The 56,058-nt window shown below is 70.6% G+C and carries 51 protein-coding genes and 1 riboswitch (2 of these 52 cut by a window edge); of the genes, 24 read left to right on the forward strand and 27 right to left on the reverse strand.

The features are described from left to right. The 4 genes in view from ACFV7Q_RS03670 to ACFV7Q_RS03685 are tightly spaced (at most 14 nt apart) and all read right to left on the reverse strand, a layout consistent with a single transcriptional unit that may run on beyond the window. Window positions 1-656 carry the 5' portion of an ABC transporter permease gene (locus ACFV7Q_RS03670; protein ID WP_385423172.1) on the reverse strand. The gene continues 64 nt to the left of window position 1, outside the view, so the window shows 656 of its 720 coding nt (coding positions 1-656); its start codon is at window positions 654-656; the stop codon falls past the left edge of the window. A 14-nt stretch (window positions 657-670) separates the two neighbouring features. Next, window positions 671-1,582 carry an ABC transporter ATP-binding protein gene (locus ACFV7Q_RS03675; protein WP_385423174.1) on the reverse strand — a complete coding sequence of 304 codons (912 nt, stop codon included), beginning with the start codon at window positions 1,580-1,582 and terminating at the stop codon, window positions 671-673. After that, window positions 1,579-2,466 carry an ABC transporter permease subunit gene (locus tag ACFV7Q_RS03680; RefSeq protein WP_385423176.1) on the reverse strand — a complete coding sequence of 296 codons (888 nt, stop codon included), beginning with the start codon at window positions 2,464-2,466 and terminating at the stop codon, window positions 1,579-1,581. Before ACFV7Q_RS03680 ends, ACFV7Q_RS03675 begins: the two co-directional genes overlap by 4 nt. Beyond that, on the reverse strand, window positions 2,456-3,427 hold the full coding sequence (locus tag ACFV7Q_RS03685; protein ID WP_385423178.1) for an ABC transporter ATP-binding protein: 972 nt from the start codon (window positions 3,425-3,427) through the stop codon (window positions 2,456-2,458). The genes ACFV7Q_RS03680 and ACFV7Q_RS03685 overlap by 11 nt, the downstream gene beginning before the upstream one ends. A 213-nt stretch (window positions 3,428-3,640) precedes the next feature. On the opposite strand from ACFV7Q_RS03685, the gene ACFV7Q_RS03690 reads away from it, so the two are divergent. The 3 genes from ACFV7Q_RS03690 to ACFV7Q_RS03700 all read left to right on the forward strand — a co-directional run bounded on the left by ACFV7Q_RS03690 (window position 3,641) and on the right by ACFV7Q_RS03700 (window position 7,389). Then, on the forward strand, window positions 3,641-4,510 hold the full coding sequence (locus ACFV7Q_RS03690; RefSeq protein WP_385423180.1) for a M24 family metallopeptidase: 870 nt from the start codon (window positions 3,641-3,643) through the stop codon (window positions 4,508-4,510). Window positions 4,511-4,560: 50 nt separating this feature from the next. Beyond that, entirely contained in the window at window positions 4,561-6,342 is a 1,782-nt protein-coding gene (locus ACFV7Q_RS03695) for an SDR family oxidoreductase (RefSeq protein WP_385423264.1), read from the forward strand. Window positions 6,343-6,450: 108 nt separating this feature from the next. Beyond that, entirely contained in the window at window positions 6,451-7,389 is a 939-nt protein-coding gene (locus ACFV7Q_RS03700; protein ID WP_385423182.1) for a MerR family transcriptional regulator, read from the forward strand. A gap of 89 nt (window positions 7,390-7,478) precedes the next feature. Here ACFV7Q_RS03700 and ACFV7Q_RS03705 read toward each other — a convergent pair whose 3' ends face one another. Beyond that, window positions 7,479-8,279, reverse strand: a complete 801-nt coding sequence (locus tag ACFV7Q_RS03705) for an aquaporin (protein WP_385423184.1) — start codon at window positions 8,277-8,279, stop codon at window positions 7,479-7,481. Between the two features lie 134 nt (window positions 8,280-8,413). On the opposite strand from ACFV7Q_RS03705, the gene ACFV7Q_RS03710 reads away from it, so the two are divergent. The 3 genes from ACFV7Q_RS03710 (at window position 8,414) to ACFV7Q_RS03720 (ending at window position 14,017) form a co-directional block, all read left to right on the forward strand. Further along, entirely contained in the window at window positions 8,414-8,953 is a 540-nt protein-coding gene (locus ACFV7Q_RS03710; RefSeq protein ID WP_385423186.1) for an RNA 2'-phosphotransferase, read from the forward strand. A 121-nt stretch (window positions 8,954-9,074) separates the two neighbouring features. Beyond that, window positions 9,075-11,003: an HSP90 family protein gene (locus tag ACFV7Q_RS03715; RefSeq protein WP_385423188.1), complete on the forward strand. Its 1,929-nt coding sequence runs from the start codon at window positions 9,075-9,077 to the stop codon at window positions 11,001-11,003. Beyond that, the gene (locus ACFV7Q_RS03720; RefSeq protein WP_385423190.1) at window positions 11,000-14,017 is read left to right on the forward strand and encodes a tetratricopeptide repeat protein; all 3,018 of its coding nucleotides are present in this window, start codon (window positions 11,000-11,002) and stop codon (window positions 14,015-14,017) included. Before ACFV7Q_RS03715 ends, ACFV7Q_RS03720 begins: the two co-directional genes overlap by 4 nt. Window positions 14,018-14,172: 155 nt before the next feature. Here ACFV7Q_RS03720 and ACFV7Q_RS03725 read toward each other — a convergent pair whose 3' ends face one another. After that, window positions 14,173-15,078 carry an LLM class flavin-dependent oxidoreductase gene (locus tag ACFV7Q_RS03725; RefSeq protein WP_385423192.1) on the reverse strand — a complete coding sequence of 302 codons (906 nt, stop codon included), beginning with the start codon at window positions 15,076-15,078 and terminating at the stop codon, window positions 14,173-14,175. A 120-nt stretch (window positions 15,079-15,198) separates the two neighbouring features. Between ACFV7Q_RS03725 and ACFV7Q_RS03730 the strand changes: the two genes are divergently transcribed. After that, the gene (locus ACFV7Q_RS03730) at window positions 15,199-16,089 is read left to right on the forward strand and encodes a Cof-type HAD-IIB family hydrolase (protein ID WP_385423194.1); all 891 of its coding nucleotides are present in this window, start codon (window positions 15,199-15,201) and stop codon (window positions 16,087-16,089) included. Window positions 16,090-16,119: 30 nt separating this feature from the next. Here the strand turns inward: ACFV7Q_RS03730 and ACFV7Q_RS03735 are convergent, their stop codons facing one another. The 4 genes from ACFV7Q_RS03735 to ACFV7Q_RS03750 are packed head-to-tail and all read right to left on the reverse strand — an operon-like array spanning window position 16,120 to window position 24,044. Next, on the reverse strand, window positions 16,120-17,856 hold the full coding sequence (locus ACFV7Q_RS03735) for a GAF domain-containing sensor histidine kinase (RefSeq protein WP_385423196.1): 1,737 nt from the start codon (window positions 17,854-17,856) through the stop codon (window positions 16,120-16,122). Between the two features lie 24 nt (window positions 17,857-17,880). Next, complete coding sequence (cydD, locus tag ACFV7Q_RS03740; protein ID WP_385423198.1) at window positions 17,881-21,486, reverse strand: thiol reductant ABC exporter subunit CydD; 3,606 nt, start codon at window positions 21,484-21,486, stop codon at window positions 17,881-17,883. A 35-nt stretch (window positions 21,487-21,521) separates the two neighbouring features. Further along, window positions 21,522-22,523 (reverse strand): cytochrome d ubiquinol oxidase subunit II, encoded by a 1,002-nt coding sequence (gene cydB / locus ACFV7Q_RS03745; protein WP_385423199.1) that lies wholly within the window; start codon window positions 22,521-22,523, stop codon window positions 21,522-21,524. Window positions 22,524-22,541: 18 nt separating this feature from the next. After that, window positions 22,542-24,044: a cytochrome ubiquinol oxidase subunit I gene (locus ACFV7Q_RS03750; RefSeq protein WP_385423201.1), complete on the reverse strand. Its 1,503-nt coding sequence runs from the start codon at window positions 24,042-24,044 to the stop codon at window positions 22,542-22,544. A 188-nt stretch (window positions 24,045-24,232) separates the two neighbouring features. On the opposite strand from ACFV7Q_RS03750, the gene ACFV7Q_RS03755 reads away from it, so the two are divergent. Continuing rightward, window positions 24,233-24,601, forward strand: coding sequence for a cyclophilin-like fold protein (locus ACFV7Q_RS03755; RefSeq protein ID WP_385423202.1), 369 nt, complete (start codon window positions 24,233-24,235; stop codon window positions 24,599-24,601). A gap of 30 nt (window positions 24,602-24,631) precedes the next feature. Here ACFV7Q_RS03755 and hisC read toward each other — a convergent pair whose 3' ends face one another. Beyond that, window positions 24,632-25,714, reverse strand: a complete 1,083-nt coding sequence (hisC, locus tag ACFV7Q_RS03760) for a histidinol-phosphate transaminase (RefSeq protein ID WP_385423204.1) — start codon at window positions 25,712-25,714, stop codon at window positions 24,632-24,634. Between the two features lie 361 nt (window positions 25,715-26,075). On the opposite strand from hisC, the gene ACFV7Q_RS03765 reads away from it, so the two are divergent. From ACFV7Q_RS03765 to ACFV7Q_RS03775, 3 genes are all read left to right on the forward strand, one after another. After that, window positions 26,076-27,191, forward strand: a complete 1,116-nt coding sequence (locus ACFV7Q_RS03765; RefSeq protein ID WP_385423206.1) for a LacI family DNA-binding transcriptional regulator — start codon at window positions 26,076-26,078, stop codon at window positions 27,189-27,191. A 230-nt stretch (window positions 27,192-27,421) separates the two neighbouring features. After that, window positions 27,422-28,657: a metallophosphoesterase gene (locus tag ACFV7Q_RS03770; RefSeq protein WP_385423266.1), complete on the forward strand. Its 1,236-nt coding sequence runs from the start codon at window positions 27,422-27,424 to the stop codon at window positions 28,655-28,657. Between the two features lie 149 nt (window positions 28,658-28,806). Then, a complete protein-coding gene (locus ACFV7Q_RS03775) occupies window positions 28,807-29,625 on the forward strand; it encodes a hypothetical protein (protein ID WP_385423208.1) in 819 nt (272 codons plus the stop codon). A 25-nt stretch (window positions 29,626-29,650) separates the two neighbouring features. Here the strand turns inward: ACFV7Q_RS03775 and ACFV7Q_RS03780 are convergent, their stop codons facing one another. Continuing rightward, window positions 29,651-30,499, reverse strand: coding sequence for a hypothetical protein (locus ACFV7Q_RS03780; protein ID WP_385423210.1), 849 nt, complete (start codon window positions 30,497-30,499; stop codon window positions 29,651-29,653). A 257-nt stretch (window positions 30,500-30,756) separates the two neighbouring features. Here ACFV7Q_RS03780 and ACFV7Q_RS03785 point away from each other — a divergent pair, with 257 nt between their 5' ends. Next, on the forward strand, window positions 30,757-31,863 hold the full coding sequence (locus ACFV7Q_RS03785; protein WP_385423212.1) for a glycosyltransferase: 1,107 nt from the start codon (window positions 30,757-30,759) through the stop codon (window positions 31,861-31,863). A gap of 121 nt (window positions 31,864-31,984) precedes the next feature. On the opposite strand, the gene ACFV7Q_RS03790 is transcribed toward ACFV7Q_RS03785, so the two are convergent. Together ACFV7Q_RS03790 and thiC are read right to left on the reverse strand one after the other, a co-directional pair. Further along, complete coding sequence (locus tag ACFV7Q_RS03790) at window positions 31,985-33,034, reverse strand: aldo/keto reductase (RefSeq protein ID WP_385423268.1); 1,050 nt, start codon at window positions 33,032-33,034, stop codon at window positions 31,985-31,987. Between the two features lie 139 nt (window positions 33,035-33,173). After that, window positions 33,174-34,961, reverse strand: coding sequence for a phosphomethylpyrimidine synthase ThiC (gene thiC, locus ACFV7Q_RS03795; protein WP_385423214.1), 1,788 nt, complete (start codon window positions 34,959-34,961; stop codon window positions 33,174-33,176). Further along, window positions 34,956-35,098, reverse strand: a riboswitch (TPP riboswitch). Its footprint overlaps the gene before it by 6 nt. Before the next feature lie 72 nt (window positions 35,099-35,170). Here thiC and ACFV7Q_RS03800 point away from each other — a divergent pair. Next, complete coding sequence (locus tag ACFV7Q_RS03800) at window positions 35,171-36,559, forward strand: YibE/F family protein (protein ID WP_385423216.1); 1,389 nt, start codon at window positions 35,171-35,173, stop codon at window positions 36,557-36,559. 8 nt (window positions 36,560-36,567) lie between these two features. Here ACFV7Q_RS03800 and ACFV7Q_RS03805 read toward each other — a convergent pair whose 3' ends face one another. From ACFV7Q_RS03805 to ACFV7Q_RS03820, 4 genes are all read right to left on the reverse strand, one after another. Next, on the reverse strand, window positions 36,568-37,017 hold the full coding sequence (locus tag ACFV7Q_RS03805) for an SsgA family sporulation/cell division regulator (RefSeq protein ID WP_385423218.1): 450 nt from the start codon (window positions 37,015-37,017) through the stop codon (window positions 36,568-36,570). Window positions 37,018-37,114: 97 nt separating this feature from the next. Next, window positions 37,115-37,861 carry an IclR family transcriptional regulator gene (locus ACFV7Q_RS03810; RefSeq protein ID WP_385423220.1) on the reverse strand — a complete coding sequence of 249 codons (747 nt, stop codon included), beginning with the start codon at window positions 37,859-37,861 and terminating at the stop codon, window positions 37,115-37,117. 175 nt (window positions 37,862-38,036) lie between these two features. Continuing rightward, window positions 38,037-38,264, reverse strand: a complete 228-nt coding sequence (locus tag ACFV7Q_RS03815; protein ID WP_385423222.1) for a DUF5326 family protein — start codon at window positions 38,262-38,264, stop codon at window positions 38,037-38,039. A gap of 156 nt (window positions 38,265-38,420) precedes the next feature. Next, entirely contained in the window at window positions 38,421-38,738 is a 318-nt protein-coding gene (locus tag ACFV7Q_RS03820; RefSeq protein WP_385423224.1) for a cupin domain-containing protein, read from the reverse strand. Window positions 38,739-38,823: 85 nt separating this feature from the next. Here ACFV7Q_RS03820 and ACFV7Q_RS03825 point away from each other — a divergent pair, with 85 nt between their 5' ends. The 5 genes from ACFV7Q_RS03825 to ACFV7Q_RS03845 all read left to right on the forward strand — a co-directional run bounded on the left by ACFV7Q_RS03825 (window position 38,824) and on the right by ACFV7Q_RS03845 (window position 42,539). Then, window positions 38,824-39,204 (forward strand): phage holin family protein, encoded by a 381-nt coding sequence (locus ACFV7Q_RS03825; protein ID WP_385423226.1) that lies wholly within the window; start codon window positions 38,824-38,826, stop codon window positions 39,202-39,204. Between the two features lie 62 nt (window positions 39,205-39,266). Then, window positions 39,267-39,713 (forward strand): low molecular weight protein-tyrosine-phosphatase, encoded by a 447-nt coding sequence (locus tag ACFV7Q_RS03830; protein ID WP_385423228.1) that lies wholly within the window; start codon window positions 39,267-39,269, stop codon window positions 39,711-39,713. Further along, complete coding sequence (locus tag ACFV7Q_RS03835; protein ID WP_385423230.1) at window positions 39,710-40,906, forward strand: cystathionine gamma-lyase; 1,197 nt, start codon at window positions 39,710-39,712, stop codon at window positions 40,904-40,906. Before ACFV7Q_RS03830 ends, ACFV7Q_RS03835 begins: the two co-directional genes overlap by 4 nt. 184 nt (window positions 40,907-41,090) lie before the next feature. Beyond that, a complete protein-coding gene (locus tag ACFV7Q_RS03840; protein ID WP_385423232.1) occupies window positions 41,091-41,999 on the forward strand; it encodes a LysR family transcriptional regulator in 909 nt (302 codons plus the stop codon). A 60-nt stretch (window positions 42,000-42,059) separates the two neighbouring features. Next, window positions 42,060-42,539, forward strand: a complete 480-nt coding sequence (locus ACFV7Q_RS03845) for an NUDIX domain-containing protein (protein WP_385423234.1) — start codon at window positions 42,060-42,062, stop codon at window positions 42,537-42,539. Between the two features lie 34 nt (window positions 42,540-42,573). On the opposite strand, the gene ACFV7Q_RS03850 is transcribed toward ACFV7Q_RS03845, so the two are convergent. Continuing rightward, on the reverse strand, window positions 42,574-43,905 hold the full coding sequence (locus tag ACFV7Q_RS03850; protein WP_385423270.1) for a globin domain-containing protein: 1,332 nt from the start codon (window positions 43,903-43,905) through the stop codon (window positions 42,574-42,576). Beyond that, window positions 43,899-44,549 (reverse strand): HAD family hydrolase, encoded by a 651-nt coding sequence (locus tag ACFV7Q_RS03855; protein ID WP_385423236.1) that lies wholly within the window; start codon window positions 44,547-44,549, stop codon window positions 43,899-43,901. Before ACFV7Q_RS03855 ends, ACFV7Q_RS03850 begins: the two co-directional genes overlap by 7 nt. A 173-nt stretch (window positions 44,550-44,722) precedes the next feature. Here ACFV7Q_RS03855 and ACFV7Q_RS03860 point away from each other — a divergent pair, with 173 nt between their 5' ends. After that, on the forward strand, window positions 44,723-45,610 hold the full coding sequence (locus ACFV7Q_RS03860) for a GNAT family N-acetyltransferase (protein ID WP_385423238.1): 888 nt from the start codon (window positions 44,723-44,725) through the stop codon (window positions 45,608-45,610). A 15-nt stretch (window positions 45,611-45,625) separates the two neighbouring features. Then, window positions 45,626-46,087 carry a GNAT family N-acetyltransferase gene (locus tag ACFV7Q_RS03865; protein ID WP_385423240.1) on the forward strand — a complete coding sequence of 154 codons (462 nt, stop codon included), beginning with the start codon at window positions 45,626-45,628 and terminating at the stop codon, window positions 46,085-46,087. 148 nt (window positions 46,088-46,235) lie between these two features. Here ACFV7Q_RS03865 and ACFV7Q_RS03870 read toward each other — a convergent pair whose 3' ends face one another. Together ACFV7Q_RS03870 and dnaB are read right to left on the reverse strand one after the other, a co-directional pair. Then, window positions 46,236-47,621 (reverse strand): serine hydrolase domain-containing protein, encoded by a 1,386-nt coding sequence (locus ACFV7Q_RS03870; RefSeq protein ID WP_385423242.1) that lies wholly within the window; start codon window positions 47,619-47,621, stop codon window positions 46,236-46,238. 9 nt (window positions 47,622-47,630) lie between these two features. Further along, a complete protein-coding gene (gene dnaB / locus ACFV7Q_RS03875) occupies window positions 47,631-49,106 on the reverse strand; it encodes a replicative DNA helicase (RefSeq protein WP_385423244.1) in 1,476 nt (491 codons plus the stop codon). Window positions 49,107-49,540: 434 nt separating this feature from the next. Here dnaB and ACFV7Q_RS03880 point away from each other — a divergent pair, with 434 nt between their 5' ends. Further along, complete coding sequence (locus tag ACFV7Q_RS03880) at window positions 49,541-50,878, forward strand: MATE family efflux transporter (protein ID WP_385423246.1); 1,338 nt, start codon at window positions 49,541-49,543, stop codon at window positions 50,876-50,878. Window positions 50,879-51,035: 157 nt separating this feature from the next. Here ACFV7Q_RS03880 and rplI read toward each other — a convergent pair whose 3' ends face one another. The 4 genes from rplI to rpsF form a co-directional block, all read right to left on the reverse strand. Continuing rightward, window positions 51,036-51,482 (reverse strand): 50S ribosomal protein L9, encoded by a 447-nt coding sequence (rplI, locus tag ACFV7Q_RS03885; protein ID WP_385423248.1) that lies wholly within the window; start codon window positions 51,480-51,482, stop codon window positions 51,036-51,038. Between the two features lie 18 nt (window positions 51,483-51,500). Next, the gene (gene rpsR / locus ACFV7Q_RS03890; RefSeq protein WP_005315025.1) at window positions 51,501-51,737 is read right to left on the reverse strand and encodes a 30S ribosomal protein S18; all 237 of its coding nucleotides are present in this window, start codon (window positions 51,735-51,737) and stop codon (window positions 51,501-51,503) included. A 43-nt stretch (window positions 51,738-51,780) separates the two neighbouring features. Further along, window positions 51,781-52,353, reverse strand: a complete 573-nt coding sequence (locus tag ACFV7Q_RS03895; RefSeq protein ID WP_385423250.1) for a single-stranded DNA-binding protein — start codon at window positions 52,351-52,353, stop codon at window positions 51,781-51,783. Window positions 52,354-52,425: 72 nt separating this feature from the next. Beyond that, entirely contained in the window at window positions 52,426-52,716 is a 291-nt protein-coding gene (rpsF, locus tag ACFV7Q_RS03900) for a 30S ribosomal protein S6 (RefSeq protein WP_100827172.1), read from the reverse strand. A gap of 250 nt (window positions 52,717-52,966) precedes the next feature. Here rpsF and ACFV7Q_RS03905 point away from each other — a divergent pair, with 250 nt between their 5' ends. The 3 genes from ACFV7Q_RS03905 (at window position 52,967) to ACFV7Q_RS03915 (ending at window position 55,629) form a co-directional block, all read left to right on the forward strand. Beyond that, complete coding sequence (locus ACFV7Q_RS03905; protein ID WP_385423252.1) at window positions 52,967-53,281, forward strand: hypothetical protein; 315 nt, start codon at window positions 52,967-52,969, stop codon at window positions 53,279-53,281. A 131-nt stretch (window positions 53,282-53,412) separates the two neighbouring features. Next, window positions 53,413-54,531 (forward strand): lipid II:glycine glycyltransferase FemX, encoded by a 1,119-nt coding sequence (locus ACFV7Q_RS03910; RefSeq protein ID WP_385423254.1) that lies wholly within the window; start codon window positions 53,413-53,415, stop codon window positions 54,529-54,531. 66 nt (window positions 54,532-54,597) lie between these two features. Beyond that, window positions 54,598-55,629 (forward strand): alanine racemase, encoded by a 1,032-nt coding sequence (locus tag ACFV7Q_RS03915; protein WP_385423256.1) that lies wholly within the window; start codon window positions 54,598-54,600, stop codon window positions 55,627-55,629. 43 nt (window positions 55,630-55,672) lie between these two features. On the opposite strand, the gene ACFV7Q_RS03920 is transcribed toward ACFV7Q_RS03915, so the two are convergent. Further along, window positions 55,673-56,058: the 3' portion of a glycosyltransferase family 87 protein gene (locus ACFV7Q_RS03920; RefSeq protein ID WP_385423258.1), read on the reverse strand. It continues 1,075 nt past the right edge of the window; the window shows 386 of its 1,461 coding nt (coding positions 1,076-1,461); its start codon lies off the right edge, out of view; its stop codon occupies window positions 55,673-55,675.

The raw sequence follows: 56,058 nt of genomic DNA on the forward strand, positions 1-56,058 counted from the left end.
GTGACCACCGTCAGGAGGATGACCGCGGTGGGCAGGGCGACGGTGGCGTCGACGTAGCCCTCGCCGGCAACCTTTTCGGCCAGGGCCAGGGCCCACTGCTGGACGCTGAGGGTCTTGGCGCCAGAAACCAGGCTGCCGAAGAGCGACTCCCAGATCAGGGCGTAGACCAGCCCGAAGACCACCGCGTGCCGACTGACCGTGCCCAGCAGCAGGAACAGGGCGCTGTAGGCGATGGAGGCGACGAGCGCGGCGATGGTGTAGGCGACCGCGATCTGCTGGCCGTTGTTGTTGAGGATGAAGCCGGCGATCAACGTGGGGATGGCGGAGAAGGCCATCGTGACGGCGATCGCGACGATCAGCTTGGTCATGATGATCGTCGGCCGCTTCACCGGCTTGGACAGCAGGTAGACGATCGAGCCGTCGTCGATCTCCGGCCCGATGGCGCCGGTGCCGGCAATGACGCCGATCAGCGGGACCATCGTCGCGAGCGCGAAGCCGCCCAGCAGATCAGCAGCGATCTTGTCGTCCAGGCCCGTGAAGACGCGGACGGCCGCGGAGATGACGATCAGCATGGCGGGCAGCGCGAAGAGGATCAGCGCGCGGCGGCGGCCGAGCAGGGCGCGGTAAGTGAGCCGGGCCACGGTGGGGTTGTACATGGGTGCCAGCTCCTTCAGGCCGCGACGAGGTAGGAGAAGACCGACTCGAGGGACTCGTCGGAGGGCGAGACCGTGAGCAGCCGGATGCCGTGGGCACGGGCGAGCTGCGGCAGCAGCTCGGTGAAGCGCCCGAAGTCGACGGCCTGGATGCGTAGGGCGCCTTCCTTGACGTCGACCTCGATACCGGCCGTGGACGGGTCGGCGATCAGGGCGGCGGCGAGGGCCCGGTCGTCGGTGGAGCGGACCAGGTAGCGGTGCGGGCGGTCCGTCATCAGGCGCCGGATCTTGCGGAAGTCTCCGGAGGCTGCGTGCCGGCCGGCGACGACCACCTCGATGTGGGAGGCGAGCTGCTCGACCTCCTCCAGGATGTGGGAGGAGAACAGGACGGTGCGCCCGGCCTCGCCCATGCGCCGCAGCAGGTCCATGAGCTGCATGCGCTGGCGCGGGTCCATGCCGTTGAACGGCTCGTCGAGCAGGAGCACCGACGGGTCGTGGACGAGCGCGGAGGCCATCTTCACGCGCTGACGCATGCCCTTGGAGTAGGTGGCGATCTTGCGGTCCTGGGCGTACTCCATCTCGACGGTGGCCAGCGCGCGCTGTGCGGCGGCGGCGTCGAGGCCGTGGAGCTCGGCGTTGGCGAGCACGAATTCCCGGCCGGTGAGGAAGTCGTACATCGACTCGCGCTCGGGCACGACGCCGATCTGCCGGTACGCCTGCTCGTTGCCCCAGATGGCGGCGCCGTCGAGGGTGACGGTGCCCGTGGAGGGGGCCAGGAAGCCGCCCATCATGTTGATGAGGGTTGACTTGCCGGCGCCGTTGGGGCCGAGCAGTCCGGTGACGCCGGGCCCGATGCGCATGGTCACGTCGTTGACGGCGACGACGTTCCCGAACCAGCGGGAGGTGTGGTCGATGTCGATGATGGTCACAGCCCGGCCTTCCGGTAGCGCGCCATCAGGGCGGCGTACGAGCCGACGATGAGGGCGAGGATGACGAGCAGGTAGACGAAGCCGACGCCGGCCGAGGGGCCCTCACCGCCGGGGAAGGCCGAGGTGGCGCCGAGGAACGCCGTCTGCATGCCGTCGATCAGGGTGATCGGGGAGAACAGGCCCATCCACTCGATCGGGGCGGTCTCCCCGGCGCTGTAGGCGACGCCCTGCACCGCGGTGACCGCGCCGTAGGGGATCAGCAGCAGGGCGATGATGCCGGCGACGCCGAACCCGCGGCGCGGGGTGAGCGCGGCCACGACCAGACCGAGGCCGGCGAAGAGAACCGAGAGCAGCAGCACGGAGACCAGTCCCTGAGCGAACCCCTTGGTCTGGTCCGCGAAATCGAACTTGGCCAGCAGCGAGCCGATCCACATGATCAGCAGCGGTGTGGCGGTGAGGATGAACAGGGCCGAGGCCATCGCCGCGTACTTGGCGAGGACGTAGTCGACCCGCTCGATGGGCCGCGAGAAGTACAGCGGCACGGTCTTGAACCGAAGGTCCCGGGAGACCGACTGGGGGGCCTGCGAGGCGAGGTAAAGGCCGATGACCATCTGGGTGGTCAGCGCATACGTCGTGTACTTGATCGGCAGGTCGGTTGACCCGGGCACCGCGATGGCGATGGCCACGATGATCAGCGCCGGGATGCACATCACCGCGAAGAGGATCATCGGGAGGATCTTGGACTTGGCCGAGCGGCCGAGTCCGTACGCCCCGCGCAGGGACTGCGAGTACAGCGAGGTACGGGCGTAGGAGCGGCCGAGCCGGGCGCCTTCGTAGGACCGGTAGCCGATGTTGTGGATCCGGGTGGAGGTCTCAGGCGCCATCGGTACCGGTTCCCTTCCGCTGGTCGTTGTCGCGGAAGACCTCCGCGATGTGGTGGCGCCGCTGCTCCATGCGGACCAGGCCGAGGCCGAGCCGGGCAACGGTGTCGACGATGGTGTCGTAGGTGCTCTCGCCGGTGGCCTCGACGAGCAGGATGTGGCCCGCGCCGGGCAGGCCCTGCTCCTCGCCCGGGTGCAGGACCACGCCCGCCTCGGTCAGCGCCGCACGGAGGGCGGCGGTGCCGTCCTGGTGCGCGTCCGAGTCGGTGACCTCGACGGCGACGGTCGCGGTGGTCTGCATGAAGTCGCTGGTGGAGCTGGACCGCAGCAACTTGCCGCCGTCGACGACCACGACGTGGTCGCAGGTCCGCTCCAACTCGCCGAGCAGGTGCGAGGTGACCAGCACCGAGATGCCGAAGTCGGTGTACACGCGGCGGATCAGGCCGAGCATCTCGTCGCGGCCGACCGGGTCGAGGCCGTTGGTGGGCTCGTCGAGGAGGACCAGCTGCGGGTCGTGGACGAGCGCCTGGGCGAGCTTCACGCGCTGCTTCATACCGGTGGAATAGCCGCCGATGGGGCGGTAGCGCTCCTCGTACAGCCCCACGTGACGCAGGGTGTCGGCGGTCCGCTCACGGGCCGCCGCCGGCGGGAGCCCGGACATGCGCGCCATGTGCACGACGAACTCGGTGGCCGAGACGTCGGGCGGCAGGCAGTCGTGCTCGGGCATGTAGCCGACCCGCTCCCGGATGGCGCTGCCGTGCGTCGCGACGTCGAGGCCGAGCACGGCGGCGCGCCCCTCGGTGGCGGAGGACAGTCCCAGCAGGATCTTGATCAGCGTGGACTTGCCGGCCCCGTTGGCACCCACCAGGCCGGTCACTCCCGGGCCGATGTCCAGGGAGAGCCGGTCGATGGCGGTCACTCGGGGGTACCGCTTGGTCAGGCCTTCGGCCGCGATGACAGTCACGGCTCCGACGGTAGTGGCGCGTCAACCGGAGGTCGTCAGACTTGGAGCGCGATCCGGTATCAGCCTTCAGGACTACGGACCCTGACTGCAGGCTGATGTGGACCGGACAACTTTGTCCACAGGTCCGCGCACGGCCCCTTGACGTGCCCTCCGACCATTGTCACATTCATCAGTGGCACGTTACGGGCGGTACGGCTCTACGAACGGACGGCTATGGATGGGGACACGAGGCAGCGCACCGCACGGCTCACCAGTCGGCTCGCCACCGACCTCAGGGGTTTCAGAGAAGTGCAGCGCCTCGCGTACGAGTGCGCCGAGGCCGTGGCGGCGCAGCTGCGACCGGGGGTGACCGAGCGCGAGGCGGCGCGGATGCAGCGGGAGTGGCTGCGCGAGCGCGGGGTACGGGACTGGTTCCACCTGCCGTTCGCCTGGTTCGGGGACCGCACCGCCTTCGTGGACTTCAAGATCCCTCTGCAGTTCTTCCCGACCGACCGGAGGCTGGAGCCGGGGATGCCGTTCATCCTCGACATGGCTCCCGTCCACCGGGGGTACGCGGCCGACATCGGGTATTCGGGCAGCCTCGGGCTGAACCCGGTGCAGGACCGGCTGATGTCCGACCTGCGCGACCACCGGGAGCTGATCCTCGAACAGGTCCGCGAGCGCCGCTCGCTGCGCGAGATATACGAGAACGTCGACCGGCTGGTGGTCCGCCAGGGCTACGCCAACCGGCACCGCGCCTATCCCTTCGGCGTGATCGCGCACAAGATCGACCGGGTGCGCGAGCGGCGCTGGTCCCCGACCGCGTTCGGGTTCGGGGTGCAGTCCCTCAAGGGGCTGGCCTCCGACGCGCTGCACGGGCACCGGGAGGGCTGGTCCCCGCTGTGGAGCCCGTACCGCTTCTCCGACCACGCCCCGCAACCCGGGCTGTGGGCGGTGGAGCCGCACCTGGGGTTCCGGGGCACGGGCGCGAAGTTCGAGGAGATCCTGGTCGTGACGGATTCCCGGGATCCCGAGGAGAGCGCGTTCTGGCTGGATGACGATCTGCCGCACGTGCGGCGCTGGGCCGAGGAGAAGGCGACGTGAGCGGGATGGACGGGGTGGACGGGGTGGACGGGGTACACACGGTGAACGGGATGGACGGCGTACGGCGGAGGGGCCTGGCGGGAGCGCGTGAGCGCCGGGTGAGCACCGGCGGGGTCGATCTGTGCGTGGTCGAGCTCGGGGAGACGGCCCGCCCGACCGTGGTGCTGGTGCACGGGTACCCCGACAGCAAGGAGGTCTGGGCGGAGGTCGCCGAGCGGCTCGCGACCCGCTTCCACGTGGTGCTCTACGACGTACGCGGCCACGGGCGCTCCACCGCGCCCGTACCGCTGCGCGGCGGATTCACACTGGAGAAGCTGACCGACGACTTCCTGGCGGTGGCGGACGCGGTCAGCCCGGACCGCCCGGTGCACCTGGTCGGCCACGACTGGGGCTCCGTACAGGGCTGGGAGTTCGCGACCGTCGCCCGCACCGAGGGCCGGATCGCCTCCTTCACCTCCGTGTCGGGGCCCTCCCTCGACCACTTCGGTCACTGGATCAAGAAGCGGACGAGCCGGCCCACCCCCCGCCGGGCCGCCCAACTGCTGGGTCAGGGCCTCAAGTCCTGGTACGTCTATGTGCTCCACACCCCCGTCCTGCCGGAGCTCGCCTGGCGCGGGCCGCTCGGCAAACGGTGGCCCGACATCCTGCAGCGCGTCGAGAAGGTCCCGGCCGGCTCCTACCCGACGCCCTCCCTCCCCTCGGACGCCGCGCACGGAGCCTGGCTCTACCGCGACAACGTGCGGTCCCGGTTGAGCCGTCCGCGCGCCGACGCGTACGCCCACGCACCGGTGCAGCTGATCACGCCGACCGGTGACGCCTTCCTCTCCGAGAAGCTCTACGACGACCTGGAACGCTGGGCCCCCGACCTGGTACGGCGCACCCTGCCGGCCAAGCACTGGGTGCCGCGGACCCGCCCCGACCAGTTGGCGGCGTGGATCACCGAGTTCGTCACCGCCCGGGAGGAGCCCGCTGCCCGGGCCCCGGAGGACAAGGCCCCGGGCAAGTACGCCGACCGGTTCGGCGGCCTCCTGGTCCTCGTCACCGGCGCTGCGAGCGGCATCGGCCGGGCCACCGCCTTCGCTTTCGCCGAGGCCGGGGCCCGGGTGGTGTGCGTGGACCGGGACGCGGAGGGCGCGGCGCGCACGGCCGACATGGCGCGGCTCATCGGGGCCCCCGAGGCCTGGGGCGAACCCGTCGACGTCAGCGACGAGCAGGCCATGGAAAAGCTCGCGGTGAAGACCGCCGCCGAGTACGGCGTGGTGGACGTCCTGGTCAACAACGCAGGGATCGGCCTGTCGGGCCCGTTCCTCCAGACCACGCCGGAGGACTGGAAGAAGGTCCTCGACGTCAACCTGTGGGGCGTCATCCACGGCTGCCGGATCTTCGGCAAGCAGATGGCCGAGCGCGGCCAAGGTGGACACATCGTCAACATCGCGTCCGCCGCCGCCTACCTACCGTCCCGGACCCTGCCCGCGTACAGCACCTCGAAGGCGGCGGTGCTGATGCTGTCGGAGTGCCTGCGCGCCGAGCTCGCCCCGCAGTCGATCGGCGTCTCGGCGATCTGCCCGGGCATCGTGAACACCGGCATCACCGCCACGTCCCGGTTCGCCGGGGTGGACGCGGCCGAGGAGAAGCGCCGCCAGGAGCGCGCCTCGCGGCTGTACGGGATGCGCAACTTCCCGCCGGAGAAGGTCGCCGACGCGATCCTGCGGGCGGTCGTGCGCAACGAGGCCGTGGTCCCGGTGACGCCGGAGTCCAAGGGCGCCCTGTGGATGTCCCGCTTCGCACCGCGCGCCCTGCGGCGGCTGGCCCGGATGGAACCCCGGCTGTGAACGGGGGCGGCGCGACCGTTCACCCCTCATTCCGGCGGTCGTACCATCCCTCGCAGGAGGGCTCGCTGCGCAGGCGGGGCCGGGCCGCCACGTCGTAGGGAGCCGGGATTGTCCGATCAGGCAGCAGCCGAGTACCGGATCGAGGATCTGGCGCACCACAGCGGAGCCACGGTGCGCACGATCCGGGCGTACCAGGACCGCGGCCTGCTGCCGAAGCCGGAGCGGCGCGGCCGCTCGAACGTCTACCGGGACACGCATCTGGCACGGCTGCGCCAGATCGCCGACCTCCTGGACCGCGGCTACACCCTGGCCTCCATCAAGGAGCTGCTGGAGGCCTGGGACGCGGGGCGGGGTCTCGGCGGCGTCCTGGGGCTCGTCGCCGAGGTGCACGGGCCGTGGACCGACGAGGAGGCGACCCGGGTCAGCCGGGCCGAGCTGGACGAGCGCTTCGGCGGCACGTCCGACGACACCGCCATCGACGAGGCGTGCGAAATGGGGGTGTTGGAACGGATTCCGGGCCGGCCGGAGGAATTCCTCGTCCCTTCTCCGCAGGAGCTGACGGTGGCCGCCGAGCTGCACGCGGCCGGGGTACCACTGCCTGCGATCACCGGGCACTTGCGGGAGCTGCGCGGACAGGTGGAGCACATAGCCTCCCGGTTCCTCGAATTCACCACGGAGCACGTCTTCGCGCGCTACCTGGGGCAGGTGCCGCCGACGGATGCGGACGCCGCCGAGGCTGCGGCGCTGGTCCGCCGGCTGCGGCCACTCGCGCAGCAGACGGTGGATGCCGAGCTGGCCCGGGCCATGCGGCTGTACGCGACCCGGCACCTGCAGCGGCACCTCGGTGCAGCCGGCACACTGCAGACGTCGGGGCCGGCAGCGGTGTCCCTACCGGCCGAAACGGTACGGGCGGTGCAGGAGCTGGTCGGCGCCGAGCACGTGGGGGAGTTCGTCCGGGCGGCAACCGAGCGGGAGCTACAGGCCCGCACGATGAACGACCTGGCACAACGGGGCGGCAGCCGGGGCCGGACCGACTGCAGCCGGTAGTCCACAGGGCGGATCACCCGTTTACGTCAAATTGCGCCCAATCGGCTGTGGACAAGTCAGGTATTCCTGTGGGCAACCCTGTGGATGACTCAGCTGACAGCCTCGTACGCGGGTCTGGCAGCAGGAGTTTCCCGCGTTCCGCCCTCGGCCTGCCGTCCCGCGCCCCGTTCCCCACGCCCCGCCGCCGCGCCGCGCCGCGCGACCCGCCCCGTACCGCCGTAGAGGAAACCGGCGAGGGCCAGGCCCGCAGCCCCGCCGACCAGCTGCGCCACGACGAAACCGGGCAACGACTGCGGGGCGATGCCCGCGAAGGAGTCGCTGAAGGCACGCCCGACGGTGCCGGCCGGATTCGCGAAGGAGCCCGAGGAAGTGAACCAGATCGCGCACACGAGGTACGAAGCCACCGCCACCGGGACGAGCCTGCGGCGCCCGATGCGCTCCAGACCTTGGATGACGAGGACGAGCCCGGCAGTGGCGACGACCTCTCCGACGAGGAGGTGGCCGCCGCCGCGGACCTGGGTGGAGAGGGCGCCGGGCGCGCGCCCGAACATGACCTCGGCGAGGACGGCTCCTGCGACGGCCCCGACGGTCTGGGCCGCGGCGTAGACGAGCGCCTCCCGCCCTGCCAGCCCCTCACTGCCGCGGCGGCGGGCCCACCAGGCCGCGAGGGTGACGACGGGGTTGAGGTGGGCCCCGGACAGCGGCCCGCACAAGGTGATGATCAGCCCGAGTCCGATGGCGGAGGCGAGCGAGTTCGCGAGGAGGGCGACACCCGTGTCGCGACTCAGGCCTGCGGCCTGGATGCCGGAACCGATCACCACCACGAGCAGGGCGGCCGTGCCGACGAGCTCGGCGACCGCACGGCGCGGCAAGGAAGCACGGATCGTCATGGGTTCTCCCCCCAGAAAGAACGAACAACGGAAAATGTATTCCGTATCTTGGAAGAAGAGTAGGGGGGTCCACGGTCGGGCGGCCCGGCGAAAAATCGCTGCGTCAGCCCCGTCCGGACCGGCAAGCTGGCCTCATGGACGACAGACGCACCGTGAAGGTGTCCAAATACGTCTCGAAACACCTGCGCCACCAGCCGGAGCGCATCGGACTCGTGCTCGACCCGCACGGTTGGGTGGAGATCGACGCCCTCCTGCGTGCGGCCACGGCCCACGGCTTCCCCATCACCCGCACCGAGCTCGACCACGTCGTCGCCACCAACGACAAGCAGCGGTTCGCCGTGGAGGGCACCCGCATCCGCGCCAACCAGGGCCACACCGTCCCCGTTGATCTGGACCTCCCGCAGGCGGAGCCGCCCACGTACCTCTACCACGGCACGGTCGCCGCCGCCCTTGACGCCATCCGCGCCGAGGGCCTGCGGCCCATGGCCCGTCACCACGTCCACTTGTCCCCCGACCGGGAGACCGCGACCCGCGTCGGTGCGCGGCGCGGCCGGCCGGTCGTCCTCAGCGTGGACGCGGTCGCGATGCACGCCGCCGGGCACGTCTTCCGGGTCAGCGCCAACGGGGTGTGGCTGGTGGACGCAGTCCCTCCGCAGTTCCTTCGCCTGCCGTAACAGCCCGAATTTCCCAAGAGATTGTCAGATCGTCCCCCTACTCTGTTCCTCATTCCGGGATCTGTGAGGGGGGGCACCTCGCGATCGCCGACCCTTCCCTACGCCCGCGAGGTGATGCTCCATGACGTCCGCGTCCACACCCGACTCCACACCCGACTCCGCTTCCGCTTCCGCGATCGGGGCTTCCGCTTCGGCCGGCGCTTCGGCCGGCGCCCGGACAGACGAGCCCACGGCCGCCAGTTTCCAGGTGGACCTGCGCGGCCTGGTCGACCTGCTCTCCCACCACCTCTACTCCAGCCCGCGGGTCTACGTCCGCGAGCTCCTGCAGAACGCGGTGGACGCGGTAACCGCCCGCCAGGCACTCGACCCGGACGCGGAGGTCCGCATCCGCCTGGCCGCGTCCGCGGACCGGGTCACCATCGAGGACAGCGGCATCGGCCTGACCGCCGCCGAGGCCCACTCGCTCCTCGCCACCATCGGCCGCAGCTCCAAGCGCGGCGGCGAGCACGGCCTGGAGACCACCCGCCGGGAATTCCTCGGCCAGTTCGGCATCGGCCTGCTCGCCTGCTTCGTCGTCGCCCGCCAGATCCGCGTCATCACCCGCTCCGCACGCCCGCAAGCCGCCCCCGTCGAATGGCTGGCCACCGACGACGGCTCGTACACCGTCCGCGAACTGCCCGACGACGCCCGTCGCGAGCCCGGTACCACCGTCGTCCTCCAGGCCCGCCCGGGAGCCGAGGAGTGGATGGTCCCCGCCAAGGTCGAGCAGTTGGCCCGCGACTACGGCAGCCTCCTCCCGTACGACGTCACCTTCGACGACGGCGAGGGCGGCGCGCCGCGCCCCGTCACCGACCGGCCTGCCGTCTGGGACCGCGCCTTCCCCACGCCCGCCGCCCGTCGTGTGGCGCTCGCCGGGCACTGCGCGCAGCTCTTCGGCTTCACCCCGCTCGACACCATCGACCTCGACCTGCCCGTCGCCGGGGTCCGCGGCGTCGCCTACGTCCTGCCCGAGCCGACCAGCCCCGCCCACCGGGCCGGACACCGGGTCCACCTCAAGGGCATGCTGCTCACCGACCGGGCCGACAACCTGCTGCCGGACTGGGCGTTCTTCGTCCGCGCCGTCCTGGACACCGACACCCTGCGGCCCACCGCCTCCCGCGAGAACCTCTACGACGACGAGACCCTGTCCGCCGTCCGGGAGGCTCTCGGGGCCCGCATCCGCGCCTGGCTGGCCGAGCTCGCCGCCAGCGAACCGGAGCGGCTGGCCGCCTTCCTGAACGTCCACCACCTCGGGGTGAAGTCCCTGGCCCGGCACGACGCCGAACTACTCGGCCTGATGCTGCCCTGGCTGCCCTTCGAGACCAGCGACGGCTCGATGAACCTGCAGGAGTTCGCAGCCGCCCACACCGAGATCCACTTCACCCGCACCGTCGAGGAGTTCCGCCAGATCGCCCCGATCGCGGCGGCCCACGGCCTCGGCGTCATCAACGCCGGCTACACCTACGACGCCGACCTGCTCTCACTGCTCCCGACCGTACGGCCGGACCTGAAGGTCACCGAGTTGGACGCCGGAGCCGTCACCGAACGCCTCGACCCGGTTCCGACCTCCGCCGAACTGGCCCTCGCGTCCTTCCTGTCCACCGCCCGCACCCGGCTGGAGCCGCAGGGCTGCGACGTGGTGCTGCGCGCCTTCCAGCCCGTCTCCGTCCCGGCGCTCTACCTCGATGACCGGCAGGCCCGCCAGGAGCGCGACCGGACCGCCGCACTGGACAGCGCCGACTCCCTGTGGACGGGCATCCTCGGCGCCCTGCGCGGCTCCGCGCCTCGCGCCCGCCTGGTCCTCAACCACCACAACCCGCTGATCCGTCGGATCGCAGCCCTGTCAGACGAAGCACTGGCCGGCACCGCCGTCGAGTCGCTGTACGGACAGGCGCTGCTGATGTCCCAGCGGCCACTGCGCCCGGCCGACTCCACCCTGCTCAACCGGGCCTTCCTCGGGCTCCTGGAATGGGCGACCCACTCCGCCGACACCCGGGAGGGCCAGCAGTGACGATGGCGACGTACGAGGAGGTCCAGCGCGGGCTGGCGGAGAACCGCAACGCCCCGAACGGGACCGCCCGCAACGCCCACGCCGAGGCGCTGGTCGGTGCGGCCGAGGCCCTCGGTGACGCGGCCCTCTTCCGCGACGCGCTGGACAACCTGGTCCGCGCCTACCTCTGGAGCTCCGAGTCCTCCAAGATGCTGGTGCCCTTCGCCCGGCTGCTCCAGGAGTACGACAAGGACCCCGGTTCCTTCGACCAGCGGGACACCCACTCCCTGTTCTGGAAGTTCAAGTGGGCGGCCTCGGCCATCTCCGACTCTCCGGAGATCCCGCTGGAGTCCGCCCAGGGCTGGTTGGACGAGATGGAGCGCCGCTACCGGATCGCCGGCTACAGCGAGCGCCCGGTGCGCAAGGCCGAGATGTGGCTCGCCCGCAACACCGGGGACGACGAGCGGGCCGACCGGGCCCACGCGGCCTGGCTGACGGCGGACCGCGACACCATGAGCGACTGCCACGCCTGCGAACTCAACAGCCAGGGCAACTACACCGCCCTACGGGGCGACGACGCCCAAGCCCTGGAGCACTGGCGGCCCGTGCTGGAGGGCGAGCGGACCTGCGCCGAGGAGCCCCACCGAGTGCTGGCCGGCTCGCTGCTCCCGCTGCTGCGCCTCGGCCGCCTCGACGAAGCCCGCACCCACCACCTGCGCGGCTACCGCCTGGCGCGGGGCAACGAGAGCCTGCTGCCGTCGATCGCCAAGCACATCGAGTTCTGCGCGCTGAGCGGCAACGAGTCGCGCGGCTTGGAAATCCTCGCCGAGCACACCGCCCACCTGGGCCCGCTCGCCAACGTCAACGACCAACTGTCCTTCCACGGCGGCATCCTCGTCCTGCTGCGCCGGCTGAAGGAGCTCGGGCACGGCGACGGCCCGGCCGCCTCTTACGAGGGCGTCCCGCGCACGGTCTCCGAGCTGTACGAGCTGATGTACGCGAGCTCGCTCGCCATCGCCCGCCGCTTCGACGCCCGTAACGGCACGTCCCGGACCTCGGACCGCTTCCTCGCCCGGATCGGAGCGCAGCCGCTGGTCGGCGTACTGCCTCTGGGCGTACGCAGCGCGCCGCTGCCGCAGGCGGCCGCGGGCGCCCCGGCCGTGGCAGCGCCCCTGACCCCGGTGCCGGGGGCGGCGACCGGGCCGGCCGGGGGGCCGGCTGCGGCCGAGGCCGCCTTCGCCGAGCTGGTGGAACGCGCCCGGCAGGCGCGCGAGCAGGGGCATCCGACCGAGGACGGGCTCTGGGCGGAGGTGGCCGTACGGATGGACGCCCTCCCGGAGGAGGACGTGGATCCGCTCATCGCCGCCGATGTGGTGGACAGCCGGGCGCTGGCCGCGGCACGCGCCGGCGCCGCTGAAGCAGCAGAGCTGCTGGAGGCGGTCCGCGACCGCTACCGGGAGCTGGGGCAGGCGGCGCGGGCCGCGCTCGCAGAGCTGCGGCTGGCGAGCGTGGCCGGACAGTACGGGGCCCCGCCCCAACGGATCCGGGAGCTGCTGGCCTCGGCAGTGCGCGCCGCCGAGGCGCTGGACCCGGGCGAGCCGCTGCGCGTACGCCGGATCGCCGCTGCGGAACTGGCCTCGATCCGGGTCGAGTCGTACCTGCATGCGCTGGAAAGCGGCCACGACCACGCGCACGGACACGAGCACGACCATGGGCAGCGGGCACTGACCGCCTTCGCCGAGGCCCACGCGCAGACAGTGCCCGATCTGGCCGCCGACGCCGAGGAACTGCTGGGCCGGATCGCCCTGTCCCAGGGCGACCCCGAGCGGGCCGTGGTGCTGCTGGGCTCCGCCGCGCGGCGCGCGGCCGAGGCCGGCCGACCGTGGCAGGCCGTGGACCCGCTGGTGCTGCGGGCAGGGCTGCTGATGCCGCTCGGCCGGCCCGAGGAGGCCGAGGAAGCGGCGCGTGCTGCCGTGGAGTTCGTGGTGGAGGTCACCGACGCCGAGACGCAGGCGGCCGCCCGGTTCACCCTGGCGGACGTACTGGTGCGGCGGGCCGACGCGGCGGCGGAGGCGGCCGAGCACGCGCTGACGGCGGCGCACTGGTTCGACCGGGCCGGGCTGACCGCCGACGGCGGGGCGCAGGCACGGCTCGTCCTGGCCCGGGCGTATGCACGGGACGGCCGCACCGCCGATGCGGCGGAAGTACTGCAGTCGGCGCTGCCCGACCTGCTGGAGCACGGCGAGGGCCAAGCCGTCTCCGCCCGGGAGTTCCTCGGCGAGCTGCTGGGGCAGCTGAACGAGCCGCGGGGCGCGGCGGAGCAGTTCCTGCTGGCTGCGGAAGTGGCCAAGGGTTGGGACGGTCCCCGGCCGCAGGCGGACCTGGCCCACTCGGCCGCAGACCAGTTGTCCTCGGCGCAGCTGCCCGAGGAGGCGGTCGCCGCCTACGAACGGGCCCTGGAGCTGTACCGGCTGGACGGCGGCGCACCGGTCGCGGAGGTACGCATCCTGCGTTCCCTGGCCTGGCTGGCCCTGCGCGAGGGGGCCTTCGGCGCAAGCGTGGCACGGGCGCGGTTCCTGATGGACGAGGCGGCCGGGGTACTGACCGCCGCCTCGGCATCCGACCCGGAGGATCCTCAGCTGCGGGCCGAACTCGCACAGACCTGGCACCAGCTGGCGCAGGTGATCGACCGGCAGGTGACCGCCGCCGAGCAGCTCGACGACGCGTACGGGGAGGACGAGGACGCGCAGGCCGCCGCGAGGCTGGACGCGGGGCAGACGTGGGCTCTGCGGCTGGAGGAGGTCGAATTGTGCGAGCGGGCGGCAGCCGTCTACGCGGCACTGGGACCTGACCATCTGGCGGACCGGCTGCAGTGCGAGCAGTACGCCGCCTGGACCGAACAGGAGCTGGGGCGCGACGGGGCGGCGGTGGACCGGATGTCGGCCCTGGTGGACGAGCTGCGGGCGCTGCCCGAGGACATGGCGGAGGACCTTCTCGAACGTGCCGAGTACACGCTCGAACGGCTCACCTCCTGAGTCGATGAGTCGGCTGAGCCCGGCCGAGCCCAGCTGAGCCGAGGTACCCGGCGGCCGGTGCTCCCGCCACAGCGGGGCGGGGCACCGGCGTCGTGGCGGGGCCACCGGCCCGGGTCCGCGGTACCGGGGGCGGTAGGCCGCGGCCGTCCGGCCGGTCAGGCGGCCAGCTGGGCCAGGCCCCCGGTGGCGATCTCCTCGAAGACGCGCTGGTCCGCGGCGAAGTCGGAGTCTGGGATCGGCGCGTGGATCACGAGCTCCGTGAAGCCGAGCTCCCGGTGGCGTCCCGCGAAGTCGACGAAGGCGTCCACGGACGCCAGCAGTGTGTTGCGTTCCGGAGTGAACCCGGTCAGCAGGACCTTCTCCATCGACGCGATGTCTCGGCCGGTCTCCGCGAAGGCCTTCTCCAGCCGGGTCAGCTGGCCACGCAGGGCCTCCAGCGACTGCTCGGGGGTGCCGTTCTCGTACAGCTTCGGGTCGCCCGTGGTCACCCATGCCTGACCGTGGACTGCCGCGAGCTTCATTCCGCGGGGTCCGGTCGCGGCGACTGCGAACGGCAGGCGGGGCCGCTGCACACAGCCGGGGATGTTGCGGGCCTCGTCCGCGGAGTAGAACGTGCCGCGCTCGCTCACCGCGGGCTCGGTCAGCAACCGGTCCAGCAGCGGCACGAACTCGGCCAAGCGGTCGGCGCGCTCGCGCGGGGTCCAGGGGTCCTGTCCGAGGGCGGTCGCATCGAATCCGTTGCCGCCCGCCCCGATGCCGAGGGTGATACGCCCCCCGGAGATGTCGTCCAGCGTCATGAGCTCCTTGGCCAGGGTCACCGGGTGCCGGAAATTCGGCGAGGTGACGAGAGTGCCCAGCCGCATGCGCTCGGTGGCGGCTGCCGCCGCCGTCAGAGTCGGAATCGCGCCAAACCACGGAAGGTCCCGGAAGGACCGCCACGACAGGTGGTCGTAGCTGTAGGCGGTGTCGAAGCCGAGCTCCTCGGCCCGCATCCACTGGTCGCGACCGCCCTCACGCCACGGTCGTACCGGGAGAATCACAGTGCTCAGACGCAAACTCATGCGTTCGAGACTACGGCCCTGCCCGTGTTTCACGTGAAACACGGGCAGGCGATGTTTCACGTGAAACATCGCCACCGGGTGCCCCACCTCACCAGGGTCCGGGTCCGCCACAGCAGGACCATGGGCGAAGATGGAGCGGTGACCTCGGCTCCCCAGCGCCCGGACGGGCCAATCCCCACTCCCCGGCTCATCGCCACCGATCTCGACGGCACCCTGCTCCGCGACGACAAATCCGTCTCGCCGCGCACGGTGGCCGCTCTCGCCGCCGCCGAAGAGGCCGGGATCGAGGTCTTCTTCGTCACAGGGCGGCCGGCCCGCTGGATGGACGTGGTCAGCGATCACGTCCACGGCCACGGCCTGGCGATCTGTGCGAACGGCGCCGCCGTCGTCGACCTCCACGCCGGACGGGAATTCGTCCGGGTCCGGGCGCTGCCCCGGGCCACGGCGCTGAGGGTGGTGGACACCCTGCGCCTCGCCGCCTCCGGCACGTCCTTCGCGGTGGAAACCACCTCGGGCATCAATTACGAGCCGCTGTATCCGCCCTTCTTCCAGGATCCGGGCGCCCATGTCGCCACCGCGGAGAAGCTGCTGAGCGTGGAAGCGGACGATGCCTCCGCCCCGGTCCTCAAACTGCTCGCGCACCACGCCGAGCTGGCCCCCGACGAGTTCCTGACGCTCGCGCGCTCCGCAGCGGGCGAACACGCCTCGATCACCCGCTCCAGCCCGACCGCACTGCTGGAAATCAGCGGCCTGGGCGTGTCCAAGGCAAGCACCCTGGCACTGTGCTGCGAGGAACGCGGGATCTCCCCGTCCGAGGTGGTCGCCTTCGGCGACATGCCCAATGACGTCGAGATGCTCACCTGGGCGGGCACCTCGTACGCCATGGGAAACGCGCATCCGGACGTGATCGCTGCCGCCTCCGGCAGTACGGTCGCCAACAACGAGGACGGGGTCGCCGTGATCATCGAGGAGATCCTGGCCAACCTCGACAAGCAGCCGCAGCACATCTAGGCGTCCGCGCTGGGCCTACGGACGCTCAGCTCAGAGCGGGGCCTCCCACACGAGGGTGGTCCCGCCGCCGTGCTCGCCGATCCCTGGGCCGTACGAGCTCGACCCACCCAGCGACTCGGCCCTTCGACGCAAGTTGCGCAGCCCGCTGCGGCGCCCGTTCTCGCTGATGCCGATGCCGTCGTCCGCGACCTCCAGCCGCACGCCGGGCCGCCGGTCGGGCAGCGTGACGGTGGCGTCCACCACCACCTCGATCCGGGACGCCGCAGCATGTCGGAACGCATTGGACAGGGCCTCGCGCAGTGCGGCGATCAGGTTTTTGCCCACCTGCTCCCCGACGACCGCATCGAGCGGGCCGATGAAGCGGTGTGCGGGCTTGAAGCCCAGCGGCACGGCCGCCATGTTGATCTCCCGCAGCACGCGGGTCCGCAATCCCGAGGGCGCCTCCGCCGGCCCCTGCTGGAGCGCGAAGATCGCGGTGCGGATCTCCTGGATCGTCACGTCCAGCTCGTCCACGGCCTTGCCGACCCCTTCGCGCACCTCAGGGACGTCGGATCGCCGCTGCGCGCTCTCCAGCATCATCCCGGTGGCGAACAGCCGCTGGATCACCAGATCGTGCAGGTCACGGGCGATGCGGTCACGGTCCTCGAACACCGCGAGCCGCTCCCGGTCGCGCTGCGCCTCGGCCATCATCAGTGCGAGTGCCGCCTGGGAAGCGAACTGTGTGGCGAGGGTCCGCTCGGCCTCGCTGAACGGCCGCTTGCCGCGATCCCGTGGGGTGACCAGGGCGCCCAGCACCCTGCCGCCGCTGTGTAGGGGCAGCATCATGCAGGGCCCGTACCGGCTGGTCAGCGGACCGGTCGTGAGGGGGTCGGTCGCGGCGTCGTCCACAAAGACCGGATCTCCCCGCAGCAGCCTGGCCACGACGGGGCTCTCGTCCGGGACGACCAGGCCAAGCGAGGTGGCCGGGGTGTCGGCGGAGACGGCGACGATCTCCATCCCGCCGTCCTCGGCCGGCAGCATCACGATCCCGGCGGAGGAATCGGCGAGTCGACGGGCCTGTTCGGCCACCACGGAAAGCGCGTCGTCCGCGTCCCCGCCCGACAGCAGGGCCGTGGTGACGGCCACCGAGCCGTCGATCCACCGCTCCCGCTGGGTGGCGGCCTCGTACAGGCGGGCGTTGCCGATGGCGATGCCCGCCTCGGTGGCCAGTACGCGGACCATGTGGACGTCGTAGTCGCTGAACTCGCCGCCGCCGTTCTTCTCGGCGAGGTACAGGTTCCCGAAGATCTCCCCCTGAACGCGGATGGGGACGCCGAGGAAGGTCTTCATGGGCGGGTGGTACGGCGGGAAGCCCGCTGAGCGGGGGTCCTTCGTCAGGTCGGCGAGCCGTACGGTGCCGGCGTGCGAGATCAGCGCTCCCAGCAGGCCCCGCTTGCCGTCCGGGCGGTGTCCGATGCGCTCCGCCACCTCGGCGCCGATGCCGAAAGTGACGAAGTCCGACAGGCCGCGGCCCTCGGTGTCCACGACGCCGATCGCCGCGTAGCGGGCGTCCGCGAGCTCCGCGGCCGTCTCGCAGATGCGGTCGAGGGTGGAATGCAGCTCAAGGCCGGTACCGACCGAACGCATAGCCTCCAGCAGCTGCGGCACCCGGGCGGTGAGCTCGGTGGACAGGCCGTGCAGACTTCGAGTGGCCAGGGTGGCGGCCTCCAGCTGGTCCGGAGCCCGGGGGGCCGGGTCCGGCGCTTCCGGGGACTGCTGCAGCGACATGTACGCGAGCCTAGTTAGCCCGTTTTATCGGGGAAAGTCGGCCAGTGCGCCGTCGGCCGCCGCCTCGCGCTCCAGCATCCGGCGCAGCGGGCCCTCGACGGCGGCCAGGTCGGCGAAGACGCCTTGCTGGACGACGGCTCCGGCGTCCAGGACCAGGACTTCGTCCACCGCTTCCAGTCCTGCCAGCCGGTGCGTGATCAACACGGTGGTGCGGCCCTCGGTCGCGGCCAGCAGGTCTGCGGTCAGGGCGTCGGCAGTGGCGAGGTCCAGGTGTTCGGCGGGCTCGTCCAGGAGGAGAACGGGGAAGTCGGCGAGCAGGGCGCGGGCCAGGGCCAGGCGCTGGCGCTGGCCGCCGGAGATCCGCTCGCCGTGCTCGCCGACCAGGGTGTCGAGGCCGTCCGGCAGCCCGTCGGCCCATTCCAGCAGCCTGGCCGCGGCCAGGGCCCCCCGCAGCTCCTCCTCGCTCGCCCCCGGACGGGCCAGTCTCAGGTTCTCCCTGACCGAGCTGTCGAAGATGTGGGCGTCCTGGGCGCACAGGCCCACGATCCGGCGGACCTCGTCCCCGTCGAGCAGGCGCGCGTCCGTCCCGCCCAGGGTGTACGAGCCCGCACGCGGGTCCAGGAACCGGAGCAGGACCAGGGCCACGGTGGACTTGCCCGCCCCGGAGACACCGACGACGGCGATGCGTCGCCCGGCCTCCAAGGTCAGGTCGAGGCCGTGCAGAGCGTCCCCCTCCTGACCGGGGTGCCTGGCGGTGATCCCCGCCAGGACCAGCGGAAACGGGGAGGCGGGCACCCGCGCGGACTGCTCCGGCTCGGCCACCGGGGCCGGAGCGTCGATGACCTCGTAGACCCGCTCTGCGCTGCGCCGTACCCGCTGCCGGAACTGCACGGCCTGCGGCAGCCCGGAGACGGCTTCGAAGGCGGCCAACGGGGTCAGTACGGCCACGGCCATGGCCACCCCGGACAGTCGCCCGTCCTGCACGGCGCCGGCGGCGAAGGCCGCGGCGGCCATGACGGTCAGCCCGCACACGAGGGCCGACAGCCCGCTGCCGAGCCCGGTAGCGGCGGCGCCCCGTGCAGCGATGGCGGTCAGGATCCGGTCGCTTTCACGGACGGCGTCCTTGCGCTGTCCTAGCGCACCGGCGACGGTCAGCTCGGCGGTCCCGGTCAGCAGGTCCGCCGTGCGGGTGGCGAGTTCCCCGCGGGCGGGTGCCAGCCGGCGCTCCGCGCGGCGGGAGCAGGCCCCGCTGACCAGAGGCACGCCGATCCCGGCGGCCAGCAGCCCGACGGCGAGGGCGGCCCCGGCCTCGGGCAGCAGCCAGGCGGTGAACGCGACCGATCCGCCACCGACGAGTACGGCGGTACCCGCCGGCAGGAGCCAGCGCAGCCAGTAGTCCTGCAGGGCGTCGGCGTCCGCCACCAGGCGGGCCAGCAGGTCCCCGCGCCGCTGCGCGGGGAGCCCGGCGGGGGCGATGCGCTCCAGCCGCCGGAACACGGACACCCGCAGGTCGGACAGCATCCGCAGGACGGCGTCGTGCGAGACCAGCCGCTCGGCGTACCGGAAGACGGCCCGCCCGATCCCGAAGGTGCGGGTGGCGGTGACGGCCACCATCAGATGGAGCACGGGAGGTTGTTGGGAGGCCCGGGAGATCAGCCAGCCCGAGACGGCCATCAGCCCGACACTGCACCCGACGGCCAGCGCCCCCAGCAGCAGTCCGAGCCGGAACCGGCCCTGCCAGGCCTTGGCCACGCTCCTGACCCGGCGCAGCGGATCCCGCCCCGCCGAGTCGCCCCAGCCGGTCCCGGCCGGCACGGTCCGCCGGGCGCCTCCTGTGGACTCCGGAGCCCGCTGCTCCGGCACCCGGCCTTCAGACCCCCGCCCCCCTGGCCCCTGCCCCTCGGGCACCTTGCCCTCCGGCAACCGGCCCGGCGGCACGCTGTCCTCCGGCGCCGGGTGCCCACCTGCCGTTCCGGTGCCGACCTCCACCACCCGGTCCGCGAGGGCGAGAAGTGCCGGCCGGTGCACGACCAGCAGCACGGTCCGCCCCACCGCCAGCCGGCGCACGGCCTCGACCACTGCAGCTTCCGTCTCACCGTCCAGCGCTGCCGTCGGCTCGTCCAGCAGCAGCACGGGCCGGTCCGCCAGGAAGGCGCGCGCCAGCGCGATCCGCTGGCGCTGCCCGGCCGACAGCCCGGCGCCGCCGTCACCGAGCACCGTCTCGATGCCGCGCGGCAGTGCGGCCACGAACTCCCCTGCCCCGGCGTCCTCCAGAGCCGCCGCCACGGCCTCGTCGGAGGCGTCCGGCCGGGCCAGGCGCACGTTCTCCGCGAGGGTTCCGGCGAACAAGTGCGGCCGCTGCGGAACCCAGGCGATCCGCTCCCGCCACCACTCCGGCGCGATCCCGGCCAGATCCGCGCCGGCGATCCGCACCCGCCCCGCGGTCGGTGCCGTGAACCCGAGCAGCACGTGGAGCAGGGTGGACTTGCCCGCTCCGCTGGGGCCGATCAGGGCCACGCACTCGCCGGACCCCACCGTGAAAGAGACCGGGCCGGGCGAGTCCTCGGCCCGCCCGGGGTGCCGTACGGACACCCCGTCGACCTCGATCCGCAGTCCGGCGGAGCCCTTCACGGGTACGTCGATGCCGGCGGTGCCGACGGCCGCGACCGGCGCCCGAAGGACCTCGAAGACCTCCTCCGCCGCCGCCAGCCCCTCCGCGGCCGCGTGGTACTGGGCCCCGACCTGTCGCAGCGGCAGGTACGCCTCGGGCGCCAGGACGAGGACGACCAAGCCGGTGTAGAGGTCGAGTTCCCCGTGGACCAGCCGCATGCCGATGGTCACGGCGACCAGCGCCACCGACAGCGTCGCCAGCAGTTCCAGCGCGAAGGACGACAGGAACGCGATGCGCAGGGTGCGCATCGTTGCCCGCCGGTAGTCCTCGGTGATCTTGCGGATGGACTCGGCCTGCGCCTTGGCCCGGCCGAAAACCTTCAGCGTCGGGAGACCTGCCACGACGTCGAGGAAGTGCCCCGACAGCCGGGACAGCAGCCGCCACTGGCGGTTCATCCGCGACTGGGTGGCCATGCCGATCAGCACCATGAACAGGGGGATGAGCGGCAGGGTGACCACGATGATGGCCGCCGACACCCAGTCCTCCGTGACGATCCGGGCGAGGACCGCGACAGGAACGACCACCGCCAGCCCCAGCTGGGGCAGATAGCGGGCGAAGTAATCGTCGAGGGCGTCCACCCCCCGGGTGGCCAGCGCCACCAATGACCCGGTTCGCTGCCCGCTCAGCCAGCCCGGCCCGAGACCTGTGGCCCGCTCCAGCAGCCGGGCCCGCAGTTCCGACTTGACCGACGCGGCTGCCCGGTGGGCGGCGAGCTCGGTGAGCCAGGCGAGCAGGCCGCGGCCCACCGCCACGGCAGCCAGCAACAGCAGCGGCGTGCGCAGCTCCGCGCCGTCCAGGCCCTTCTCGAAGGCGCCGACCACGATCTGGGCGAGGAGCATCGCCTGGCCGATGACCAGCCCCGCCCCGGCACATCCGAGGGCCACCACCGCTGCCAGGAAGAGGCGGGTGGAGCGGGCGTACCGAAGCAGGCGCGGGTCGATCGGTTTCACGTGAAACATCCCCCGGATCAGGGTCGGTGCAGATCAGATCAGCGTCAGTGCGCGTCGGCGATGTGCTGGGTGCCGATCCGCTTGCGGAACACCCAGTACGTCCAGCCCTGGTAGAGCAGGACGACCGGAGTGGCCACGGCCGCGCACCAGGTCATGATCTTCAGGGTGTACGGGCTGGACGAGGCGTTGGTGACCGTGAGGCTCCAGGCGTCGTTCAGCGAGGACGGCATGACGTTCGGGAACAGCGTCAGGAAGAGCATTGCGACGGCAGCCGCGATGGTGAACCCGGACAGGGCGAACGACCAGCCTTCACGGCCCGCGAGGTTGCAGCCGAGGGCGCCGGCCAGGGCCGCCACCGCGACGATCAGCACGACCAGGCTCCGGCTGTCGCCGTGCGAAAGCTGGGTCCAGCCCAGGAACACGAAGGCGAGCACCGCGGTCGCCACACCCAGCCGGGTTGCCAGCCCCCGTGCGCGGTCCCGGATCTCACCGACCGTCTTGAGTGCGGTGAACACCGCGCCGTGGAAGGTGAACAGGGTGAGGGTGACGAGGCCGCCGAGGATCGCGTAGACGTTGAATAGGTCGAAGAGGGTTCCGACGTACTCCTTGTTCTGGTCGATCTTCACGCCCCGGGCGATGTTGGCGAACGCCACGCCCCACAGGAAGGCGGGGATGAGTGAGGTCCAGAAGATCGCGTGTTCCCAGTTGGTCTGCCACCGGTCCTCGTCCCGCTTGTGGCGGTACTCGAAGGCCACGCCACGGACGATCAGGCAGACCAGGATGACCAGGAGCGGCAGGTAGAAGCCGGAGAACAGGGTGGCGTACCACTCGGGGAAGGCTGCGAAAGTCGCTCCGCCTGCTGTGAGCAGCCAGACCTCGTTGCCGTCCCACACGGGCCCGATCGTGTTGATCAGGACCCGCTTCTCCTTGCGGTCTCGGGCGAGCAGCTTGGTCAGGACGCCGACCCCGAAGTCGAAGCCCTCCAAGAAGAAGTAGCCGGTCCACAGGACGGCGATGAGCACGAACCAGATGTCGTGGAGTTGCATGGTGTGGTCCCCTCAGCCTCAGTACGAGAAGGCCATCGGCCGGTCGGAGGAGTCGTGTCCGCCGATCTTGGTCGGCGGGTTGAGGTCGGCCTCGGTGAGCTCGGGCGGGCCGGCCTTGACGTATTTGACCAGCAGCTTGACCTCGATGACGGCGAGCACGGCGTACAGGGCGGTGAAGACGAGCATCGAGGTGAGGACCTCTGCCTGGGAGACACCTGGAGAGACCGCGTCCCTGGTCCGCAGGACTCCGTAGACGACCCACGGCTGGCGGCCCATCTCGGTGAAGATCCAACCCCAGGAGTTGGCGATCAGCGGGAAGCCGAGGGTCCAGATGGCGGCCAGCCAGTAGAGCCGGGTCAGGCGCGGGCTGAGGGCCTTGGTGAACAGGACCAGGTGCGGCCGTTCGTCCTCACCGGTCCGCAGGGCCGGCGGGAGCAGGAACTTCCTCCGGGTCAGCCACAGGCCGACGGCACCGATGCCGAACGAGGCCATGCCGAAGCCGATCATCCAGCGGAAGCCCCAGTACGCCACGGGGATGTTGGGCCGGTAGTCGCCGGGGCCGTACTTCTCCTGCTCGGACTTGTTGACGTCGTTGATGCCGGGCACGAACGAGTCGAAGGTGTTGTCGGCCAGGAAGGACAGGAGGCCGGGCACCTCGATCGCGACCTTGTTGTGGCCCTTGTCGACGTCGCCGTAGGCGAAGACGGAGAACGGGGCGCTCTCCTCGCCGTCCCACAGGGCCTCCGCGGCGGCCATCTTCATCGGCTGCTGCTTGAACATGACCTTCGCGAGGGTGTCGCCGCTGACCGCGACGAGCGCGCCACCGATGACGACGGCGACCAGGCCGAGCCGCAGCGAGGTACGCATCACCGGGACGTGCTTCTTGCGCAGCAGGTGGTACGCGGAGATGCCCACCATGAAGGCGCCGCCCGTCAGGACCGCCGCGGTCAGGGTGTGGAAGACCTGCGCCAGGGTGGTGTTCTGGGTCAGGACGAGCCAGAAGTCGGTCAGCTCGGCCCGCCCGGTCTCCTTGTTGATGCGGTAGCCCACGGGGTGCTGCATCCACGAGTTCGCCGCGAGGATGAAGTAGGCGGACAGCACGGTGCCGATCGACACCATCCATATGCAGGCGAGGTGGATCTTCTTCGGCAGCTTGTCCCAGCCGAAGATCCACAGGCCGATGAAGGTCGACTCGAAGAAGAAGGCGATGAGCGCCTCGAAGGCGAGCGGGGCGCCGAAGACATCGCCTACGAACCGCGAGTAGTCGGACCAGTTCATGCCGAACTGGAACTCCTGGACGATGCCGGTGACGACGCCCATCGCGATATTGATCAGGAAGAGCTTGCCCCAGAACTTCGTGGCCCGGAGGTACTTCTCCTTTTCGGTGCGCACCCACGCGGTCTGCAAGATCGCGACCAGTGCGGCGAGGGAGATCGTGAGGGGGACGAAGAGGAAGTGGTAGACGGTCGTGATGCCGAACTGCCAGCGCGCCAGCGTTTCCGGCGCCAAAGCTACGTCCACGTCGTCATCTCCTTCGGGTCGCCGTGGTCATGGCCGAAGTCCGTGTCGACATTCCCCTCAGGGCGGCAGGAATCAGGACACGCTTGTGAACGCGTTCACATTCACAAGCATTATGTCGCACCACCTCCAGCGGGTTTCAGCCGGGGTACCCCTAGCCAACAGTTTCAACAAATTGTTGAATGATACTCATGAAGATTCGCATCTCCTGGCCCGCGGGCCACCTCACCGCGACCCTCGACGAGACCCCGACCAGCACGGCGCTGGCCGAGGCCCTCCCGATCTCCGCCTCCGCCCACACCTGGGGCGAAGAGGTCTACTTCGACACCGGCGTCTCCGTGGCCCTGGAGCCCTGCGCCCAGCAGGTCGTCGAGCCGGGCACCGTCGCGTTCTGGACGGAGGGCGACGCGCTCGCGCTCCCCTACGGCCCGACGCCGATCTCCCGCGGGGGCGAGAGCCGCCTGGCGAGCCCGTGCAATGTCCTCGGCTCCTTCGACGGCGACCCGCGCCTGCTGGCCACCGTCCGCGACGGCGACCCGATCCGGGTGGAGCGGGCGTAGTGCCCGAACGAGCACCACACCCGTCCAGTGCTACATCTCCTTGAAGAACGCCTCCGCCGTGTGCAGGAAGATGTCGTTCGCCTCGCACTCACCGATCGTGATGCGCAGGCCCTCGCCCGGGAAGGGCCGGACCACCACACCGGCCTTCTCGCAGGCCGCAGCGAAATCGAGGGTCCGCTCCCCCAGCCGCATCCACACGAAGTTCGCCTGCGTCTCCGGCACGACCGTCCAGCCCTGGCCGAGGAGCCCCTCGTAGACCCGGGTGCGCTCGGCGACCAGCGAGCCGACCCGGCCCATCAGCTCGTCCTCGGCGCGCAGCGAGGCGACCGCCGCGTCCTGGGCCAGCTGGCTGACACCGAAGGGCACCGCCGTCTTGCGCAGGGCCGCGGCCACGGGCTCGTGTGCCACCGCAAATCCGACGCGCAGGCCGGCCAGTCCGTACGCCTTGGAGAAGGTGCGCAGCACGCAGACGTTCGGACGGTTGCGGTAGAGCTCGATGCCGTCCGGCACCTCGCGGTCGCGGACGAACTCGCGGTAGGCCTCGTCGAGGACGACGAGGATGTCCGAGGGCACCCGGTCCAGGAAGCGCTCCAGCTCGGCGCGGCGCACCGCGGTGCCGGTGGGGTTGTTGGGGTTGCAGACGAAGATCAGGCGGGTCCGCTCGGTGATCGCGTCGTACATCGCGTCGAGGTCGTGCACGTCCCCGGCGGCCAGCGGGACCTGGACGGACTTCGCACCCGAAATCTGCGTGATGATCGGGTAGGCCTCGAACGAGCGCCAGGCGTAGATCACCTCGTCACCGACGCCGGCCGTCGACTGGACCAGCTGCTGGGCCACGCCCACCGAGCCCGTGCCGGTGGCGATGTGGTCGGCCGGGATCCCGAACCGCTCCGCGAGCTCGTTCACCAGGCCGGTGCAGGCCAGGTCCGGGTAGCGGTTGAACCGGCCGGCCGCCTCGACCGCGGTCTCCAGCACGCCGGGGAGCGGCGGGTACGGGTTCTCGTTCGAGGACAGCTTGTACGCGACGGAACCGCCCGCGGCGGCGGGCTTGCCCGGCTTGTAGACGGGGATGCCGTCCAGCTCGGCGCGCAGCTTAGGGGTCTTCTCGCTCACCGCAGGTCCTCCTAGACCATCCCGTCCGACGTCGCCGTCGACTCAATACTGCTCACCATAAGAGGATTCCGCTCCGGCGAAAATGGCAGCGCCTGGATTGCGGGGGAGCGCACGCATATATGCGTGCGCCGGTGGCCTGCGCCGTGGCGCGCGTCCCTCGTACAGGTGAGTTGGGAACACCGCAGGGCCGTGCCGTTTTGGCATGCCCGTACCCGACGGCAAAGGGCCCATTCACCCCGAGGTCTCAAATGCCTTTATTTCCAAGGTCATTGGGGGTGGCGAACCATGCAGAAACGTGCCTGTCAACGCCTGCATATGCATCCAGGCCGCCCTCCCTGCCGAGCCCTACTATCGGCTCGCCATGACAGCAGCAGGGAAGCATCAGGTGAGCCGGACCGAGACCACCCGGCGGGCCGCCGGCCGACAGGGCCGGGCCGGCATCAGGGACGTGGCCGCCGCGGCGGGCGTCTCGATCACGACAGTCTCCGACGCGCTCAATGGCAAGGGACGGCTGCCCGACGCCACCCGCCGCCACGTCCGCGAGGTCGCCGACCGGCTGGGGTACCGCCCCTCCGCCGCAGCCCGCACGCTTCGTACCGGCAAATCGGGCCTCATCGGCCTGACCGTGACCACGTACGGGGATGAACCTTTCACCTTCACCGAGTTCGCGTACTTCGCCGAAATGGCCAGAGCTGCCACCTCGGCCGCGCTCGCCCGCGGCTACGCCCTCGTCATCCTGCCGGCCACCTCCCGGCACGACGTGTGGTCCAACGTCGCCCTCGACGGCACTGTCGTGATCGACCCCTCCGACCACGATCCCGTGGTCACCGAACTGGTCCGCCAGGGCCTTCCCGTGGTCTCCGACGGCCGACCCGCCGGCTCCCTCCCGGTCACCGCCTGGGTCGACAACGACCACGAGGCTGCCGTGCTCAATCTGCTGGACCACCTCGCGGCCGCCGGGGCCCGCCGTATCGGGCTGCTGACCGGGACGACCACGGACACGTACACCCACCTGTCCACCACCGCCTACCTCAACTGGTGCAAGCGGGTCGGCCAAGACCCCGTCTACGAGTCCTACCCGGCCCACGACCCCTGCGCGGGGGCGGTCGCCGCCGACCGGCTGCTCGCCCGGCCCGACCGCCCGGACGCCGTTTACGGGCTGTTCGACCCCAACGGCACCGACCTGCTCGCCGCGGCCCGCCGCTACGGCCTGCGGGTTCCCGAGGACCTGCTGCTCGTGTGCTGCAGCGAGTCCACCGTGTACGCCAACACGGAGCCGCCGATCACCACGCTCTCCCTCAAGCCGCGCCGCATCGGCACCGCCGTCGTGCAGCTGCTCATCGACGCCATCGAAGGGGTCGACACAGGGCGTACCGTCGAACAGGTCGTCCCGACCGAGCTGATCGTCCGTACCTCCTCGCAGCGCAGGAGCCCACGGACGACGATCAGCGCGCCCCGGTCACCGGCACAGGACTGACCGTTACACCGCCGAACCGGCGGGGCTGATGGTCCCGCCGGAAAGTTCGGCAACGCCGATTTCGGGATAAAGCGGCAGGAACGATCGGTTCCGCGCAGGATTCACCACCCCTGGTGCGTCACACAGCGCGAGCCGCATTCCTATGATGGGCGCACGACATCACGGATCCTCCGACCCGGAGGAGAGAGGATCCGCAGGTGTACGGCAGCGCGACGGTGGTGGAGGGGTCGATGACTCAGGGGGCCGGTCAGGGACCCGCGATGCGGACGGAGACGCTGCGGGACTTCCGGGTGCCGGTCACCGAACCCCATCCGTACGGCATGCCCGCGCGACTTCCCGAGGAGGCTCCGGTCTACGGCGAGTACCCCGCGTACTACGGCGAGCCCGCGCCCACCCCGGGAGCGGTACCGCCGCCCCCCGGCCCGGTCCCGCCCGCGCCCGCACCGGTACCCCCGGTCCCGCCCGCGCCCCCGGCCCCGCCGGTCCCCCCGCAGCCCGCCGCGGGCATGCCCCCCGCGGACGACGGCATGGACGGCTACACGCCCACCCAGCGCGACCTCCCGGTCATCGGCCGCGGCGGGCTGGGCGGCCCCGGGGACACCGTCCAAGTGCACTACGTGCCGCAGCAGGCGCCGAGCGGCCCCGGCCCGCTCTACGTCGTCGGCGACGTGCACGGCTACCTCGACGAGCTCGTCGCCGAGCTCCAGGCCCAGGGCATCATCGACGCCGAACTGCGCTGGTCGGCGGGGAACGCCCGCATCTGGTTCCTCGGCGACTTCACCGACCGCGGCCCCGACGGCATCGGCGTGATCGACCTCGTCATGCGGCTGTCCGCCGAGGCCGCAGCCGCCGGCGGCTACTGCAAGGCCCTCATGGGCAACCACGAACTGCTGCTCATCGGCGCCAAGCGGTTCGGGGACACCCCCGTCCAATCGGGCGCCGGCACCGCCACCTTCCAGGCGGCCTGGCTGCTCAACGGCGGCCAGCGCACCGACATGGAGCGGCTGGAGGACGTCCACCTGCAGTGGATGTCGCGCCTGGACGCGGCCGTGCTTGAGGACGGGCACCTGCTGCTGCACTCCGACACCACCGCCTACCTCGACTACGGGGACTCCATCGAGGACGTCAACGACACCATCCACGAGCTGCTCAACCGCAACGACGCGGACATCACCTGGGACCTGTTCCGCAAGTTCACCAAGCGCTTCGCCTTCCGCGACGAGGAAACCGGCCCCCAGGCCGTGCGCGAGCTCCTCGACACCTACGGCGGCAGCCGCGTCGTCCACGGCCACAGCCCCATCCCCTACCTGCTCGGCGAGGTGGGCACCGAGGACGGCGACGGCACCGGCGGCCCGGAGCTCGTCGACGGGCCCCACGTGTACGCGGACGGCCTCGCCATCGCGATGGACGGCGGCGTGACGATGGCCGGCAAGCTCCTGGTCGTGCAACTCCCCTTGAACGACTGAGGCTTGTCAGAAGGGGGGTATTTCGGGAAAGCCCCTGTCACGGCACGGCGTGAGCCCTCTACCATCGCCCTATCCGTAGCAGGCTCTCCTCCGTTTGTGCCGGCGCCCGGATCTACGCGGGCAAACCGGCCCCCACGGAGCATCGGGGGATGCACATGAACAGCGCTCCGCACCTGCTGACCGAAGACCGGCCGGAATTCGATCGGCTCCTCGACGAGGCGCTGCGCACCGCACACGAACGGCCGGAACTCGACGGGATCGGCGAACGGCTGAACGCCGAACAACTGCGCACCATGGCGATCGGGGCCAGCGCACTGCTGACCGCCGCGGCCTCGGCCGAGTACGACCACTACGTGGAGGTGCGCGGGGCACAGCGCGAGGAGATCCGCTCCACCCCGAGGGCGGACTACCAGAACGGCGGGCAGGAGGAGAGCGACGGGGCGGGCATCACCGCCGTGGTCGCGGTCCTCGCGCCGGTCCTGGCGGCCACCGCCATGGTGGTGTTCCTGCTGATCGGCTACATCCTGAAGGCAGTCGAGCCCGAACCGGACTTCGCCGACACGATGCTGACGGCAGGTTGGCTCTTCGGAGCCCTGACCGCCGTCACCCTGTTCGGCGCGGTGATCGCCCTGCTGGTGACGGCCGTACGCAACCGCGCGACCGAGGTGGCGGCCGATGACGAGGCCGCGGCCGCACCTGACGAGGTCGCGCTGGCGCGCGAGGCGTGGCGGAACGCCCTCCTGGAACGGGGCATCCTGCCGTTCCTCCGCGAGGCCCTCGCGGATCCGGCCGCGGAGCCGGCGCACCCCGCCCCGCACACGCAGAAGGCCGGGCGCATCCCCAACCTGGGATACACCCGGCCCGACTTCACCAGTCCCGGGTTCCCGTCACAAGGGACCCGGCCCGGCTACACACCTCCGGACTTCACCAGCCCCGACTTCGGCGGTCCGGGGACCGAACCGCACTGACGTCGGCCGGAGCCGAATCCGCGCGCTACTTGATTGCCTCCGGCTTGAGGTTCATGTCCTCCTGGGACAGCGCCCTGTGGGTGAACCGGGTCAGGCCGGTGGTGTCGCCCGGCTGCGGGTCCGCCGGCGTCCAGTCCTCGGTGCAGGTGAGGCGGTCCGGTGTGCCCGAGTTGATCCGGCAGGCGGTCTCCCAGATTTCGCCCAATGTGGTCAGCACCTCGATGTTGACGATGTTGGCCTGCGAGGAAATCGATACGGCACAGGGGTTGGGCGGATAGCCTTCCCCTCCGTCGGTGAGGTCGTACCAGATCCACGGCGTCGGGCTGGGAGTCAGGTCACGGATTCCCGCGTAGGTGGTGGTGTTCGAGAGGACGGCCTTCACCTCACTGCTGGCATCGGGCCTGTAGGCGTCGACGTCGAAGCACCGACCGCTGGTACCCTGCGGGCCCGTCGGACCGGTCGCACCGGTCGCACCGGTCGCACCGGTCGCACCGGTCAGGCCGGTGCCGGTGGCACCCGTCGGGCCAGTGGGGCCCGTCGGACCCGTCTTACCGGTCTTCCCCTTCGGACCGGTGGGGCCCGTCTTCCCCTTCGGGCCCCTCGGGCCGGTCGGTCCCGTCTCACCCTTGCACTTGTCGCTGCCTGCCGGTTGTGCCGTATCCGCCGGGCCCATCGCCTTCTTCGCGGTGGTCGCACAGCGGTCGCCGCTGTACGGCACCGCCACGGACCCCCCGGACTGCGGCGCACCCACAGCCGCCGGAGCGGCCATGCCGGCCAGCACCAGCGCCACGGAGGCGAACGTGCCCCCGACCAGCCAGCCCGTCCGGCGGGGCAGCGGCCCCAGGGAAGATCGGGGCCTGTCCTCAGAACTCATGTACCGCTCCTCGTGCACGCGATCGGATGTTTCCCCGAAGCCCGCACGCCCGCACGGACTCCGCGAGCAGTCATCTTGAAGAGCAGTTCCCTCCGAGCCGGTCCGGCTCGCCCAGGTGGTCAGACGAACGGACCAGCACACAGGGCCACATGGCCGTGTGCGCCAGCCGCCCGGGGCGGCAGACCGGCGTGCCGCACGTGGCCCGGGTGACTGCGTCCCTAGGGTCGGCCGCCGTGAAGCCGACCATTTGCCTCTGCATGATCGTGAAGAACGAGTCCGCCGTCATCGAGCGCTGCCTGGACTCGGTACGCGACCTCATCGACACCTGGGTCATCTCCGACACCGGATCCACCGACGGCACCCAGGAACTGATCCGCCACGCCCTCCGCGGAATCCCCGGCGAACTGCACGAGGAGCCCTGGAAGGACTTCGGCCACAACCGCAGTCTCAACATCGCGCACGCCCGCGGTAAGGCCGACTACCTGCTCCTCCTCGACGCCGACCTGGTCCTGCGCCGCACCGGCCCGCTGCCCCCGCTGACCGCGCAGTCGTACATGCTGCGGCACGAGGGCTCGACGGAGTACCGGATCAAGCGCCTGGTCCGCGGCGACCTTCCCTGGCGGTACGAGGGCGTCACCCACGAGTACCTGACCTGCGACCACCCCGACGAGTACGAGCAACGCCCCGGCATGCAGGAGAACCTCGACGCCCTCCTCATCGAGGACCACGCCGACGGCGGCTCCCGACACGACAAGTTCGAACGCGATGCCCGCCTGCTCGGCGCCGAATTCGAACGGGACCCGGCGAACACCCGGACGGTCTTCTACCTCGCGCAGACCATGCGGGACATGGGAAACACCGCGGAGGCGATCCGGCTCTACGAGCACCGCGCGGCCATGGGCGGCTGGGACGAGGAGGTCTACTACGCCCTCCTCCAGGTCGGTGTCCTGAGCGCCGAAGCCGGCGACTGGCCGGCCGCGATGGACGCCCTGACCCGCGCCTGGGAGTTCCGTCCCACCCGCCTGGAGGCCTGCTACGAACTCGCCTCACGGCTGCGCCTGCTGGGCCGGTACCACGCCGCACACGCGATCACCTCAGCCGTGCTGGACCGGCCGGCCCCGGCGGACCTGCTCTTCGTCCACCCGTGGGTCTACCGGTGGGGGCTGCTCTTCGAGCACTCCATCAGCGCCTACTGGGTGGGGGACATGGACGCCTCGCTACGTGCCTGCGACCGGCTGCTCGCCCTGCCCGACCTGCCCGAGGCCTACCGTCAGCAGACCACGACCAACCGCGGCTACGCCCTGGAGCAGGGGGCCTCGTCGCTCCTCGTTTCACGTGAAACATTGCCCGCGGCCAGGGCCTGACCTGCCCGGGCCCGCCCGGGCCCGCCCGGGGTGCCCGTCCCCGGCCGGCCCGGGCACCCAGCGGCGCGGCGCGGCCCCTGGCGTGGGCGTCACCCGGCGGCCCGGGCCTCCGGCCGGAGCGTCACCCGGCGGCCCGGTCCGCCGGCGGGCGACGCCGCAGCGTGGCATCCGCCAGCGCCGGTCGGCGCCAGACCCCGTCCGGGTGGTAGAGGTTCGTACCGGGCGGCACGATCTCGTCGATGCGGTCCAGCGCGGCATCGTCGAGCACCAGGGAAGCGCCCCCGACCAGCGATTCCAGCTGCTCCATGGTTCGCGGGCCGATGATCACGGAAGTGACGGCGGGGTGCGCGACCGGGAAGGCGACGGCCAGTTCGGACAGGGTGCAGCCGATCCCGTCGGCGAGCTCGACGAGCTTCTCCACGGCCTTGAGCTTCGCGAGGGTGTCGGGAAGCTCCGGGTCGAAGCGCGCCGGCGTGCGTGCGGCCCGTCCCGAGGTCAGGTCGATGGGCCCACCGAGGCGGTACCTACCGGTCAGGAACCCGGAGGCGAGCGGGCTCCACGTGAGGACGCCCATCCCGTACCGCTGGGCCACCGGCAGTACGTCGGCCTCGATGCCCCGCGCGAGGACCGAGTAGGGCGGCTGTTCCGTCCGGAACTTCGGCAGCGCCCGCCGCTCGGCGGTGTGGTGCGCCTCGACGAGTTCCTCGGCGGGGAACGTGGAACAGCCGAAGGCCCTGATCTTTCCCGCCCGCACCAGATCGCCGAGGACCGACAGGGTCTCCTCGATGTCCGTCGTGGGGTCCGGCCGGTGCACCTGGTAGAGGTCGATCCATTCGGTGTCCAGCCGGCGCAGGCTGTCCTCGACGGCACGCACGATCCAGCGCCGCGAGTTCCCGCTGCGGTTGCGGCCCTCGCCCATCTGGAAGTGGACCTTCGTCGCCAGCACGACGTCGTCGCGGCGGCCGCGGAGGGCCTTGCCCACGATCTGCTCGGACTCGCCGGCGGAGTACATGTCCGCGGTGTCGATGAAGTTGATGCCCCGGTCGAGCGCGGCATGCACGATCCGCACGCACGCGTCGTGGTCCGGGTTCCCCACCGCTCCGAACATCATGGTCCCGAGGCAGTGCGCGCTGACCTCCATGCCGGTACGGCCCAGACTGCGGTATCTCATGGTCATGGAGCGGCACTGTAGGAGTTGGAGCGCACTCCAGCGCAAGCCCCACGGGCTGTGGCCGGTCGGTCGGACCCCGGGACGGGCCCGCGACTCCCCCCAATTCGGGTCGCGGGTCCGGCCCGAGGGGCCCGGCGGGTCAGTCCGCGATCGGCAGGTAGACCCGGTTGCCGGTCGCCGCGAACTCGGCGGACTTCGCCGCCATGCCCGCCTCGATCTCATCCGCCTTCAGGTCTCCGCCGTGCTCACGGCGGATGTCCTGGGAGATCTTCATCGAGCAGAACTTCGGGCCGCACATGGAGCAGAAGTGCGCGGTCTTGGCCGGCTCGGCCGGGAGCGTTTCGTCGTGGAACTCGCGGGCCGTGTCCGGGTCGAGGGCCAGGTTGAACTGGTCCTCCCAGCGGAACTCGAAGCGCGCGTCCGACAGGGCGTCGTCCCACTCCTGGGCGCCCGGGTGCCCCTTGGCCAGGTCCGCCGCGTGGGCGGCGATCTTGTACGTGATGACGCCGGTCTTGACGTCGTCGCGGTTGGGCAGGCCCAGGTGCTCCTTCGGCGTCACGTAGCAGAGCATCGCGGTGCCCCACCACGCGATCATCGCGGCGCCGATGCCCGAGGTGATGTGGTCGTACGCCGGGGCGACGTCCGTGGTCAGCGGGCCGAGCGTGTAGAACGGGGCCTCCTCGCAGATCTCCTGCTGGAGGTCGATGTTCTCCTTGATCTTGTGCATCGGGACGTGACCCGGGCCCTCGATCATGGTCTGCACGTTGTGACGCTTGGCGATCGTGTTCAGCTCGCCCAGCGTCTTCAGCTCGGCGAACTGCGCCGCGTCGTTGGCGTCCGCGATCGAGCCGGGGCGCAGGCCGTCGCCCAGCGAGTACGTCACGTCGTACGCCGCGAGGATCTCGCAGAGCTCCTCGAAGTTCGTGTAGAGGAAGTTCTCCTGGTGGTGGGCCAGGCACCAGGCGGCCATGATCGAGCCGCCGCGGGAGACGATGCCGGTCTTGCGGCGGGCGGTCAGCGGCACGTACGGCAGCAGCACGCCGGCGTGGACCGTCATGTAGTCGACGCCCTGCTCGGCCTGCTCGATGACCGTGTCCTTGTAGATCTCCCAGGTCAGCTCCTCGGCCTTGCCGTCGACCTTCTCCAGGGCCTGGTAGAGCGGCACGGTGCCGATCGGCACGGGAGAGTTGCGCAGCACCCACTCGCGCGTGGTGTGGATGTTGCGGCCCGTGGAGAGGTCCATGACCGTGTCGGCACCCCAGCGGGTGGCCCAGGTCATCTTCTCGACCTCCTCCTCGATGGAGGAGGTGACCGCGGAGTTGCCGATGTTGGCGTTGACCTTCACCAGGAACTTCTTGCCGATGATCATCGGCTCGATCTCCGGGTGGTTCACGTTCGCGGGCAGCACGGCACGGCCGGCCGCGATCTCCTCGCGCACGACCTCGGGGGAGACGTTCTCACGGATCGCGACGAACTCCATCTCCGGGGTGACCTCACCACGGCGGGCGTACGCGAGCTGCGTGACGGCCTGCCCGCCCCTGCCGCGGCGCGGCAGGCGCGGGCGGCCCGGGAAGACCGCGTCGAGGTTCTTGAGGCCGCCGCGCGGCGAGGTGTGCTTGATGCCGTCGTCTTCGGGGCGCACGGGACGGCCCGCGTACTCCTCGGTGTCGCCGCGGGCAATGATCCAGTTCTCGCGCAGCGGCGGCAGACCGCGGCGGACATCGGTCTCGGTCTGCGGGTCGGTGTACGGGCCGGACGTGTCGTAGAGGGTCACGTCCTTGCCGTTGGTGAGGTGCACCTGGCGCACCGGCACCCGGATGTCGGGGCGGGAGCCCGCCACGTAACCCTTGTGCCAGCCCGGCTGGCGCTCGGTCTGGCCGTCGGTGTCCTGGCCGACGGCAGGCGTGCGTGCGTCCTGAATGGTCATGAGACCTGATCTCCCTACGCCGGCATTACCCGGTAACAGGTTCGGCGGTCGGCGCAGCCTCCTCCCGTACGCATGTGCCCGCGTACGGTGATCAGCGCCCTCTCAGCCCGGTGCTCCGAGCTCCCGCGTTGTGCAAAGGTGCCCCCACGCTAGCGTCATCTGTGGCGTGCTGAACAGTGGGCCCCCTCAACTCTTGCGATGATCAGTCGGTGACGCCTTCGACTCAGCCCCCCGACGAATCCGCCGAGCCCTCAGGTCACACCGGCCCCGCGCATGCCGATCACGACCATGCGCACGGGCACGGCCACTCCCACGGCCACGGCCCTGCGGCTCCTGTCTCGAAGCACCTGCGCAAGGTCATCGCGGCCGTACTGATCCCCTTCGCCACAGCCGTGTTCGTCGGCATGGCGGTGCTCTGGCCGGGCGGTGCCCCCGCCCACGAGCGCTCCGGCGTGGGCTTCGACCGCCAGACCGAGCAGGCGCGGGTCGTCAAGCTCGAACAGGTCGACTGCAAATCCGTGAACGCCTCACAGGTGCCGCCGACGGCCAACCCCTCGACACCGGAGGGCCGCGAGGCACGGGCCGCTCAGACCGGCCAGTGCAAGAAGGCCACGGTCGAGGTGGGCACCGGGCCCGACAAGGGCCGCACCTTCATCGAGATCGTCCAGCCGGGAGCGCCCCGGCAGTTGGCGGACGGTCAGCAGGTGGTCGTGGCCTACGCCCCCGACGCACCGCGGGACCTGCAGTACTCCGTGATCGACGTGAACCGCAAGATCCCGTTGGCGGTGCTGGCCGGCATCTTCGCCCTGGTGGTGGTCCTGGTGGGGCGGATGCGCGGCCTGTTCGCGCTGGTCGCCCTCGCCATCAGCTTCGCCGTGCTGACCCTGTTCATCCTGCCGGCGATCCTGCAGGGCTCGAACCCACTGGTCGTAGCGGTCATCGGAGCGAGCGCCATCATGCTGATCGCGCTCTACCTGTGCCACGGGCTGACCGCCCGCACCTCCGTCGCGGTCCTCGGCACGCTCGTCTCGCTGCTGCTGATCGGACTCCTGGGATCGGTGTTCATCGACTGGGCGTTCCTCACCGGGAACACCGACGACAACACCGGGCTGATCCACGGCCTGTACCCGGACATCGACATGAGCGGTCTGCTGCTCGCGAGCATCATCATCGGTTCGCTCGGCGTGCTCGACGACGTGACGGTCACTCAGACCTCGGCCGTCTGGGAACTCCACCACGCGGATCCGGCGATGGGGCCGCGGTCCCTGTACCGCGCCGCCATCCGCATCGGCCGCGACCACATCGCGTCGGTGGTCAACACCCTCGTCCTGGCCTACGCGGGCGCAGCCCTACCCCTGCTGCTGCTGTTCTCGATCGCGAACAGCAGTGTGGGCGCAGTGGCCAACAGCGAGCTGGTCGCGGTGGAGATCGTACGGACCCTCGTGGGCTCGATCGGCCTGGTGGCGTCGGTCCCGGTGACGACGGTGCTGGCAGCGCTGGTGGTGTCCGCCGACCGGCCGGCGGGCCCGGCCGGTACGCCGACGGCCCCCGGCGCGGGACGCGGAGGGCGGGGCCGGGGGCGGCGGCGCAAGCGCTGAACCGGCCGTCAGCCGGCGTTCTGCTCGTTCTGCCGGGACTCGGCGAGGATTCTGTCGAGCGCCTCGTCGAGGCTCATCTCGAAGTCCCCGAGGTTGCGCTCCTGACCGAGCGGAACCAGCCGGTCGGTACGGTCGAGGAAGGCGACCAGAGGTGCCGCACCGGCCCGGAAGAGGGCGCGGTCGCTGCCGACCTGGAGCCGGATGTGGACGTCGGACAGGTCTTCGGACGAGGTCGGGGCGATGTGCACATCCCCTTCCCCGCACGGCTGGTTGATGCCGTCGAGCAGGAGTTCCCGCCCGAACGCCCAGGTCACCGGCGCGTCCCCGGGAAGGTGGAAGGTCAGCCGTACCGCGTACGGGTCACCGCCGTCGTACCGGAGCTCGACCGGGATCCGGAAGGAGAGCTCCTCAGAAACGAGGAAGCTCATCATGACCTCTGCCTGTACCGACTCGCGCATTGCCTACCCCGCTGTTGTGGAAGTGGCCAGGAATGACCCCCCGGGACCCCCTTGACAAGACTGGTGGAAGCGCTAGCGGATCACAAGGAGTGAGTTTTCAGATACTGATAGAGAAGGAGAGGGTACTCAACAGCGCGCCTACTTCACTCCGTAGCCGATCCACTACCCACGGCAATCGTTCCTGCTGATGGAGGGGAAGGGAAATGGCCATCGTGGCGGCGGCGTCGCCGGCGATGATCGGGATCGCGGCGCACACCGTGCCGAGGGCGTACTCCTGGCGCTCGGTCACGGGCTCCATGCGCCCCAGCGAACCGATCTTCTGCTCCAGGGCGCGCTGGTCCCGCACGGTGTAGGGGGTGATGGCCTCGACGGGATGGCGGTCGTAGTAGTCCCGGCGGGTCTCCTCGTCGAGCTGGGCCAACAGGCACTGTCCGATCGCGTGTGCGTGGCCGGTCGCCCGGAAGTCGGCCCACTCCTCGACAGCCGGATAGGCCGGGGTGTCCGACACTCCCACGACCTCGATTTCACCCTCGCGGAAGACCGCGAAGTAGACAGGAGCTCCGACCACGTCGCGGAAGTGCCCGAGCGAATCGCGGATCATGGTGCGACGTTTCTGCTGCAACCCACCGGCCGCCAGCCGCCCGGCCGCGGCCCCGAGGACGAAAACCCCGCCCTCGCGGCGCAGATAACCCTCGTGCGTGAGCGTCCGCAGCAGGTGGTACGCGGTGGGCAGCGGAAGCCCTGCCTCGCGCGCCAATTGTTTCGCCGGGGCTCCCCCACCATGGGAGCCGGCTGCTTCGAGCAGCCGCAACGCCCGCTGGACCGAGCCGATCAGTGTCGGCACACCGGCATTGTGAACCGGAGACAATGACTCACCCCCAGGGCGTGGCGGCAGGCTGTGGGGCCCGCCCTGCGGGACTCTATCGACCGCGCCCCGCCCCGGTGAGCGGCTCGGAGCCCCGCGTTAGGCCACCCGGGTTAATCCCCGGGCGGCCCGAACCGGAGCCCGTGCACCCCTGCTACCACTCGCGGGACGAAGACTTCGCGCTGCTACCGCCGAACTTCTTGACCAGGAAGACCAGGGCGCCGACCAGGCCGGCGAAGAGCAGCAGTTTGAAGGCGAACCCGATCAGGGCACCGAGGATGCTCGTGATGACGCCGCCGAAGACGAAGAGCACCAGAAGCGGGATCGCGACCCACTTCACCCACCAGGGCATGCCTGCCAATGTCTCCCGGATGCCGTCCATGTCCTCGCCTCTTCCTCTTCCGCGTCCCGTCGGTGACGTCCGCTTTCCTGCCTTCGATGCTAGGAGGGCGCGTGCACGAACGGGGGCCCGTGAGCCCCCGGACTCCCCTGATCCTGCCCCTAGGGGGATCAGGGGGCCGACCCCCACCCGCCGCCGTCACGCCTCCGGCGGGGAGAACACGACCAGCACCTTCAGGTCCTCGGTGATGTGGTGGAACTTGTGCGGCACACCGGCCGGAACGTAGACGACGCTGCCTCGGCCCACGGTCGTCGTCTCCTCCCCGACCGTGATCGAAGCGCGGCCGCTGACGACGAAGTACACCTCGTCCTGGCGGTGCGGCTGCTGCGGATCGCTCTGGCCGGCGTCGAGTGCGTACAGCCCGACCGACATGTTCCGCTCGCGCAGGAACTGAAGGTAGGCGCCGTCGTTGGCGAGCCGCTCCGCTTCGAGCTCGTCCAGCCGGAAGGCCTTCATCGTCGTTGTGCCCCTGATTCTCACGGTCCTGCATCGGCGGATCCGCCGATGTCCCACGCGGATCTTCTCTGCCACGATCAGACACATGACGAATTTCGTAGTCAAGACACTGGCGAACGCGGCCGCCCTCGCCGTCGCCATCTGGCTGATTTCGGGCATCACGCTCGACGACGGCAGCCCGCTGGGGCGCAGAACGCTGACGCTGATCCTCGTCGCCCTGGTCTTCGGCCTGGTGAACGTCATCGTCAAGCCGGTGGTGAAGCTCCTCTCGCTGCCGCTGTTCGTCCTCACGCTCGGCCTGTTCACCCTCGTCGTGAACGCCCTGATGCTGCTCCTGACCTCGTGGCTCGCCGGGCTGCTCGACCTCAGCTTCCACGTGGAGAACTTCTGGAGCGCACTGCTCGGCGGCGTGGTCATCTCCCTCGTGTCCTGGGCCGTGAGCATGGCCCTGCCCGAGAAGAACTGAACGGAGCGACGACCGTGTACCGCGTGTGCTTCGTCTGCACGGGCAACATATGCCGCTCGCCCATGGCCGAGTCCGTCTTCCGCGCCCGTGTCGCCGAGGCCGGGCTCGACGGCCTGGTCGAGGTGGACAGCGCCGGAACCGACGGCTGGCACGCGGGGGACGGAGCGGACCCGCGCACCGTCACCGTCCTGGAAGCCGCCGGGTACGCGCAGAACCACCGCGCCCGGCAGTTCCGTGCCCCGTGGTTCGCCGGCCTCGACCTGGTCATCGCCCTGGACGAGGGACACCTGCGTACACTGCGGGCCCTGGCTCCCACCGCCGAGGACGCCGCCAAGGTCCGGCTGCTGCGGTCCTACGACCCGGCCGCCCCGGCCGGGGGCGACGTACCGGATCCCTACTACGGCTCCCTCGACGGGTTCGAGGAGTGCCTGCAGCTCGTCGAGGGGGCGTGCACGGGCCTGTTGAAGGCCGTGCAGGAGGCCCTCGAACAGAAGGAGCGCGCCGCGTGACCGACCGCGCGAAGGACCGCGCCCGGGGGACGGCCCGGGAGACGACCCCGACGACGACGCCGGAGACGGGCGACGGCACCCGGGCCGTGCGTGCCGGGCTGCCCGCGCCGGTGAAGAACGAACCGGCCCTACCCGGACCGGTCTTCGCCGCTCACTTCCACCTCCCCGGCGACGTCACCGGCCCGTACACCTACGGCCGGGACACCAACCCCACCTGGACGCTGCTGGAGCAGGCCATCGGGGAACTGGAGGCCCCCGGCCGGGAGGGCGTGGACACCGTCGTCTTCGCCTCCGGCATGGCCGCCGTCTCCGCCGTCCTCTTCTCCCAGGCCCGCGCCGGCGACACCGTCGTCCTGCCCGAGGACGGCTACCAGGCACTGCCGCTGGTGCGGGATCAACTGGAGGCCTACGGGATCCGCGTTCGCACCGCGCCGACCGGCGGTGACGGGCAGCTCGCCGCCCTCGACGGTGCCCGGCTGCTGTGGATCGAGACGCCGTCCAATCCCGGGCTCGACGTGTGCGACGTGCGGCGCCTGGCCGACGCGGCCCGCGCGGGCGGCACCCTGGTCGCCGTCGACAACACCCTCGCCACCCCGCTCGGACAGCGGCCGCTGGAGCTCGGGGCGGACTTCTCCGTGGCCAGCGGCACCAAGGGGCTCACCGGCCATGGCGACGTCCTCCTGGGCTACGTCGTCTGCCGTGACGCGCAGCTCGCCGCCGGAATCCGCCGCTGGCGCAAGATCATCGGGGCGATCCCGGGACCCATGGAGGCCTGGCTCGCCCACCGCTCCCTGGCCACCCTCCAGCTCCGCGTGCAGCGCCAGTGGGCCAACGCCTCGGCGGTCGCGGAGGCCCTGGCCGACCGGGCCGAGGTGGCAGCGCTGCGCTACCCGGGGCTGGTGTCGGACCCGTCACACGCCACGGCCTCCCGGCAGATGCGCGGGTACGGCTCGGTCGTCTCCTTCACCCTGCCCGACCGCGCCTTCGCCGAACGCTTCCTGGCCGCCCTGCACCTCGTCGAGGACGCCACCAGCTTCGGCGGCGTGCGTTCCACGGCGGAGCGGCGGGGGCGGTGGGGCGGCGACGCGGTCCCGGAGGGCTTCATTCGCTTCTCCGCCGGCGCCGAGGACACGGAGGACCTGGTCGCGGACGTGCTGCGCGCCCTCGACGCTGCGGTCGCCGACCGGGTCTGAGCTGTCGACCGCACACGCGAAGGGCGGTCCGAGCCTCCCCCCTCCTGGCTCGGACCGCCCCGGGTTCCTCGCGAAGAACCACGTGCTCAAGGCTAGTTGACCCAGCGTCAGAGTCCAATCACGGTAACGACAGCGGCCTATCGACATATTTATAGTTGAAGGACCCCACCGAGAGGGGCCTCTCATGGACCTGGCCCTGCTGCGCACCTTCGTCGCCGTACACCGGGCCGGCTCGTTCACCCGTGCCGCTGCACTCCTCGGGCTGTCCCAGCCCGCCGTCACCTCCCAGATCCGGACCCTCGAGCGCCAGCTGGGCCGACCGCTGTTCCACCGGCGGGCCCGCGGGGTCACCCCCACTGCCGTCGGGGACGAACTCGCCCACAAGGCCGCCCCGCACCTCGACGCGCTCCTGCAGATCACCGAGACCGAACGGGAGGCTGCCGGAGCCGCGCGCACCCTGCACCTCGCCGGTCCCCCGGAGTTCCTGTGCCTGCGTGTCCTGCCCGCCCTCGCGCCCCTCGTCGGCCAGGGCCACACCCTGCGGACCACCCTGCGGACCGGAGCCGAGGAGACCCTCGACGAACTGGCCGCCGGCCACCACGACCTCGTCGTCACCACCGCCCGCCCGCGCGGCGAGCTCTTCACCGCCACTGCCCTGTGCGACGAGGAGCACGTACTGGTCGCCGCTCCCTACTGGGCCGCGCTCGTGGACCCGGACCGCCTGCGCGACAGCGGCCCCGCCACCCTCGACGGCATTCCACTCGTCGAGGTCCATGAGAGCCTGCCGCTCGTCACCCGCTACTGGGCGGCGGTGTTCGAGACCCGGCCCGACACCCGGCAGCCCGACACCGCAACCGTGGTCGTCCCCGACCTGCGGGCCGTACTCGAATGCGTCCGGGCAGGCGCCGGGCTCGCCGTCCTGCCCCGCTACCTGTGCCAGGGTGCCCTCGACGGCGGGCAGGTCGTGGCCCTGCTGGAGCCCGCCGTGCCCCCGCTGCGCACCTGGTTCCTCGTCGTGCGCACCGGGAGCCTCTCCCTCGCCCACCTCTCCCGCGCCCACGAGCGGCTGCTACGCGCCGCCGCACAGTGGTGAGCATTCCGGTTCCCGTCCGCGGCGCGTTTCAGAAGCGGAGTCCTGGGCCACTCTTCTCCCATGACCGAACGTCCCGTGGTCAAACGCACCGCCCGCGCGATCCTGCTCGACGGTGACGACCTGATCCTCATCAAGCGCACCAAACCCGGTGTGGACCCCTACTGGCTCACCCCCGGCGGGGGAGTCGAGCCCTCCGACGAGACCGTCGTGGATGCCCTCCACCGGGAGGTCCACGAGGAACTCGGTGCGAAGATCACAGATGTGGTGCCCTGCTTCGTCGACACCGTGGAGCACATCGCCGACGGGGGAGTGACCGGAGTGAAGGTGCAGCACTTCTTCGTCTGCCGGCTCGCATCGATGGACCCCGCCGAACGGCACGGCCCCGAGGTGGACCAGCCGGAAGGAACCTACGAGATCGTGCGTGTGCCGTTCAGCCGGGTCGGCATCGCCGCCGTCCACCTCGTACCTCTGTCCCTGCGGCACTACCTGGACGGCAACATCGAGGGTGTGCGGGCCATGCACGCTCCCGACTTGGGCTGATCCGAGGCTGCCGGAAGGCGGGCGCACGCCGTCGTCAGCCGGCGACGCCCGCCAGTTCCTCGACCGCGTCATAGCGGATCCGCTCCCGCGGAATGCCGATCCGCTCCAGCTCGCCCACGCCGCTGCGGATCATCGCCGGCGGCCCCGAGACGAAGGCGTCGTACGAGCTCCACGGCCCGTGCAGGCCGATCGCCTGCGGCAGCTGCCCCTCCAGCCCCACGCCGACCACAGGGCGGACCGACAGCCACGGGTGCGAGCGCTGGAGCCCAAGCAGGGTGTCCTTGTCGTACAGGTCCCCGTCCGTGCGCGCCCCGAAGAACACCTCCACGGGTCGCCGTTCGCCGTGCACGGCCACGTCCTCGATCAGCGCCTTGATCGGGGCGATGCCGGTTCCGCCGGCCAGGCACAGCATCCCGTTGTCGGTGCTGTGATCCACCACCATCGACCCGGCCGGCGGCCCGAGCCGCAGCACATCGCCGGGGCGGGCATGGCGTACGAGGGCGTTCGAGACCCAGCCGGCCGGAACGGCCTTGACGTGGAAGGACAGCAAGCCGTCGGCGCGCGGGGCGGAAGCGAACGAGTAGTGCCGCCAGACCCGCGGCCACCAAGGAGTCTCAAGGCTCGTGTACTGGCCGGCCAGGAAGGGATACGGCTGGTCGGGGCGGACGGTCAACACGGCGATGTCGGGCGTGCGCAACTCGTGCGACACCACCTCGGCATGCCACCACGCGGGGGACTTCAGCTCGTCCATAGCCGCGGCATCGATCATGATCTGGGAGATGGCGGTGTAGGCCCGCACCCATGCGGCCTCCACCTCCGGCCCCCAGGTGTTCTGGGCGTACCGGGACAACGCCCCGATCAGCGCCTCGCCCACCACCGGATAGTGGCCGGCGAGCGTGCCGTACTTGCGGTGCCCGGTGCCCAGCCGCTGCAGGTAGGGCGTGAGGACCTCGGGGTTGTCGATGTGCTCGGCCGCTGTGAGCAGCGCCCTCAGCAGCCTGTCGCGCTGGGTGTCCATCGCCGCCGGGAACATGCCCCGTACCTCCGGATGCCCGGTGAACACCAAGGCGTAGAAGTAAGAGGTCACCCGGTCGGCGACGGGTGCGATCTCCTCCAGCGTCCGGCGGATGAGCACCGCGTCCGGGGAGGGCTCGGCCTGACTGCCCCCGGACGGTATCCGGACCGTCCCTCTGGCCGATCTGGTGGGCGGAGCGTCCATGCGGTGCCTCGCTTCGAACATCTCGGTCGGTAAGCACGCCACGGCCTTCGAATCCGTGGTTCCGGGGCTCACAGACTGCCAGCCGACCCAGATACTCGCGGGCGAATGAAGAAATCGCTCGTTCCGAACCCCCTTTCCTCTTAAGATGCCTCAACTTCCGGGCGGGCCAAGGCAACGAGCTGGTATGCGTCGCGCAGATCCCGCCCTTCGTAGACGTGCGTGGCGCGTTCGGCAAGAGCGGGCCGGGCATTGACCGCCACCGATACCGGCACCGCATCGAAGAGCACCGCGTCGGTCGCCGAGTCTCCGTACGCCACGCAGTCCGCCCGGTTGACACCGAACCGGGAGCACAGCCGGTCGGCCACGACGACCTTGTCCTTCGGCGTCAGGATCCCGGCCGCGTCCACGGGCCGGGTGAACGGGACCTCGGGGAAGACCGAGCCGTGGGCGGCGTGTGCACCCCACTCCAGCAGCATCTCCACGAAGAACGACGGCGACAGCGAGATCACCGCGCAGTAGTCGCCCTGCTCCCGGATGGCCTGCCACACCTCGCGGATCCCGGCCAGCCAAGGAGCTCCGTCGAACGCCGCCCGGACGTGCGCGGGCGTCAGCTCCGCCCACAGGGCGTGGGCCGCCACGGAGAACTCGTGAGGACCGATCTCACGGGCCCCGAACGACCTCTCCAACTCGGCGATCTCCGCGCCCAGCCCGAGCTGCCGAGAAATCTCGACCGGCGCTGCCGAGCCGTACATCAGGGTGCCGTCGAGGTCGAAGAGGTGCAACAAGGTCATGAGAGTGGAGGCTAGCCGCTGGTTTCACGTGAAACGGTCTGTTTCACGTGAAACCACGGCCTTGGTTTCACGTGAAACATCGGGCGGTTTCACGTGAAACATCTGGCCGATCGGTGCGGAACATCGCCCGAATTCCCCTGGACGCCTCCCGGCCGTTGATCCAATCTGGGCCCGTGACACCACCACACCTCACCAACCTGTCCATCCGCGCGCTGACAACGGATGATCACCGCCACTGCGCCAACCTGTCCGAGGACCGCGGGTGGCCGCGCGAGGACCACAAGTGGGGCCTACTCCTCGCCGCTGGCAAGGGTTACGGCGTAGACGCCCCCGACGGGCGGGGGCTCGCCGCCGCCTGTGTCGTCACCTCCTACGGACACACCTACGACAAGCCGGAGCTGGCTGCCATCGGGATGGTCCTCGTGGCCGACCGGTACGCACGCCAGGGCCTGGGCCGCCGCCTCATGACCCACCTCTGCGACGACGTTCTCAAGGGCGTCCCGCTCACCCTCCACGCCACCCCCTACGGCCGTCCCCTCTACGAGGAGCTCGGCTTCACCGTTACGGGGCGGGCCGAAATGCTCCGGGGCTCCTTCCACCCCGATCCCTCGACCCCAGAGCCGGACAGCACCACGGTCCGACCCGCCGCCGCCGAGGACATCGCACGGATCCTCCGCCTGGACGCGGAGGTGTTCGGTGCCGACCGGACCCACCTGATCACGCGGCTCCCGGCCTTCGCGGACCGACTTTTGGTCGCCGAAGACGGCGCGGGCCACCTCACCGGGTACGCCGCAATCTGGCCCAACATGGAGACGCATGTGATCGGCCCGCTGATCGCGCGCGACACGGGCTGCGCGAAAGCCCTCGTCACCGCCCTCGCCGCGACCACCGGCAGGCCCCTGCGCACCGATGTCGACGTCCGCCATGAGGAGCTCGTCGCCTGGCTCAAGGAGCGCGGCCTGGCCTCTGTCGCCTTCAACGCGGTCATGACCCGCGACATCCCCGGACTCCCCGGGGACTGGACCCGGCGCTGGGCCCCGCTCACCGTGGCCGCCGGCTGAGACAGGAGCGCTTCCATGTCCGACACCACCGAGCTCATCATCCGCCCGGCGACCGAAGAGGACCTGCCGGCCGTCGTCGCGATGCTGGCCGACGATCCCCTGGGCGCCACGCGCGAATCCCCGGACGACCTCGCGCCGTACCGAGCAGCGTTCAAGCGCCTCGCCGCGGATCCCCACCAGCATGTGGTCGTGGCGGTCCGCGACGGACGGGTCGTGGGCACGCTCCAGCTCACCATCGTCCCGGGCCTGTCCCGCAAGGGGGCCACCCGCTCCCTCATCGAAGGCGTCCGCGTCCACGCCGACGAGCGCGGCAGCGGCCTGGGCACCCGGTTCATCACGTGGGCGATCGAGCAATCCCGCCGGGAGAACTGCGAGCTGGTCCAGCTCACCTCCGACGCGACCCGCACCGATGCCCACCGCTTCTACGAGCGGCTCGGCTTCACCCCGTCCCACATCGGCTTCAAGCTCGCCCTCTGACCGCTCACGGCAGGCAGGGCCGGTGAGGGCCGGACGGGTTCCGCTTCGGCCCTGCGCTCGCGGATCCCGCTCGAACACGGGCTCGCGACTTGAGAGCCGCTGCCCGTCCGGTGACGGGGCGGGCAGCGGACGGAGGCCTGGCGGCGGGTCAGCCGATCCCCCGCCAGCCCTGCGGGTCCACCCCGCCCGGTACCGGGGCCTCGGAGTCGTACGGCTGCCGGGTGAACATGAACGAGCCCAGGTCGAGATGGCTCACCGAGCCGTCGGGCCGCCGGACGGCCCGGAGCGTCTCCCCCGCGTAATACCCGTTCAGGCCGACCCAAGTGCCGTCCGGCTCCGCCCGGAACCGGGCCGCCCGGCCCATCACGCCCGCAGGGCCGAGTTCCAGCTCCCCGTTCGACCTCAGCCGGACCACGTGCGCCGCCGGCCCCCAATACCAAGGCCCGCACAGCTCCAGTGCCACCGTGTCCGCCGCCGCGAACGGCTTCCAAGGCTCCGGGAAACGCGGTTCGGCATCCGCAACAGTGGTCAGCAGGTCCGCGGCCACGGTCCCGGCCGGCAGCCCCGACGTGCAGTTCGCCAGTACCACGGCCACCAGGTCCTCGGCCTCGTTCAGCCACAGTCCTGCGACGAAGCCGGGCAGCGAGCCGCAGTGCCCGGCGAGCTTGTGCCCGCCGCTCTCCGTCAGCTGCACCCCGAGCCCGTATCCGAACTCGGCGAATCCCGGCTCGGCGGGGGCCGCGGCGACGGCCATCTCCCGGACGGTTCCGGAGCTGAGGACCCGCTCGTCCCCGTGCAGCAGGAACTGTCCGAACCGGGCCAAGTCCCGGGTGGTGGACCACAACTGACCTGCCGGAGCCATCAGGCCCAGGTCTTCCGGAGGCTCGGCCATCAGCGCATCGGCCCACGGATGGACGGCCCAGCCGTCCGCGTACGGTGCCTGCGGCTGCACGGTCGTCCGGTCCAGCCCGAGCGGCTCCAGCACCTCGGCACGCAGCACCTCTTCCCAGGGCTTGCCGCGGACGGCCTCGACGAGCGAACCCAGCAGCGTGTAGCCGGGGTTGGAGTAGTGGTGACGCCGGCCCCGCTCGAAGAGGAACGGCTCTGCCCCCAGGACGTCGGCCAGCTCCGGGCGCAGGGAGGCGGAACTCCGCTCCCACCATTCGCCGGGCGTTTCCGCGGCCAATCCACCCGTGTGGGCCAGGAGCTGCCGGATGGTCACCTCTCCGGCGCCGGTCCCGGGCAGGTGCTCCTCAAGAGGGTCCCCGAGCGCCAGCAGCCCCTCGTCGCGCAGCCGCATCACCAGGACGGCAGTGAAGGTCTTGGTGATCGACCCGATCCGGTACTGCACGTCGCCGTACGAGCCGTGCCCGCTAGCCGCGCTCCGGGCCCCCTCCCACACCAGGGCACCTCCCCGCGCCACAGCGGCGACCACCGAGGGCGCCCGGCCCTCTCTCTGCGCGACGGCGATCCGGTGCCCGAGGGCACGCCGGGTGGAGGGCAGCAGGTCCAGGTCTTCAGGCGAGGCGTTCATGCCCGGATGCTACGTGTTGGCCATGTCCACGAACCGCGAATAATGGCCCTGGAAGGCGACCGTGATCGTCGCCGTGGGGCCGTTTCGGTGCTTCGCCACGATCAGGTCGGCCTCGCCCGCGCGGGGCGACTCCTTCTCGTACGCGTCCTCGCGGTGCAGCAGGATCACCATGTCGGCGTCCTGCTCGATCGAACCCGACTCACGCAGGTCGGAGACCATCGGCTTCTTGTCGGTGCGCTGCTCGGGGCCTCGGTTCAGCTGGGACAGTGCGATCACCGGCACCTCGAGCTCCTTGGCCAGCAGCTTGAGGTTTCGGGACATGTCGGAGACCTCCTGCTGGCGGCTCTCGGGCCGGCGGGAGCCGCCCGACTGCATCAGCTGGAGGTAGTCGATGACCACCAGGGCGAGGTTGTTGCGCTGCTTCAGGCGCCGGCACTTCGCCCGGATCTCCATCATCGACAGGTTGGGGGAGTCGTCGATGTAGAGCGGGGCGGCGGAGACGTCCGGCATGCGGCGGGCCAGCCGGGTCCAGTCGTCGTCCGTCATCGTGCCGGAGCGCATGTGGTGCAGGGCCACGCGGGCCTCTGCGGACAGCAGGCGCATCGCGATCTCGTTGCGCCCCATTTCGAGGGAGAAGATCACGCTCGGCAGGTTGCTCTTGATGGAGCAGGCGCGGGCGAAGTCCAACGCGAGCGTCGACTTACCCATGGCGGGGCGGGCCGCGATGACGATCATCTGACCGGGGTGCAGGCCGTTGGTGAGCGAGTCGAGGTCCGTGAAGCCGGTCGGGACACCGGACATCTGGCCGCTGCGCGAGCCGATGGCCTCGATCTCGTCGAGCGCGCCCTCCATGATGTCGCCGAGAGGCAGGTAGTCCTCGGAAGTCCGCTGCTCGGTGACGGCGTAGATCTCGGCCTGGGCGCTGTTGACGATCTCGTCGACGTCGCCGTCCGCCGCGTATCCCATCTGCGTGATCTTCGTACCGGCCGCAACGAGGCGGCGCAGGACGGCACGCTCGTGGACGATCTCCGCGTAGTACGAGGCGTTGGCGGCCGTGGGCACCGACTGGACCAGCGTGTGCAGGTACGAGACACCACCGACCTTGCCGATCTCGCCGCGCCGGGTCAGCTCGGCGCCGACCGTGATCGGGTCGGCGGGCTCACCCTTGGCGTAGAGGTCGAGGACGGCTTGGTAGATGGTCTCGTGCGAGGGCCGGTAGAAGTCGTGGCCCTTGATGATTTCCACGACGTCCGCGATCGCGTCCTTGGACAGCAGCATGCCGCCGAGCACCGACTGCTCGGCGTCGAGGTCCTGCGGAGGAACGCGCTCGAAGCCTCCGCCGTCCCAGGAGCCGCCCTCACGGCCCCGCTCGTGCTGTTCGTCCCCACGACCCCGGTTCTCGGCCCCACGGCGCGAGCGGGTGGGCAGACGGTCGCCCGGACCGCTGTCGGCCCAGGGGTCGTCCATGGGCTCGGGCATACTCACCGGCCCGCCTCCTCACGTCCGCAGCGCGGACCTCACCATGCCGCTCTCACCGGGGCACGGCCCTGACATTTGGGACACCCGGGACGGCATTCAGCCGGTCGGGCAACGCACAACGGTAGGGCCGAGAGCGGCGTCAGCCAATCTTGTTATCCACAGGCTGTGTGGATGAGATGTGGATGACGGACCCAATGCTGTGGGTAACTCGCCGGAAGCTGTGTACGGACCGGGGGACGGCGCTGTGGACAAAATCACCTGACCCACCCAAGCACCCACCCTGACCTGCAGATTCTCCCTCCACCGCCTGTGGGGAAGAAATTTCTCGGCCACAGTCCCCGGATCGCCTCGGACGAGGTGTCGCGAGCGCCGGAACGGACCGTTCAGTAAGGATCAGAATGGAGTTGTGTCTCTTACCTGTGGAAGATTAAATTGAGCGCATGACACAGGCCCTGGACACACCGAAGGCTGCACCCGGACGGCACGACCGAGAGATCCTGGCTCTCGCCGTGCCGGCCTTCGGCGCGCTCGTCGCGGAACCTCTCTTCGTACTGGTCGACAGCGCCATAGTGGGGCACCTCGGCACCTCCCAGCTGGCCGGGCTGGGCATCGCCGCCGCTCTCCTGACGACCGCCGTCAGTGTGTTCATCTTTCTTGCCTACGCCACCACCGCGGCCGTCTCCCGCCGCGTCGGCTCGGGCGACCTGGGGGCCGCGCTCCGGCAGGGCATGGACGGCATCTGGCTCGCGCTCCTTCTGGGCGCGGCGGTCATCACCCTCGCGCTTCCCACAGCGCCCTGGCTGGTCTCGGCCTTCGGTGCCTCCGACACCGTCGCCCCCTACGCGATCACCTACCTGAGGATCTCGGCGCTCGGCATCCCGGCCATGCTCGTGGTCCTGGCGGCCACGGGCGTCCTCCGCGGACTCCAAGACACACGGACCCCGCTGTACGTCGCCGTGGGTGGTTTCGCCCTCAACGCCGGCCTCAACGCCGCTCTCGTCTACGGAGCCGGCCTCGGTATCGCCGGCTCCGCCTGGGGCACGGTCATCGCCCAGTGCGCCATGGCTGCCGCCTACCTCCTTGTGGTGATCCGAGGCGCCCGGAGGCACGGAGCGTCGCTGCGCCCGGACGCGGCGGGCATCCGGGCTTGTGCCCAAGCCGGCATACCGCTGCTGATCCGCACCCTGTCCCTGCGGGCCGTCCTGATGATCGCGACCGCCGTGGCCGCCCGGCTCGGCGACGCGGACATCGCCGCCCACCAGATCCTCCTCGCCCTGTGGAGCCTGCTCGCCTTCGCTCTGGACGCGATCGCCATCGCCGGACAGGCGATCATCGGCCGCTACCTGGGGGCCGGCGACATCGGGGGCGCCAAAACCGTCTGCCGCCGGATGGTGCAGTGGGGGATCGTCTCCGGATTCGTCCTCGGTGCACTGGTGGCGGTTGCCCGCCCGCTGATCGTGCCGCTGTTCACCACCGACCCGATGGTGGAGGAGGCCCTGCTGCCCGCTCTGCTGGTCGTGGCCGTGTCCCAGCCCGTGGCCGGGGTGGTCTTCGTGCTCGACGGGGTCCTGATGGGCGCGGGTGACGGACGCTATCTGGCCTCGGCAATGGTGATCACGCTGGCCGTGTTCGCACCGGCCGCGCTGCTCGTACCGCTCATCGGCGGCGGGCTGACGGCACTGTGGTGCGCCATGACCTTGATGATGCTCGTCCGGATGGCCACCCTCCAGCTGCGCGCCCGCTCCGGGCGATGGGCCGTCGCCGGGGCGACCCGCTGATCCCCGAACTCCCGGAATCGATGTTTCACGTGAAACGGGCCTCTGTGGGCCGCCGTGTTTCACGTGAAACACGGCGCCCCGTCGCTGCCCCAACACGGTGGCGGCACAAACGACGAAGGGCCGCACCCGAAAGGATGCGGCCCTTCCTACGCAGCACTTAGGCGGCGACGACCTCGACGCCCACGTTCGCGGCGACCTCGGCGTGCAGACGCACGGAGACCTGGTACGAACCGAGGGTCTTGATCGGGGCAGCCAGCTCAACGCGGCGCTTGTCGACCTTCGGACCACCGGAAGCCTCGATCGCGGAAGCGATGTCGGCCGGGGTCACGGAGCCGAAGAGGCGGCCGGCGTCACCCGAGCGGGTGGCCAGACGGACCTTCGTGCTCTCGAGCCGGGCCTTGACCTCGTTGGCCTGCTCGATGGTCGCGATCTCGTGGATCTTGCGGGCGCGGCGGATCTGCGCCACGTCCTTCTCGCCACCCTTGGTCCAGCGGATCGCGAAACCACGCGGGACCAGGTAGTTGCGAGCGTAGCCGTCCTTGACGTCAACGACGTCGCCGGCGGCACCGAGGCCCGAGACCTCCTGGGTCAGGATGATCTTCATTAGTCGGTCACCCTTTCCTTATCGCGCGGTGGACGTGTAGGGCAGCAGCGCCATCTCACGGCTGTTCTTCACGGCCGTGGCGACGTCACGCTGGTGCTGCGTGCAGTTGCCGGTGACGCGGCGGGCACGGATCTTGCCGCGGTCGGAAATGAACTTCCGCAGCATGTTCGTGTCCTTGTAGTCCACGTACGCGGTCTTGTCCTTGCAGAATGCGCAGACCTTCTTCTTCGGCTTGCGCACAGGCGGCTTCGCCATGGTGTCTCTCCTGTGTGATCAAGAAGTGGGGGTACGAGCTTCCCTAGAAGGGGGGCTCGTCCGAGTAGCCGCCGCCGGAGTTTCCACCCCAGCCACCGCCGCCACCCTGCTGCTGGCCGCCGGCCGGCGCGCTGGACGCCCACGGGTCGTCGGAGGGGCCTCCGCCGCCCTGCGGACCGCCGCTGGGGGCACCGCCCCAGCCACCGCCGCCGCCCTGCTGACCGCCGCCGTAGCCGCCCTGGCCTCCGCGGCCCGTGGTCTTGGTGACCTTGGCCGTGGCGTTCTTCAGGCTGGGACCGACTTCCTCGACGTCCAGCTCGAAGACCGTGCGCTTGACACCCTCACGGTCCTCGTATGACCGCTGCCTCAAGCGGCCCTGCACGACGACGCGCATGCCCCGCTGGAGGGACTCGGCGACGTTCTCCGCCGCCTGCCGCCACACCGAGCAGGTCAGGAACAGGCTCTCGCCGTCCTTCCACTCGTTGGTCTGGCGGTCGAAGGTGCGGGGGGTGGACGCGACGCGGAACTTCGCGACCGCCGCACCCGAGGGGGTGAAGCGCAGCTCGGGGTCGTCGACGAGATTGCCGACGACCGTGATGACGGTCTCGCCTGCCATGGATGAACCTCTCGGCGGGGATTTGCTGCTGGCTGCTGTGCTACTCGAACCCGATTACCGCTGAACCGAGGTTCAGTGGGTCTCGGGGCGAAGGACCTTGGTCCGGAGAACCGACTCGTTCAGGTTCATCTGGCGGTCGAGCTCCTTGACGACCGCGGGCTCTGCCTGCAGGTCGATGACCGAGTAGATGCCCTCGGGCTTCTTCTTGATCTCGTAAGCGAGACGACGACGGCCCCAGGTGTCGACCTTCTCGACCTTTCCGTTGCCCTCACGGACGACGGAGAGGAAGTTCTCGATCAGGGGGGCGACAGAGCGCTCCTCGAGATCGGGGTCGAGGATGACCATCACTTCGTAGTGACGCATGTGGAACCCACCTCCTTTGGACTCAGCGGCCACGGTCGTTCCGTGGCAGGAGGGTCGTGATGCGTGCCGCACGGCGTCTGAGAGCAGACACCGCGCAGACCGTACAGACTACCCCGCCGCGTCCTTCCGGTTGAAATCCGGCGGAGAGGGACCACAATCTGTAGGCATCGGTTGTGCTCGGTGCTATGCCCCCGGCCCCCCGGAGGCGGCCCCGCAGCACCGGTCCGCTTCAGCCAGGAGGTGCCTTTCCATGGCACAGGCAATGCGTTCCCAGCCCTCCATCTCGCTCCTCGCGACCGACGGCAAGCCCCATCCGCTGCAGGACGTCCTGATGGCGGTCACCCTCGTCTTCGGCGCCGTGGCATGCATCACAGCGTTTTGGGACAATCTCCACCTGCTCACCTCGTGGACCGGGCTGATCGGAATCCTGACCGGCGCGTACGGACAGTTCATCTCGGCAACGACACGCGAGCGCTTCGCGCTGATCATCGGCCTGGGCGCATCCGGCCTCGGCTTCTACCTCGGCATGGCGCACGGCGGCCTCTTCGGCGGCTGGCTGGGCTGACCGGGGCACCTCCGCGACCAGGGCGCCGCCCCCGACCGGCCCTGATACGGCCCGTCCCCCAGAAGGGTGGCGCCCTGGTCGCAGTAGGCTTCGCGCCATAGCCAGCGAAGCCGCCGGAGGAGACGCCCCGCATGAGCCTGTCCCTGAGGACCATCAGCCGAGAGCAGCATCTGGGTTATCTCCAGAGCCTGCCCTCGGCTAGCCACTGCCAGGTCCCGGCGTGGGCCGACGTGAAGAACGAGTGGCGGTCGGAGAACCTCGGATGGTTCAACGAGAACGACGAACTCGTCGGTGCCGCACTCGTGTTGTACCGCCAGCTGCCCAAGGTGAAGCGGTACCTCGCTTACCTGCCCGAGGGCCCCGTCATCAACTGGTTCGCCCCGAACCTGGAGGAATGGCTCCAGCCGATGCTGGCGCACCTCAAGCGCCAGGGCGCCTTCACCGTGAAGATGGGCCCGCCCGTCGTCATCCGCCGCTGGAACTCCGGCGCCATCAAGGCCGGGATCCAGGACCCGAACGTCAAGCGCCTGCGTGACGTGGAGGCTTCGCACATCGAGCCCCGCGCCTTCGAGGTGTCCGACAAGCTGCGCCGCATGGGCTGGCAGCAGGGCGAGGACGGCGGCGCCGGCTTCGGCGACGTCCAGCCCCGCTACGTCTTCCAGGTGCCGCTCGCCAACCGTTCGTTGGACGACGTCCTCAAGGGCTTCAACCAGCTGTGGCGCCGCAACATCAAGAAGGCCGAGAAGGCCGGCGTCGAGGTCGTCCAGGGCGGCTACGACGACCTGCCCACCTGGCAGCACCTGTACGAGATCACGGCCGAGCGCGACAAGTTCCGCCCGCGCCCGCTCAGCTATTTCCAGCGCCAGTGGACGGCCCTCAACGCCGAGGACCCGAACCGGATGCGGCTCTACATCGCCCAGCACGAGGGCGAGGCGCTGGCCGCAGCCACGATGATCACCGTGGGGCAGCACGTCTGGTACTCGTACGGCGCCTCCGCGAACCACAAGCGCGAGGTGCGTCCCTCGAACGCGATGCAGTGGCGCATGCTGCGCGACGCGTACGCGCTGGGCGCGAGCGTCTACGACCTGCGTGGTATCAGTGACACGCTGGACGAGAACGACCACCTGTTCGGCCTGATCCAGTTCAAGGTCGGTACGGGCGGCGAGGCCGTCGAGTACGTCGGCGAGTGGGACTTCCCGCTCAACAAGGTGCTGCACAAGGCGCTCGACATCTACATGTCGCGTCGCTGACCGGCTGCAACCCACCCCACCGCACCGCTGCTTCACGCAGCCATTCCAGAGAGGCTCCGGACGGGCATGGCGCTCACGCTCTACGTCGACACCGCGCGCTGGCGTGCGCACCACAAGCAGATCCAGGACCGGTTCCCCGGACTGATCCCGGTCTGCAAGGGCAACGGCTACGGCTTCGGTCACGAGCGGCTGTCCGAGGAGGCGACCCGGCTGGGGGCGGACATCCTCGCCGTCGGCACGACGTACGAGGCCGCCGCCATCAAGGACCTCTTCAGCGGCGACCTGCTCGTCCTCACCCCGTTCCGGCGGGGTGAGGACCCGGTCCCGCTGCCGGACCGGGTGATCCGCTCGGTGGCCTCACTGGACGGGGTCCGCGGCCTGGTCGGTGCCCGTGTGGTCATCGAGTGCATGAGCTCGATGCGCCGCCACGGCATCTCCGAGCAGGACCTCGGGCAGCTGCACGCAGCGATCGAGGACGTGCGGCTGGAGGGCTTCGCCCTGCACCTGCCGCTGGACCGCCCGGACGGCTCGGACCCGGTCGAGGAAGTCATCGGCTGGATGGACCGGCTGCGCGCGGCCCGTCTGCCGCTGCACACCATGTTCGTCAGCCACCTGAAGTCCGAGGACCTGGCCCGGCTTCAGCAGCAGTTCCCCCAGACCCGCTTCCGCGCCCGTATCGGAACCCGGCTGTGGCTGGGGGACCACGAGGCGACCGAGTACCGCGGCAGCGTCCTGGACGTCACCCGGGTGGCCAAGGGCGACCGGTTCGGCTACCGCCAGCAGAAGGCCGCCTCCGACGGCTGGCTCGTCGTGGTGGCGGGCGGCACTTCCCACGGGGTGGGCCTGGAGGCCCCCAAGGCCCTGCACGGTGTCATGCCGCGCGCCAAGGGTGTGGCCCGGGCCGGCCTGGCCACCGTGAACCGGAACCTTTCGCCCTTCGTGTGGGCGGGCAAGCAGCGCTGGTTCGCCGAGCCGCCGCACATGCAGGTCTCGATCCTGTTCGTGCCTTCGGACGCGCCCGAGCCCAAGGTGGGCGACGAGCTCGTAGCGCACCTGCGCCACACGACGACGCAGTTCGACCGGATCGTCGACGCCTGAGCCGTTCCCGAGCCGGCACGGGACCGGCCCGGGCACCGGGCCGTCAGTCCCCGGGGGCCATGCCCCAGCGGACCCGCTGTCCCTCCGAGGGCGCCGCTTCCCGCGGCGCCCTCGCTGCGTCCGAGAGCACGAACGCGTCCGCGGCCCCGTCCAGGACACCGCCGGAGGGGTCGTCCGACCCGTCACGGCGTACGACGTCCCGCTCGGGCAGCAGGATGTCGCGCACGACGACCGCACACAGGTAGAGCGTGCCCAGGAGGTGGGCCGCGATGGCCAGCTGGTAGCCCTCAGTGGGCAGGCCCTGGTGCTTGTCGCCGCTGGTCGTGTAGGCCAGATAGAACCAGATCCCGAGGAAGTACACGACCTCGGTGGCCTGCCAGACGAGGAAGTCCCGCCAGCGCGGCCGGGCCAGCGCCGCGAGCGGGATGA

The organism is Streptomyces sp. NPDC059851, from assembly GCF_042732005.1.
In the GTDB taxonomy this organism is placed as follows: domain Bacteria; phylum Actinomycetota; class Actinomycetes; order Streptomycetales; family Streptomycetaceae; genus Streptomyces.

What these genes read in the sequence shown, in the direction of transcription:
- ACFV7Q_RS03680 (WP_385423176.1), bottom strand. Translation starts at nt 2,466, where the DNA reads ATGGCGCCTGAGACCTCCACCCGGATCCACAACATCGGCTACCGGTCC.
- ACFV7Q_RS03690 (WP_385423180.1), top strand. Translation starts at nt 3,641, where the DNA reads ATGGATGGGGACACGAGGCAGCGCACCGCACGGCTCACCAGTCGGCTC.
- ACFV7Q_RS03695 (WP_385423264.1), top strand. Translation starts at nt 4,561, where the DNA reads ATGGACGGCGTACGGCGGAGGGGCCTGGCGGGAGCGCGTGAGCGCCGG.
- ACFV7Q_RS03705 (WP_385423184.1), bottom strand. Translation starts at nt 8,279, where the DNA reads ATGACGATCCGTGCTTCCTTGCCGCGCCGTGCGGTCGCCGAGCTCGTC.
- ACFV7Q_RS03710 (WP_385423186.1), top strand. Translation starts at nt 8,414, where the DNA reads ATGGACGACAGACGCACCGTGAAGGTGTCCAAATACGTCTCGAAACAC.
- ACFV7Q_RS03715 (WP_385423188.1), top strand. Translation starts at nt 9,075, where the DNA reads ATGACGTCCGCGTCCACACCCGACTCCACACCCGACTCCGCTTCCGCT.
- ACFV7Q_RS03725 (WP_385423192.1), bottom strand. Translation starts at nt 15,078, where the DNA reads ATGAGTTTGCGTCTGAGCACTGTGATTCTCCCGGTACGACCGTGGCGT.
- ACFV7Q_RS03730 (WP_385423194.1), top strand. Translation starts at nt 15,199, where the DNA reads ATGGGCGAAGATGGAGCGGTGACCTCGGCTCCCCAGCGCCCGGACGGG.
- ACFV7Q_RS03735 (WP_385423196.1), bottom strand. Translation starts at nt 17,856, where the DNA reads ATGTCGCTGCAGCAGTCCCCGGAAGCGCCGGACCCGGCCCCCCGGGCT.
- cydD (WP_385423198.1), bottom strand. Translation starts at nt 21,486, where the DNA reads ATGTTTCACGTGAAACCGATCGACCCGCGCCTGCTTCGGTACGCCCGC.
- cydB (WP_385423199.1), bottom strand. Translation starts at nt 22,523, where the DNA reads ATGCAACTCCACGACATCTGGTTCGTGCTCATCGCCGTCCTGTGGACC.
- ACFV7Q_RS03755 (WP_385423202.1), top strand. Translation starts at nt 24,233, where the DNA reads ATGAAGATTCGCATCTCCTGGCCCGCGGGCCACCTCACCGCGACCCTC.
- ACFV7Q_RS03765 (WP_385423206.1), top strand. Translation starts at nt 26,076, where the DNA reads ATGACAGCAGCAGGGAAGCATCAGGTGAGCCGGACCGAGACCACCCGG.
- ACFV7Q_RS03770 (WP_385423266.1), top strand. Translation starts at nt 27,422, where the DNA reads ATGACTCAGGGGGCCGGTCAGGGACCCGCGATGCGGACGGAGACGCTG.
- ACFV7Q_RS03775 (WP_385423208.1), top strand. Translation starts at nt 28,807, where the DNA reads ATGCACATGAACAGCGCTCCGCACCTGCTGACCGAAGACCGGCCGGAA.
- ACFV7Q_RS03780 (WP_385423210.1), bottom strand. Translation starts at nt 30,499, where the DNA reads ATGAGTTCTGAGGACAGGCCCCGATCTTCCCTGGGGCCGCTGCCCCGC.
- ACFV7Q_RS03785 (WP_385423212.1), top strand. Translation starts at nt 30,757, where the DNA reads ATGATCGTGAAGAACGAGTCCGCCGTCATCGAGCGCTGCCTGGACTCG.
- ACFV7Q_RS03790 (WP_385423268.1), bottom strand. Translation starts at nt 33,034, where the DNA reads ATGAGATACCGCAGTCTGGGCCGTACCGGCATGGAGGTCAGCGCGCAC.
- thiC (WP_385423214.1), bottom strand. Translation starts at nt 34,961, where the DNA reads ATGACCATTCAGGACGCACGCACGCCTGCCGTCGGCCAGGACACCGAC.
- ACFV7Q_RS03805 (WP_385423218.1), bottom strand. Translation starts at nt 37,017, where the DNA reads ATGCGCGAGTCGGTACAGGCAGAGGTCATGATGAGCTTCCTCGTTTCT.
- ACFV7Q_RS03815 (WP_385423222.1), bottom strand. Translation starts at nt 38,264, where the DNA reads ATGGACGGCATCCGGGAGACATTGGCAGGCATGCCCTGGTGGGTGAAG.
- ACFV7Q_RS03820 (WP_385423224.1), bottom strand. Translation starts at nt 38,738, where the DNA reads ATGAAGGCCTTCCGGCTGGACGAGCTCGAAGCGGAGCGGCTCGCCAAC.
- ACFV7Q_RS03825 (WP_385423226.1), top strand. Translation starts at nt 38,824, where the DNA reads ATGACGAATTTCGTAGTCAAGACACTGGCGAACGCGGCCGCCCTCGCC.
- ACFV7Q_RS03830 (WP_385423228.1), top strand. Translation starts at nt 39,267, where the DNA reads ATGGCCGAGTCCGTCTTCCGCGCCCGTGTCGCCGAGGCCGGGCTCGAC.
- ACFV7Q_RS03840 (WP_385423232.1), top strand. Translation starts at nt 41,091, where the DNA reads ATGGACCTGGCCCTGCTGCGCACCTTCGTCGCCGTACACCGGGCCGGC.
- ACFV7Q_RS03845 (WP_385423234.1), top strand. Translation starts at nt 42,060, where the DNA reads ATGACCGAACGTCCCGTGGTCAAACGCACCGCCCGCGCGATCCTGCTC.
- ACFV7Q_RS03855 (WP_385423236.1), bottom strand. Translation starts at nt 44,549, where the DNA reads ATGACCTTGTTGCACCTCTTCGACCTCGACGGCACCCTGATGTACGGC.
- ACFV7Q_RS03865 (WP_385423240.1), top strand. Translation starts at nt 45,626, where the DNA reads ATGTCCGACACCACCGAGCTCATCATCCGCCCGGCGACCGAAGAGGAC.
- ACFV7Q_RS03870 (WP_385423242.1), bottom strand. Translation starts at nt 47,621, where the DNA reads ATGAACGCCTCGCCTGAAGACCTGGACCTGCTGCCCTCCACCCGGCGT.
- ACFV7Q_RS03880 (WP_385423246.1), top strand. Translation starts at nt 49,541, where the DNA reads ATGACACAGGCCCTGGACACACCGAAGGCTGCACCCGGACGGCACGAC.
- rplI (WP_385423248.1), bottom strand. Translation starts at nt 51,482, where the DNA reads ATGAAGATCATCCTGACCCAGGAGGTCTCGGGCCTCGGTGCCGCCGGC.
- rpsR (WP_005315025.1), bottom strand. Translation starts at nt 51,737, where the DNA reads ATGGCGAAGCCGCCTGTGCGCAAGCCGAAGAAGAAGGTCTGCGCATTC.
- ACFV7Q_RS03895 (WP_385423250.1), bottom strand. Translation starts at nt 52,353, where the DNA reads ATGGCAGGCGAGACCGTCATCACGGTCGTCGGCAATCTCGTCGACGAC.
- rpsF (WP_100827172.1), bottom strand. Translation starts at nt 52,716, where the DNA reads ATGCGTCACTACGAAGTGATGGTCATCCTCGACCCCGATCTCGAGGAG.
- ACFV7Q_RS03905 (WP_385423252.1), top strand. Translation starts at nt 52,967, where the DNA reads ATGGCACAGGCAATGCGTTCCCAGCCCTCCATCTCGCTCCTCGCGACC.
- ACFV7Q_RS03910 (WP_385423254.1), top strand. Translation starts at nt 53,413, where the DNA reads ATGAGCCTGTCCCTGAGGACCATCAGCCGAGAGCAGCATCTGGGTTAT.
- ACFV7Q_RS03915 (WP_385423256.1), top strand. Translation starts at nt 54,598, where the DNA reads ATGGCGCTCACGCTCTACGTCGACACCGCGCGCTGGCGTGCGCACCAC.